This is a genomic window from Pseudonocardia alni, from assembly GCF_002813375.1.
Lineage (GTDB): Bacteria > Actinomycetota > Actinomycetes > Mycobacteriales > Pseudonocardiaceae > Pseudonocardia > Pseudonocardia alni.
This window is the reverse complement of sequence record NZ_PHUJ01000003.1, coordinates 5,634,696-5,686,562: the sequence shown is the minus strand read 5'-3', so window position 1 is coordinate 5,686,562 and position 51,867 is coordinate 5,634,696. Positions and strand designations below refer to the sequence as shown.

40 protein-coding genes, 2 rRNA genes, 1 pseudogene and 5 other annotated features (1 of these 48 cut by a window edge) are annotated in these 51,867 nt (G+C 71.8%); of the genes and pseudogenes, 17 read left to right on the top strand and 26 right to left on the bottom strand.

From position 1 onward, the window contains the following. Window positions 1-1,035, top strand: a pseudogene (tyrS, locus tag ATL51_RS27800) (tyrosine--tRNA ligase); the annotation flags it as partial. A gap of 433 nt (window positions 1,036-1,468) precedes the next feature. Then, window positions 1,469-2,988 (top strand): 16S ribosomal RNA (locus ATL51_RS27795). Window positions 2,989-3,305: 317 nt separating this feature from the next. Then, window positions 3,306-3,900, top strand: a sequence feature (23S ribosomal RNA rRNA prediction is too short). A gap of 7 nt (window positions 3,901-3,907) precedes the next feature. Then, window positions 3,908-4,634, top strand: a sequence feature (23S ribosomal RNA rRNA prediction is too short). A gap of 13 nt (window positions 4,635-4,647) precedes the next feature. Continuing rightward, window positions 4,648-5,479, bottom strand: a sequence feature (most likely nonfunctional fraction of RNA operon). A 13-nt stretch (window positions 5,480-5,492) separates the two neighbouring features. After that, window positions 5,493-6,219: a sequence feature (23S ribosomal RNA rRNA prediction is too short), on the bottom strand. A 7-nt stretch (window positions 6,220-6,226) separates the two neighbouring features. After that, window positions 6,227-6,821, bottom strand: a sequence feature (23S ribosomal RNA rRNA prediction is too short). 317 nt (window positions 6,822-7,138) lie between these two features. Here the strand turns inward: ATL51_RS27795 and ATL51_RS27790 are convergent. The 11 genes from ATL51_RS27790 to argC form a co-directional block, all read right to left on the bottom strand. Next, window positions 7,139-8,658: ribosomal RNA gene (locus ATL51_RS27790) — 16S ribosomal RNA — on the bottom strand. 435 nt (window positions 8,659-9,093) lie between these two features. Continuing rightward, window positions 9,094-10,368, bottom strand: a complete 1,275-nt coding sequence (gene tyrS / locus ATL51_RS27785) for a tyrosine--tRNA ligase (RefSeq protein ID WP_167410065.1) — start codon at window positions 10,366-10,368, stop codon at window positions 9,094-9,096. Window positions 10,369-10,414: 46 nt separating this feature from the next. After that, window positions 10,415-11,080: a DNA-3-methyladenine glycosylase gene (locus ATL51_RS27780; protein WP_392567390.1), complete on the bottom strand. Its 666-nt coding sequence runs from the start codon at window positions 11,078-11,080 to the stop codon at window positions 10,415-10,417. 2 nt (window positions 11,081-11,082) lie between these two features. After that, window positions 11,083-12,306 carry an aminotransferase class I/II-fold pyridoxal phosphate-dependent enzyme gene (locus ATL51_RS27775; protein WP_073576949.1) on the bottom strand — a complete coding sequence of 408 codons (1,224 nt, stop codon included), beginning with the start codon at window positions 12,304-12,306 and terminating at the stop codon, window positions 11,083-11,085. After that, a complete protein-coding gene (argH, locus tag ATL51_RS27770) occupies window positions 12,303-13,748 on the bottom strand; it encodes an argininosuccinate lyase (protein WP_073576950.1) in 1,446 nt (481 codons plus the stop codon). The genes ATL51_RS27775 and argH overlap by 4 nt, the downstream gene beginning before the upstream one ends. Next, the gene (locus tag ATL51_RS27765) at window positions 13,745-14,302 is read right to left on the bottom strand and encodes an arginine repressor (RefSeq protein ID WP_073576951.1); all 558 of its coding nucleotides are present in this window, start codon (window positions 14,300-14,302) and stop codon (window positions 13,745-13,747) included. Before ATL51_RS27765 ends, argH begins: the two co-directional genes overlap by 4 nt. Continuing rightward, window positions 14,295-15,218, bottom strand: a complete 924-nt coding sequence (gene argF, locus ATL51_RS27760) for an ornithine carbamoyltransferase (RefSeq protein WP_100880399.1) — start codon at window positions 15,216-15,218, stop codon at window positions 14,295-14,297. Before argF ends, ATL51_RS27765 begins: the two co-directional genes overlap by 8 nt. Beyond that, complete coding sequence (locus ATL51_RS27755; RefSeq protein WP_100880398.1) at window positions 15,218-16,411, bottom strand: acetylornithine transaminase; 1,194 nt, start codon at window positions 16,409-16,411, stop codon at window positions 15,218-15,220. Before ATL51_RS27755 ends, argF begins: the two co-directional genes overlap by 1 nt. After that, entirely contained in the window at window positions 16,408-17,328 is a 921-nt protein-coding gene (gene argB / locus ATL51_RS27750; RefSeq protein WP_073577117.1) for an acetylglutamate kinase, read from the bottom strand. Before argB ends, ATL51_RS27755 begins: the two co-directional genes overlap by 4 nt. 34 nt (window positions 17,329-17,362) lie before the next feature. After that, window positions 17,363-18,535, bottom strand: coding sequence for a bifunctional glutamate N-acetyltransferase/amino-acid acetyltransferase ArgJ (gene argJ / locus ATL51_RS27745; protein ID WP_167410064.1), 1,173 nt, complete (start codon window positions 18,533-18,535; stop codon window positions 17,363-17,365). Beyond that, on the bottom strand, window positions 18,532-19,566 hold the full coding sequence (gene argC, locus ATL51_RS27740) for an N-acetyl-gamma-glutamyl-phosphate reductase (RefSeq protein WP_174565899.1): 1,035 nt from the start codon (window positions 19,564-19,566) through the stop codon (window positions 18,532-18,534). Before argC ends, argJ begins: the two co-directional genes overlap by 4 nt. 167 nt (window positions 19,567-19,733) lie before the next feature. On the opposite strand from argC, the gene ATL51_RS28520 reads away from it, so the two are divergent. Continuing rightward, window positions 19,734-20,564 (top strand): hypothetical protein, encoded by an 831-nt coding sequence (locus ATL51_RS28520; protein WP_157818549.1) that lies wholly within the window; start codon window positions 19,734-19,736, stop codon window positions 20,562-20,564. Between the two features lie 40 nt (window positions 20,565-20,604). Here ATL51_RS28520 and pheT read toward each other — a convergent pair whose 3' ends face one another. The 7 genes from pheT to uvrA form a co-directional block, all read right to left on the bottom strand. Further along, complete coding sequence (gene pheT, locus ATL51_RS27725; RefSeq protein WP_100880394.1) at window positions 20,605-23,112, bottom strand: phenylalanine--tRNA ligase subunit beta; 2,508 nt, start codon at window positions 23,110-23,112, stop codon at window positions 20,605-20,607. A gap of 38 nt (window positions 23,113-23,150) precedes the next feature. Then, the gene (gene pheS / locus ATL51_RS27720) at window positions 23,151-24,206 is read right to left on the bottom strand and encodes a phenylalanine--tRNA ligase subunit alpha (RefSeq protein ID WP_100880991.1); all 1,056 of its coding nucleotides are present in this window, start codon (window positions 24,204-24,206) and stop codon (window positions 23,151-23,153) included. A gap of 37 nt (window positions 24,207-24,243) precedes the next feature. After that, window positions 24,244-25,110: a TrmH family RNA methyltransferase gene (locus ATL51_RS27715; protein WP_100880990.1), complete on the bottom strand. Its 867-nt coding sequence runs from the start codon at window positions 25,108-25,110 to the stop codon at window positions 24,244-24,246. 16 nt (window positions 25,111-25,126) lie between these two features. Further along, complete coding sequence (gene rplT / locus ATL51_RS27710) at window positions 25,127-25,510, bottom strand: 50S ribosomal protein L20 (RefSeq protein ID WP_020623392.1); 384 nt, start codon at window positions 25,508-25,510, stop codon at window positions 25,127-25,129. A 77-nt stretch (window positions 25,511-25,587) separates the two neighbouring features. Beyond that, entirely contained in the window at window positions 25,588-25,782 is a 195-nt protein-coding gene (gene rpmI, locus ATL51_RS27705) for a 50S ribosomal protein L35 (protein WP_020623393.1), read from the bottom strand. Window positions 25,783-25,880: 98 nt separating this feature from the next. After that, window positions 25,881-26,519: a translation initiation factor IF-3 gene (gene infC, locus ATL51_RS27700; RefSeq protein WP_100880393.1), complete on the bottom strand. Its 639-nt coding sequence runs from the start codon at window positions 26,517-26,519 to the stop codon at window positions 25,881-25,883. 229 nt (window positions 26,520-26,748) lie between these two features. Next, window positions 26,749-29,751, bottom strand: a complete 3,003-nt coding sequence (gene uvrA, locus ATL51_RS27695) for an excinuclease ABC subunit UvrA (protein ID WP_100880989.1) — start codon at window positions 29,749-29,751, stop codon at window positions 26,749-26,751. A gap of 368 nt (window positions 29,752-30,119) precedes the next feature. Here uvrA and ATL51_RS27690 point away from each other — a divergent pair, with 368 nt between their 5' ends. Beyond that, window positions 30,120-30,794, top strand: coding sequence for an MBL fold metallo-hydrolase (locus ATL51_RS27690; RefSeq protein WP_100880988.1), 675 nt, complete (start codon window positions 30,120-30,122; stop codon window positions 30,792-30,794). 3 nt (window positions 30,795-30,797) lie between these two features. Here the strand turns inward: ATL51_RS27690 and ATL51_RS27685 are convergent, their stop codons facing one another. Then, on the bottom strand, window positions 30,798-31,640 hold the full coding sequence (locus ATL51_RS27685; protein ID WP_100880392.1) for an AraC family transcriptional regulator: 843 nt from the start codon (window positions 31,638-31,640) through the stop codon (window positions 30,798-30,800). Window positions 31,641-31,689: 49 nt separating this feature from the next. Here ATL51_RS27685 and ATL51_RS27680 point away from each other — a divergent pair, with 49 nt between their 5' ends. Next, window positions 31,690-32,133, top strand: a complete 444-nt coding sequence (locus ATL51_RS27680) for a DUF2000 domain-containing protein (protein WP_301549225.1) — start codon at window positions 31,690-31,692, stop codon at window positions 32,131-32,133. On the opposite strand, the gene ATL51_RS27675 is transcribed toward ATL51_RS27680, so the two are convergent. Then, window positions 32,108-32,407, bottom strand: coding sequence for a hypothetical protein (locus ATL51_RS27675; protein WP_100880391.1), 300 nt, complete (start codon window positions 32,405-32,407; stop codon window positions 32,108-32,110). The genes ATL51_RS27680 and ATL51_RS27675 overlap by 26 nt on opposite strands. A 796-nt stretch (window positions 32,408-33,203) precedes the next feature. Between ATL51_RS27675 and ATL51_RS27665 the strand changes: the two genes are divergently transcribed. From ATL51_RS27665 to pqqE, 8 genes are all read left to right on the top strand, one after another. Continuing rightward, on the top strand, window positions 33,204-34,352 hold the full coding sequence (locus tag ATL51_RS27665; protein WP_100880390.1) for a hypothetical protein: 1,149 nt from the start codon (window positions 33,204-33,206) through the stop codon (window positions 34,350-34,352). Between the two features lie 23 nt (window positions 34,353-34,375). Then, on the top strand, window positions 34,376-34,867 hold the full coding sequence (gene rnhA, locus ATL51_RS27660; protein WP_073576963.1) for a ribonuclease HI: 492 nt from the start codon (window positions 34,376-34,378) through the stop codon (window positions 34,865-34,867). Window positions 34,868-34,891: 24 nt separating this feature from the next. Then, window positions 34,892-37,021, top strand: coding sequence for a prolyl oligopeptidase family serine peptidase (locus ATL51_RS27655; RefSeq protein WP_100880389.1), 2,130 nt, complete (start codon window positions 34,892-34,894; stop codon window positions 37,019-37,021). A 719-nt stretch (window positions 37,022-37,740) separates the two neighbouring features. Further along, window positions 37,741-37,833: a pyrroloquinoline quinone precursor peptide PqqA gene (gene pqqA, locus ATL51_RS27650; protein ID WP_073577122.1), complete on the top strand. Its 93-nt coding sequence runs from the start codon at window positions 37,741-37,743 to the stop codon at window positions 37,831-37,833. A 64-nt stretch (window positions 37,834-37,897) separates the two neighbouring features. Next, a complete protein-coding gene (pqqB, locus tag ATL51_RS27645; protein WP_100880388.1) occupies window positions 37,898-38,812 on the top strand; it encodes a pyrroloquinoline quinone biosynthesis protein PqqB in 915 nt (304 codons plus the stop codon). Continuing rightward, a complete protein-coding gene (gene pqqC / locus ATL51_RS27640; RefSeq protein ID WP_100880387.1) occupies window positions 38,813-39,499 on the top strand; it encodes a pyrroloquinoline-quinone synthase PqqC in 687 nt (228 codons plus the stop codon). It abuts the gene before it with no gap. Continuing rightward, window positions 39,486-39,842, top strand: a complete 357-nt coding sequence (gene pqqD, locus ATL51_RS27635) for a pyrroloquinoline quinone biosynthesis peptide chaperone PqqD (RefSeq protein ID WP_073576967.1) — start codon at window positions 39,486-39,488, stop codon at window positions 39,840-39,842. The genes pqqC and pqqD overlap by 14 nt, the downstream gene beginning before the upstream one ends. Then, complete coding sequence (pqqE, locus tag ATL51_RS27630) at window positions 39,839-40,927, top strand: pyrroloquinoline quinone biosynthesis protein PqqE (RefSeq protein WP_100880386.1); 1,089 nt, start codon at window positions 39,839-39,841, stop codon at window positions 40,925-40,927. Before pqqD ends, pqqE begins: the two co-directional genes overlap by 4 nt. Before the next feature lie 46 nt (window positions 40,928-40,973). On the opposite strand, the gene ATL51_RS27625 is transcribed toward pqqE, so the two are convergent. Continuing rightward, window positions 40,974-41,612 (bottom strand): SMI1/KNR4 family protein, encoded by a 639-nt coding sequence (locus tag ATL51_RS27625; protein WP_073576969.1) that lies wholly within the window; start codon window positions 41,610-41,612, stop codon window positions 40,974-40,976. A gap of 185 nt (window positions 41,613-41,797) precedes the next feature. On the opposite strand from ATL51_RS27625, the gene ATL51_RS27620 reads away from it, so the two are divergent. Both ATL51_RS27620 and ATL51_RS27615 read left to right on the top strand, forming a co-directional pair. Beyond that, a complete protein-coding gene (locus tag ATL51_RS27620) occupies window positions 41,798-42,115 on the top strand; it encodes an FKBP-type peptidyl-prolyl cis-trans isomerase (RefSeq protein ID WP_073577123.1) in 318 nt (105 codons plus the stop codon). After that, a complete protein-coding gene (locus ATL51_RS27615) occupies window positions 42,112-42,615 on the top strand; it encodes a metallophosphoesterase family protein (RefSeq protein WP_100880986.1) in 504 nt (167 codons plus the stop codon). The genes ATL51_RS27620 and ATL51_RS27615 overlap by 4 nt, the downstream gene beginning before the upstream one ends. 7 nt (window positions 42,616-42,622) lie before the next feature. On the opposite strand, the gene ATL51_RS27610 is transcribed toward ATL51_RS27615, so the two are convergent. From ATL51_RS27610 to ATL51_RS27595, 4 genes are all read right to left on the bottom strand, one after another. Then, a complete protein-coding gene (locus ATL51_RS27610; protein ID WP_100880385.1) occupies window positions 42,623-42,856 on the bottom strand; it encodes a hypothetical protein in 234 nt (77 codons plus the stop codon). 19 nt (window positions 42,857-42,875) lie between these two features. Next, entirely contained in the window at window positions 42,876-43,982 is a 1,107-nt protein-coding gene (locus ATL51_RS27605; RefSeq protein WP_073576971.1) for a sodium:calcium antiporter, read from the bottom strand. A gap of 202 nt (window positions 43,983-44,184) precedes the next feature. After that, on the bottom strand, window positions 44,185-45,279 hold the full coding sequence (locus ATL51_RS27600; RefSeq protein ID WP_073576972.1) for a TerC family protein: 1,095 nt from the start codon (window positions 45,277-45,279) through the stop codon (window positions 44,185-44,187). Between the two features lie 260 nt (window positions 45,280-45,539). Further along, window positions 45,540-47,234 (bottom strand): metallophosphoesterase, encoded by a 1,695-nt coding sequence (locus ATL51_RS27595; protein WP_208623090.1) that lies wholly within the window; start codon window positions 47,232-47,234, stop codon window positions 45,540-45,542. A gap of 234 nt (window positions 47,235-47,468) precedes the next feature. Between ATL51_RS27595 and ATL51_RS27590 the strand changes: the two genes are divergently transcribed. Together ATL51_RS27590 and ATL51_RS27585 are read left to right on the top strand one after the other, a co-directional pair. Beyond that, the gene (locus ATL51_RS27590; protein WP_100880384.1) at window positions 47,469-50,600 is read left to right on the top strand and encodes an alpha/beta fold hydrolase; all 3,132 of its coding nucleotides are present in this window, start codon (window positions 47,469-47,471) and stop codon (window positions 50,598-50,600) included. Beyond that, window positions 50,597-51,493 (top strand): ABC transporter permease, encoded by an 897-nt coding sequence (locus tag ATL51_RS27585; protein WP_301549224.1) that lies wholly within the window; start codon window positions 50,597-50,599, stop codon window positions 51,491-51,493. Before ATL51_RS27590 ends, ATL51_RS27585 begins: the two co-directional genes overlap by 4 nt. A gap of 44 nt (window positions 51,494-51,537) precedes the next feature. On the opposite strand, the gene ATL51_RS27580 is transcribed toward ATL51_RS27585, so the two are convergent. Further along, a protein-coding gene (locus ATL51_RS27580; RefSeq protein ID WP_100880383.1) for an acetoin reductase crosses the window boundary here: on the bottom strand, window positions 51,538-51,867 show its end. Its footprint extends 438 nt past the window's final position; 330 of the gene's 768 nt are visible here — the last part of the coding sequence; its start codon lies off the right edge, out of view — the gene reads right to left on this strand; its stop codon occupies window positions 51,538-51,540.

Below are 51,867 nucleotides of genomic sequence, written 5' to 3'. Positions count from 1 at the left end.
GGGACCCGCGCGACGTGGGGGAGCGGACGCTCAACGACGCCTCGACCGTGGCCGACTGGACCCGGATCATCCGGGGCCAGCTGGAGAGGTTCGTGTCCTTCGACGACGGGCCGACCGGCGCCGTCGCCGTCAACAACCTGGACTGGACCGGGCAGCAGACGGTCCTGGAGTTCCTGCGCGACCTCGGCAAGCACTTCCCGGTCAGCACGATGATCTCGCGGGACACGGTGAAGCGCCGCCTCGCCGGCGACGGGATGTCCTACACCGAGTTCAGCTACCTGCTGCTCCAGGCCCAGGACTATCTGCACCTGTACCGCGAGCTCGGGGTGCGGCTGCAGATCGGCGGCTCCGACCAGTGGGGCAACATCGTCGGCGGTGTGGACCTCGTCCGCCGGGTGACCGGTGACCACGTCCACGCGCTGACCCTGCAGCTGGTCACCGACTCCGAGGGCCGCAAGTTCGGCAAGTCCACCGGGGCGGCAACGTCTGGCTCGACCCGGACCGCACCTCGCCGTACGCCTGGTACCAGTACTTCGTGAACGTCGCCGACGCCGACGCGATCACCTACCTCAAGCTCTTCACCTTCCTCGACCGCGCCGAGATCGAGGCGCTGGAGACCGAGCTCGCCGAGAAACCGCACCTGCGTGGCGCGCAACGACGTCTCGCCGCCGAGCTGACGACGCTGGTGCACGGCGAGGAGCAGACCAAGCAGGTGACGACGGCGAGCCAGGCCCTGTTCGGCCGCGCGGAGCTCACCGACCTGGACGCGGCCACCCTCGGTGCCGCGCTCGCCGAGGTGCCGACGGCCGACGCCGGCCCGGCCGACACGATCGTCGACCTGCTCGTCGCCACCGGTCTGACCGACAGCAAGGGGGCCGCGCGCCGCGCCGTGAAGGAGGGCGGCGCGTACGTCAACAACGTCAAGATCATCGACGAGGAGTGGGTCCCGGTGCCGGTGACGTCCTCGACGGCGGCTGGCTGGTGGTGCGGCGGGGGAAGCGCAACCTGGCCGGTGTGCGGGTCGGATCAGCGTGATCGGCCGCTGACCTGCAGGAACACCGAACAGGTACCCCCTGTGAATCGCCTCCGGGCCGTCCTGTAACTTTCTCGTTGTCGCCAGGACGGGACGGACGAGAGCGAGACCGGCCGAGAGGCCAGGGACGCGGATCCGGCCCGGAGGCGACGGCCCACGAACTCCACTTCGGTGGAGATCAGGCCGCCTGGAGCGGAGCTTGACGCTGCGCTTCGGTACACGTAGCATAAGAGAGTTGCCTCCTAGCGAGGCCAGCTCTGATGCCCGGGGCGACGGTCATCAGGCCCGGTTCCCGAGTGCGGGTGTCTTTTGAGAACTCAACAGTGTGTCGAGCTATTTTGATTCGGTTTGGCGTTTTGTGCCAAATTGTTTGTTTGGTTGCAGCATTCGATCCCGTCGGGTGTTGTGGCCAGTTGTTTGTTGCAAGTCAGGGTTTTGTTGGAGAGTTTGATCCTGGCTCAGGACGAACGCTGGCGGCGTGCTTAACACATGCAAGTCGAGCGGTAAGGCCCTTTCGGGGGTACACGAGCGGCGAACGGGTGAGTAACACGTGGGTGACCTGCCCTCCACTCTGGGATAAGCCCGGGAAACTGGGTCTAATACCGGATAGGACCACTGATCGCATGGTTGGTGGTGGAAAGTTTTTTCGGTGGGGGATGGGCCCGCGGCCTATCAGCTTGTTGGTGGGGTGATGGCCTACCAAGGCGGTGACGGGTAGCCGGCCTGAGAGGGCGACCGGCCACACTGGGACTGAGACACGGCCCAGACTCCTACGGGAGGCAGCAGTGGGGAATATTGCGCAATGGGCGGAAGCCTGACGCAGCGACGCCGCGTGGGGGATGACGGCCTTCGGGTTGTAAACCTCTTTCGCCAGGGACGAAGAGCAATTGACGGTACCTGGAGAAGAAGCACCGGCCAACTACGTGCCAGCAGCCGCGGTAACACGTAGGGTGCGAGCGTTGTCCGGAATTATTGGGCGTAAAGAGCTCGTAGGCGGTGTGTCGCGTCGGCCGTGAAAACTTGGGGCTTAACTCTGAGCGTGCGGTCGATACGGGCATCACTTGAGTTCGGCAGGGGAGACTGGAATTCCTGGTGTAGCGGTGAAATGCGCAGATATCAGGAGGAACACCGGTGGCGAAGGCGGGTCTCTGGGCCGATACTGACGCTGAGGAGCGAAAGCGTGGGGAGCGAACAGGATTAGATACCCTGGTAGTCCACGCCGTAAACGTTGGGCGCTAGGTGTGGGGACCATTCCACGGTTTCTGTGCCGCAGCTAACGCATTAAGCGCCCCGCCTGGGGAGTACGGCCGCAAGGCTAAAACTCAAAGGAATTGACGGGGGCCCGCACAAGCGGCGGAGCATGTGGATTAATTCGATGCAACGCGAAGAACCTTACCTGGGTTTGACATGCACCAGACATCCCTAGAGATAGGGCTTCCCTTGTGGTTGGTGTGCAGGTGGTGCATGGCTGTCGTCAGCTCGTGTCGTGAGATGTTGGGTTAAGTCCCGCAACGAGCGCAACCCTTGTTCCATGTTGCCAGCACGTAATGGTGGGGACTCATGGGAGACTGCCGGGGTCAACTCGGAGGAAGGTGGGGATGACGTCAAGTCATCATGCCCCTTATGTCCAGGGCTTCACACATGCTACAATGGCTCATACAGAGGGCTGCGAGACCGTGAGGTGGAGCGAATCCCTTAAAGTGAGTCTCAGTTCGGATCGGGGTCTGCAACTCGACCCCGTGAAGTTGGAGTCGCTAGTAATCGCAGATCAGCAACGCTGCGGTGAATACGTTCCCGGGCCTTGTACACACCGCCCGTCACGTCACGAAAGTTGGTAACACCCGAAGCCGGCGGCCCAACCCTTGTGGAGGGAGCTGTCGAAGGTGGGACTGGCGATTGGGACGAAGTCGTAACAAGGTAGCCGTACCGGAAGGTGCGGCTGGATCACCTCCTTTCTAAGGAGTCCCATCATGTGATGGGGCACCACACGCTCTTTATTGGGTGTCTGTGGTTCCTTCATTGAATCGCATTTGCGGCCCCGTTCGTGGGTCGGGTGCGTTGGGTGGAACGCAGCACGTCGAACCGTTTGGCTTGGCACACTGTTGGGTCCTGAGAAGACGCCCTGTGGGTTGTTTTCTTTGGCCGCTCAGGTTGAGGGTTGTCCTAACGCCCCGGTTGGTTCCGGGTGTGGTGGTTTCTTCTTGGTCTGGTGTGGTTGTGGGTTGAGTGTTGCATAGTGGATGCGAGCATCTTGTTGTGGTCAAGTTGTTAAGAGCACATGGTGGATGCCTGGGCATCAGGAGCCGATGAAGGACGTGGGAGGCCGCGATAGGCCTCGGGGAGCTGTCAACCGAGCTGTGATCCGAGGGTGTCCGAATGGGGAAACCCAGCGCCCGTCATGGGGCGTTACCCGTACCTGAATTCATAGGGTGCGTGGAGGGAACGTGGGGAAGTGAAACATCTCAGTACCCACAGGAAGAGAAAACAATAGTGATTCCGTGAGTAGTGGCGAGCGAAAGCGGAAGAGGCTAAACCGTGTCCGTGTCAAGCCGGCAGGCGTTGCGGGTGCGGGGTTGTGAGACGTGTCGTTCATCTTCTGCCGAGGATGGGACAGCAAGTGCCTGTGTTAGCGGAACGACTCTGGGATGGTCGGCCGTAGTGGGTGATAGCCCCGTACGCGAAAACACTGGGTTCTGTTGTGGGCGTGTTCTCGAGTAGCAGCGAGCCCGTGAAATTCGCTGTGAATCTGGCGGGACCACCCGTCAAGCCTAAATACTACCTGATGACCGATAGCGGACAAGTACCGTGAGGGAAAGGTGAAAAGTACCCCGGGAGGGGAGTGAAATAGTACCTGAAACCGTGTGCTTACAAGCCGTCAGAGCCTTTCGGGGTGATGGCGTGCCTTTTGAAGAATGAGCCTGCGAGTTATGCTTCGTGGCGAGGTTAACCTGTGTGGGGTAGCCGTAGCGAAAGCGAGTCCGAATAGGGCGTCTGAGTCGCGGGGTGTAGACCCGAAGCGGAGTGATCTACCCATGGCCAGGGTGAAGCGTCGGTAAGACGTCGTGGAGGCCCGAACCCACCAGGGTTGAAAACCTGGGGGATGAGCTGTGGGTAGGGGTGAAAGGCCAATCAAACTTCGTGATAGCTGGTTCTCCCCGAAATGCATTTAGGTGCAGCGTCGTGTGTTTCTCACCGGAGGTAGAGCACTGGATGGCCTAGGGGGCCGACAAGCTTACCGAAGTCAGCCAAACTCCGAATGCCGGTGAGTGAGAGCGCGGCAGTGAGACTGCGGGGGATAAGCTTCGTGGTCGAGAGGGAAACAGCCCAGATCACCGGCTAAGGCCCCTAAGCGTGCGCTAAGTGGGAAAGGATGTGGGATCGCCCGGACAACCAGGAGGTTGGCTTAGAAGCAGCCACCCTTGAAAGAGTGCGTAATAGCTCACTGGTCAAGTGGTCCTGCGCCGACAATGTAGCGGGGCTCAAGCGCACCGCCGAAGCCGTGGCAATGACACTTTGGTGTTGTTGGGTAGGGGAGCGTCCTGCATCTGGTGAAGCCCGGGAGTGATTTACGGGTGGAGGGTGTGGGAGTGAGAATGCAGGCATGAGTAGCGAATGCAGAGTGAGAATCTCTGCCGCCGGATGACCAAGGGTTCCTGGGCCAGGTTGTTCCGCCCAGGGTGAGCCGGGACCTAAGGCGAGGCCGTCAGGCGTAGTCGATGGACAACGGGTTGATATTCCCGTGCTCGTGATAGTGCGTCCATGCCGAGGCTGGTGATGCTAACCATCCGAACCCACCTTCGCTCCTTCGGGAGTGTTGTTTGTGGGGGAGCGTGGGATCCGATCTGGTAGTAGGCAAGTGATGGGGTGACGCAGGAGGGTAGCTCCGCCACGCGGTGGTTGTCGTGGTGTAAGCCTGTAGCCCGAGTCCTAGGTAAATCCGGGGCTCATTAAAGGGTGAGAGGTGATGCGTAGCCGATTGAGGCGAAGAGAGTGACCCACTGCTGTCGGAAAGCTCTTGCGAGTGCTACGGGCCGCAACCAGCACTCGCTAGACCGACAGCATGGGATCACTCTCTTCGCCTCAATCGGCTACGCATCACCTCTCACCCTTTAATGAGCCCCGGATTTACCTAGGACTCGGGCTACAGGCTTACACCACGACAACCACCGCGTGGCGGAGCTACCCTCCTGCGTCACCCCATCACTTGCCTACTACCAGATCGGATCCCACGCTCCCCCACAAACAACACTCCCGAAGGAGCGAAGGTGGGTTCGGATGGTTAGCATCACCAGCCTCGGCATGGACGCACTATCACGAGCACGGGAATATCAACCCGTTGTCCATCGACTACGCCTGACGGCCTCGCCTTAGGTCCCGGCTCACCCTGGGCGGAACAACCTGGCCCAGGAACCCTTGGTCATCCGGCGGCAGAGATTCTCACTCTGCATTCGCTACTCATGCCTGCATTCTCACTCCCACACCCTCCACCCGTAAATCACTCCCGGGCTTCACCAGATGCAGGACGCTCCCCTACCCAACAACACCAAAGTGTCATTGCCACGGCTTCGGCGGTGCGCTTGAGCCCCGCTACATTGTCGGCGCAGGACCACTTGACCAGTGAGCTATTACGCACTCTTTCAAGGGTGGCTGCTTCTAAGCCAACCTCCTGGTTGTCCGGGCGATCCCACATCCTTTCCCACTTAGCGCACGCTTAGGGGCCTTAGCCGGTGATCTGGGCTGTTTCCCTCTCGACCACGAAGCTTATCCCCCGCAGTCTCACTGCCGCGCTCTCACTCACCGGCATTCGGAGTTTGGCTGACTTCGGTAAGCTTGTCGGCCCCCTAGGCCATCCAGTGCTCTACCTCCGGTGAGAAACACACGACGCTGCACCTAAATGCATTTCGGGGAGAACCAGCTATCACGAAGTTTGATTGGCCTTTCACCCCTACCCACAGCTCATCCCCCAGGTTTTCAACCCTGGTGGGTTCGGGCCTCCACGACGTCTTACCGACGCTTCACCCTGGCCATGGGTAGATCACTCCGCTTCGGGTCTACACCCCGCGACTCAGACGCCCTATTCGGACTCGCTTTCGCTACGGCTACCCCACACAGGTTAACCTCGCCACGAAGCATAACTCGCAGGCTCATTCTTCAAAAGGCACGCCATCACCCCGAAAGGCTCTGACGGCTTGTAAGCACACGGTTTCAGGTACTATTTCACTCCCCTCCCGGGGTACTTTTCACCTTTCCCTCACGGTACTTGTCCGCTATCGGTCATCAGGTAGTATTTAGGCTTGACGGGTGGTCCCGCCAGATTCACAGCGAATTTCACGGGCTCGCTGCTACTCGAGAACACGCCCACAACAGAACCCAGTGTTTTCGCGTACGGGGCTATCACCCACTACGGCCGACCATCCCAGAGTCGTTCCGCTAACACAGGCACTTGCTGTCCCATCCTCGGCAGAAGATGAACGACACGTCTCACAACCCCGCACCCGCAACGCCTGCCGGCTTGACACGGACACGGTTTAGCCTCTTCCGCTTTCGCTCGCCACTACTCACGGAATCACTATTGTTTTCTCTTCCTGTGGGTACTGAGATGTTTCACTTCCCCACGTTCCCTCCACGCACCCTATGAATTCAGGTACGGGTAACGCCCCATGACGGGCGCTGGGTTTCCCCATTCGGACACCCTCGGATCACAGCTCGGTTGACAGCTCCCCGAGGCCTATCGCGGCCTCCCACGTCCTTCATCGGCTCCTGATGCCCAGGCATCCACCATGTGCTCTTAACAACTTGACCACAACAAGATGCTCGCATCCACTATGCAACACTCAACCCACAACCACACCAGACCAAGAAGAAACCACCACACCCGGAACCAACCGGGGCGTTAGGACAACCCTCAACCTGAGCGGCCAAAGAAAACAACCCACAGGGCGTCTTCTCAGGACCCAACAGTGTGCCAAGCCAAACGGTTCGACGTGCTGCGTTCCACCCAACGCACCCGACCCACGAACGGGGCCGCAAATGCGATTCAATGAAGGAACCACAGACACCCAATAAAGAGCGTGTGGTGCCCCATCACATGATGGGACTCCTTAGAAAGGAGGTGATCCAGCCGCACCTTCCGGTACGGCTACCTTGTTACGACTTCGTCCCAATCGCCAGTCCCACCTTCGACAGCTCCCTCCACAAGGGTTGGGCCGCCGGCTTCGGGTGTTACCAACTTTCGTGACGTGACGGGCGGTGTGTACAAGGCCCGGGAACGTATTCACCGCAGCGTTGCTGATCTGCGATTACTAGCGACTCCAACTTCACGGGGTCGAGTTGCAGACCCCGATCCGAACTGAGACTCACTTTAAGGGATTCGCTCCACCTCACGGTCTCGCAGCCCTCTGTATGAGCCATTGTAGCATGTGTGAAGCCCTGGACATAAGGGGCATGATGACTTGACGTCATCCCCACCTTCCTCCGAGTTGACCCCGGCAGTCTCCCATGAGTCCCCACCATTACGTGCTGGCAACATGGAACAAGGGTTGCGCTCGTTGCGGGACTTAACCCAACATCTCACGACACGAGCTGACGACAGCCATGCACCACCTGCACACCAACCACAAGGGAAGCCCTATCTCTAGGGATGTCTGGTGCATGTCAAACCCAGGTAAGGTTCTTCGCGTTGCATCGAATTAATCCACATGCTCCGCCGCTTGTGCGGGCCCCCGTCAATTCCTTTGAGTTTTAGCCTTGCGGCCGTACTCCCCAGGCGGGGCGCTTAATGCGTTAGCTGCGGCACAGAAACCGTGGAATGGTCCCCACACCTAGCGCCCAACGTTTACGGCGTGGACTACCAGGGTATCTAATCCTGTTCGCTCCCCACGCTTTCGCTCCTCAGCGTCAGTATCGGCCCAGAGACCCGCCTTCGCCACCGGTGTTCCTCCTGATATCTGCGCATTTCACCGCTACACCAGGAATTCCAGTCTCCCCTGCCGAACTCAAGTGATGCCCGTATCGACCGCACGCTCAGAGTTAAGCCCCAAGTTTTCACGGCCGACGCGACACACCGCCTACGAGCTCTTTACGCCCAATAATTCCGGACAACGCTCGCACCCTACGTGTTACCGCGGCTGCTGGCACGTAGTTGGCCGGTGCTTCTTCTCCAGGTACCGTCAATTGCTCTTCGTCCCTGGCGAAAGAGGTTTACAACCCGAAGGCCGTCATCCCCCACGCGGCGTCGCTGCGTCAGGCTTCCGCCCATTGCGCAATATTCCCCACTGCTGCCTCCCGTAGGAGTCTGGGCCGTGTCTCAGTCCCAGTGTGGCCGGTCGCCCTCTCAGGCCGGCTACCCGTCACCGCCTTGGTAGGCCATCACCCCACCAACAAGCTGATAGGCCGCGGGCCCATCCCCCACCGAAAAAACTTTCCACCACCAACCATGCGATCAGTGGTCCTATCCGGTATTAGACCCAGTTTCCCGGGCTTATCCCAGAGTGGAGGGCAGGTCACCCACGTGTTACTCACCCGTTCGCCGCTCGTGTACCCCCGAAAGGGCCTTACCGCTCGACTTGCATGTGTTAAGCACGCCGCCAGCGTTCGTCCTGAGCCAGGATCAAACTCTCCAACAAAACCCTGACTTGCAACAAACAACTGGCCACAACACCCGACGGGATCGAATGCTGCAACCAAACAAACAATTTGGCACAAAACGCCAAACCGAATCAAAATAGCTCGACACACTGTTGAGTTCTCAAAAGACACCCGCACTCGGGAACCGGGCCTGATGACCGTCGCCCCGGGGCATCAGAGCTGGCCTCGCTAGGAGGCAACTCTCTTATGCTACGTGTACCGAAGCGCAGCGTCAAGCTCCGCTCCAGGCGGCCTGATCTCCACCGAAGTGGAGTTCGTGGGCCGTCGCCTCCGGGCCGGATCCGCGTCCCTGGCCTCTCGGCCGGTCTCGCTCTCGTCCGTCCCGTCCTGGCGACAACGAGAAAGTTACAGGACGGCCCGGAGGCGATTCACAGGGGGGTACCTGTTCGGTGTTCCTGCAGGTCAGCGGCCGATCACGCTGATCCGACCCGCACACCGGCCAGGTTGCGCTTCCCCCGCCGCACCACCAGCCAGCCGCCGTCGAGGACGTCACCGGCACCCGGGACCCACTCCTCGTCGATGATCTTGACGTTGTTGACGTACGCGCCGCCCTCCTTCACGGCGCGGCGCGCGGCCCCCTTGCTGTCGGTCAGACCGGTGGCGACGAGCAGGTCGACGATCGTGTCGGCCGGGCCGGCGTCGGCCGTCGGCACCTCGGCGAGCGCGGCACCGAGGGTGGCCGCGTCCAGGTCGGTGAGCTCCGCGCGGCCGAACAGGGCCTGGCTCGCCGTCGTCACCTGCTTGGTCTGCTCCTCGCCGTGCACCAGCGTCGTCAGCTCGGCGGCGAGACGTCGTTGCGCGCCACGCAGGTGCGGTTTCTCGGCGAGCTCGGTCTCCAGCGCCTCGATCTCGGCGCGGTCGAGGAAGGTGAAGAGCTTGAGGTAGGTGATCGCGTCGGCGTCGGCGACGTTCACGAAGTACTGGTACCAGGCGTACGGCGAGGTGCGGTCCGGGTCGAGCCAGACGTTGCCGCCCCCGGTGGACTTGCCGAACTTGCGGCCCTCGGAGTCGGTGACCAGCTGCAGGGTCAGCGCGTGGACGTGGTCACCGGTCACCCGGCGGACGAGGTCCACACCGCCGACGATGTTGCCCCACTGGTCGGAGCCGCCGATCTGCAGCCGCACCCCGAGCTCGCGGTACAGGTGCAGATAGTCCTGGGCCTGGAGCAGCAGGTAGCTGAACTCGGTGTAGGACATCCCGTCGCCGGCGAGGCGGCGCTTCACCGTGTCCCGCGAGATCATCGTGCTGACCGGGAAGTGCTTGCCGAGGTCGCGCAGGAACTCCAGGACCGTCTGCTGCCCGGTCCAGTCCAGGTTGTTGACGGCGACGGCGCCGGTCGGCCCGTCGTCGAAGGACACGAACCTCTCCAGCTGGCCCCGGATGATCCGGGTCCAGTCGGCCACGGTCGAGGCGTCGTTGAGCGTCCGCTCCCCCACGTCGCGCGGGTCCCCGATCATCCCGGTCGCCCCGCCGGCGAGGATGACCGGACGGTGCCCGGCCTCCTGGAAGCGGCGCAGGGTGAGCATCGGGATCAGGTGCCCGGCGTGCAGGCTCGACGCGGTCGGGTCGAAGCCTGCATAGATCGACACCGGGTCGTCGGCGGCGAGCTCCTTCGCGAGCGCGTCGCGGTCGGTGCTCTGCGCGATCAGGCCGCGCCACTCCAGGTCGTCGAGGATGTCGGTACCCACGGTGCCCATCTTGGTCGGGCCGCCGCGGACCGCGCACGCGGGTGGCTCAGGCGCTGCGACGACGGCGTGTCCCGGCCCGGTACGGGCTCACTGCCGGGGAGCCTTCGACCCAGAACCGCCAGGGCAGCTCGGCCGCCGCGGCGACGCCCACCCGAGGTCCGGTCCGGACCAGCTCCGGTGCGACCGGGTCGCCCGCGCGCAGCCGCACCCGTGACGCCGGGTCGGTGACGTCGGTCCCGTTGTCCTCGCGGCGCAGCCCGAGCAGTGCGGCGAGCCGCGCGGGACCGCGGGCCAGGTCGTTGTCGCGGCGGGCGGTGGGTCTGCGTTCCCGCGCGACCCCCGGGTCGGTGAGCAGCTCACCGGCTCGCAGCAGGACCGCGCCCGGCTCGCCGTCGGTGAGGCACGAGACGTTCGCGCAGAAGTGCATGCCGTAGACGAAGTAGACGTACAAGTGCCCGGGCGGGCCGAACATCACCGCGTTACGCGGGGTCGGGCCGCGATAACAGTGCGACGCGGGGTCGTCGCGGCCCCGGTAGGCCTCCACCTCGACCAGCCGCACCGCGACCGTGCCGTCGGGGGTGTCGGCCTCGAGGACGCACCCGAGCAGCCGCTCGGCGGCGGGCAGGACGTCGACGGCCAGGCCGGCCCGGTCCAGCAGACCGGCCGGGCCCGGCCGGTCGTTCCGGCCGGGCCCCGTCGTGTCGTCGTCCACCGTCAGCGGCGCGCGAGCGCCAGCTGCACGCAGGTCACGACACCGGCCATGGCCTTCTCGACCTCGTCGAGCGGGGGCAGGGTCGGGGCGAGCCGGATGGTCGCGTCCTGCGGGTCCTTGCCGTAGGGGTGCGTCGCACCGGCCGGGGTCAGGACGACGCCCGCCTCCTTCGCCAGCCGGACGACCTCCGAGGCGAGGCCGTCCGGGACGGTCAGGCTCACGAAGTAGCCACCCCGGGGCTTGGTCCACGACACGCCCTCGACGTCGGAGAACGCCTCGGTCAGCAGCCGGTCGACCGCGGCGAACTTCGGCGCGATCAGCTCGCGGTGCGCGGCCATGTGCGCCCGCAGCCCGGCGGCGTCCTTGAGGAACAGGGCGTGCCGCAGGTGGTTGACCTTGTCCGGGCCGATCGTCTTCTTCGACGCCAGCTTCAGCCACCAGTCGACGTTCGCCTGCGAGGCACCGAAGAACGCGACGCCCGCACCGGCGAGGGTGATCTTCGAGGTGGACCCGAAGACGAACGGGCGGTCCGCGTTGCCCGCCTCGGCGGCCAGGGTGAGGACGTCGGCAATCTCGACCTCCTCAGTGGTCAGGTGGTGCACCGCGTAGGCGTTGTCCCACATGATGCGGAAGTCCGGGGCGGCGGTCGGCATGGTGGCCAGCCGGCGCACGACCTCGTCGGAGTAGACGGCCCCGTCGGGGTTCGAGTACTTCGGCACGCACCAGATGCCCTTGATCGACGGGTCCTCGGCGACGAGCCGCTCGACCTCATCCATGTCGGGGCCGTCCGCGGTCATCGGGACGGTGACGAGGTCGATCCCGAGCCGCTCGCACACGCCGTAGTGGCGGTCGTAGCCGGGGACCGGGGCGATGAACGCGACCCGGCCGGCGTCGACCCAGCGCGTCGGGGCACCGGGCAACGCGGTCAGCAGGGCGTGCACGAGCGTGTCGTGCATCAGCTCCAGGCTGGAGTTGTTCGACGCCACCAGTTGCCCGACCGGGACCTGCAGCGACGGCGCGAAGATCTCCCGCAGCTCGGGCAGACCCTGGCCGCCGCCGTAGTTGCGGGTGTCGGTTCCGTCGGCCGCGCGGAACTGTCCCGCGCCCGGCAGGCCGAGCAGCTCGTGGGACAGGTCCAGCTGCTGCGCGGACGGCTTGCCCCGCGTCAGGTCGAGCTTCAGGCCAGCGGCCTTGAGCTCCTCGTAGGCTGCGGCAGGGTCGGTCATGCGGTTCCTCCGGTGAACTCTCGCGCTGCTGCGACCGCGGTACGCAGGTCGGTGAGCTGCTCGGCGACCCGGTCGCCGGCCGTCCCACCGCGCGCGTTCCGCGACGCGATGGAGCCTTCCACGGTCAGTACGTCGCGGACACTCGGGTCGAGTGCCGGGTGCACGGCGGCCAGCTCGGCGTCGGTCAGGTCCTCCAGTCCGACGCCGCGGGCCTCGGCGGCGCGGACGCAGCCGCCCGCGGCCTCGTGCGCCACGCGGAACGGGACGCCCTGCCGGACGAGCCACTCGGCCACGTCGGTGGCGAGGGTGAACCCGGCCGGGGCCAGCTCGGCGAGCCGCCCGGTGTGGAAGGTCAGGGTGGCCACCATCCCGGCGACCGCGGGGAGCAGGAGTTCCAGCTGCGCGACCGAGTCGAACAGCGGCTCCTTGTCCTCCTGCAGGTCCCGGTTGTAGGCCAGCGGGAGCCCCTTGAGGGTGGTCATGAGCCCGGCGAGGTTGCCGACGAGCCGACCGGACTTGCCGCGGGCCAGCTCGGCGACGTCGGGGTTCTTCTTCTGCGGCATGATCGAGCTGCCGGTGGAGAACGCGTCGTCGAGGGTGACGTAGCCGAACTCGGCCGTCGCCCAGAGGATGATCTCCTCCGACAGCCGCGACAGGTCGACGCCGATCATCGCGAGGACGAACGCGGCCTCGGCGGCGAAGTCCCGCGAGGCGGTCCCGTCGATCGAGTTGGCCGAGGACCCGGTGAAGCCGAGCTCGGCGGCGACGGCATCCGGGTCGAGCCCGAGCGAGGACCCGGCGAGCGCGCCGGAGCCGTAGGGCGACCAGGCGCTGCGCCGGTCCCAGTCGGCGAGCCGGTCGACGTCGCGCAGCAGGGCCTGGGCGTGCGCGGCCAGCTGGTGGCCGAGCAGCACCGGCTGGGCGTGCTGCAGGTGGGTGCGGCCGGGCATCGGCGCGCCGGGGTGGGCCTGCGCCTGGGCGACGAGGGCGTCGACGACGTCGAGCACGCCGGAGCCGACCCGTCGCGTGGCGTCGCGCAGCCACATCCGGAACTGGGTGGCGACCTGGTCGTTGCGCGAGCGACCGGCCCGCAGCTTGCCGCCCAGGTCGGCACCGGCCCGCTCGATGAGGCCGCGCTCCAGTGCGGTGTGCACGTCCTCATCGCCCGGGTCGGGGCCGAACGCCCCGGAGGCGACGTCGGCGGCGAGCTCGTCGAGCGCCTTGTGCATTCCCGACAGCTCCTCGTCGGTCAGCAGACCGGCGCGGTGCAGGACCCGGGCGTGCGCCTTCGAGCCGCGGATGTCGTAGGGGGCCAGTGCCCAGTCGAAGTGGGTGGACTTCGACAGCGCCGCGAGCGCGTCGGCCGGACCGGACGCGAACCGGCCACCCCACAGCGCTCCGCCACCGGCGACCGCGCCCTGTCGGGGGTCCGCGTCGGTCATGTCGGCTCTCCTTCTCGTTCGTCGTGCGTCCCGGCGGCCGCGTGGGCCCTCCGGGGCAGGTCCTGCAGCCGTTCCGCCAGCTCCGCCCCGGTGAGGGGCTCACGGGCGACGACGATGACCGTGTCGTCGCCGGCGATGGTGCCGACGACGTCGTGCAGTGCGGCCCGGTCGAGTGCGCTCGCGAGGTAGTGCGCCGCGCCCGGCGGGGTCCGCAGGACCGCCAGGTTCCCACTCGCGTCGGCGGACACGAGCAGCTCCCCCAGCAACCGGGCGAGCCGCCCCGTGCCGCCCTCGACCCCGCGCACGGGGCTGCCGTCCTCGGGGATGCGGTAGACCGGCTGCCCGCCGTCCGCGCCGCGGAGCTTCACCGCGCCCAGTTCGTCCAGGTCACGCGAGAGCGTGGCCTGGGTCGTCTCGATGCCGTGCCGCTCGTGGAGCAACCCGATGATCTCCACCTGGCTGCTCAGCTCGTAGTTCCAGACCACGTCGATGACGGCCGCCTGCCGGCTGGCCCGGCTCACCGGGTTCCTGCGGTCGCGGTCCGCCTCACCCATGCCGAAGGAGCCAGGTGAGCAGCGCCTTCTGCGCGTGCAACCGGTTCTCGGCCTCGTCCCAGACGGCGCTGGCGGGGCCGTCGAGGACCTCGTCGGTGATCTCGTCCCCCCGGTGGGCCGGCAGGCAGTGCAGCACGACCGCGTCCGGTGCGGCGCGCTCCAGCAGGGCGGCGTTCACCTGATAGGGCCGGAACGGCGCGACCCGGTCGAGCCCGTCGTCCTCCTGGCCCATCGAGGTCCAGGTGTCGGTGACGACGACCTGGGCGCCGGCGACGGCGGCGACCGGGTCCGCGACGAGCGTGACCGATCCCCCGGTCTGCTCGGCCCGGGTCTTCGCGTCGCGCAACACGCCGTCGTCGGGGGTGAACCCGGCGGGCGCGGCGATCCGGACGTGCAGCCCGGCCGTGGCCCCGCCGAGCAGCAGCGAGTGGGCGACGTTGTTCGCACCGTCGCCGAGGTAGGTCAGGGTGAGCCCGGCGAGACGGCCGAAGCGCTCCCGCACGGTCTGCAGGTCCGCCAGGATCTGGCACGGGTGGAACAGGTCGGTCAGCGCGTTGACGACCGGCACGGTCGCCGCGCAGGCCATCTCCTCGATCCGCTCCTGGCCGCTGGTGCGCCACACGATCGCGTCGACGTAGCGCGACAGCACCCGGGAGGTGTCGGAGATGGTCTCGCCGCGCCCCAGCTGGCTGGTGGTGCCGTCGAGGATGATCGCGGTGCCGCCGAGCTGGCTGATCCCGGCCTCGAACGACACCCGGGTGCGGGTGGAGGACTTGTCGAACACGACCCCCACGGCGCGCGGCCCGGCGAGCGGGCGCTCGGCGAACGGGTCGGCCTTGAGCCGGTCGGCGAGGTCGAGGACCTCGGCCTGCTCGGCCGGGGTCAGGTCGTCGTCGCGGAGCAGGTGGCGGACCATCAGTTCCCCTGCCCCTCGTGCTGGGCGGCGGCCGCGTCGAGCACGGCGGGCAGAGCCGTCAGGAACTCCTCGGCCTCGTCGCCGGTCAGGGTCAGCGCCGGGGCCAGCCGCAGCCGGTCCGGGGTGGCGTTGTTGACCAGGATCCCGGCGTCGCGCGCGGCCGCGGCGGCCGGGGCGGCGACCGGCGCGGTGAGGCCGACGCCGATGTGCAGACCGGCGCCGGAGACGTCGCCGACCAGGGGGTGGCCGAGACCCTCGATCCGGCTGCGGATCTCCTTGCCGAGCCGGTCGACGTGGGCGAGCAGCCCCTCGGCGGCGACCGTGTCGAGGACGGCGAGCGCCGCGGCGCACGACACCGGGTTGCCACCGAAGGTGGTGCCGTGCTGGCCGGGCTCGAGCAGCGCTGCGGCGGCGCCGAACCCGACGCAGGCCCCGATCGGGAGACCGCCGCCGAGGCCCTTGGCCAGGGTGATCGCGTCGGGGACGATGCCGTGCGCCTGGTGCGCGAACCAGTAGCCGGTGCGGCCGATCCCGGTCTGGACCTCGTCGAGGACCAGCAGTGCGCCGCGCTCGGCGGTGATCCGCCGGGCCTCCGCCAGATACCCCTCGGGCGGCACGATCACGCCGGCCTCCCCGAGGATCGGCTCCAGGAACACCGCGGCGGTCCGCTCGGTGACGGCGGCGTCGAGTGCGGCGACGTCACCGAACGGGATGTGGGTCACCCCGGCGGGCATCGGCTCGAACGGGGCCCGCTTGGCGGGCTGCCCGGTCAGCGCGAGCGCACCCATCGTGCGGCCGTGGAACGCGCCCTCGCAGGCGATGATCTCCGGCCTGCCGGTCCGGCGGACGATCTTGAAGGCGGCCTCGTTGGCCTCGGTGCCGGAGTTGCAGAGCAGGGTGCGGGCGTCGTCGCGGCCGAGCAGTGCCTGCAGCCGCTCGGCGAGCTGCAGCGCGGGCTCGGTGATGAAGAAGTTCGAGGTGTGGCCCAGGGTACGGACCTGCTCGGACACCGCCTCGACGACGGCCGGGTGCGCGTGTCCGAGCGCGTTGACCGCGATCCCGGAGTAGAGGTCCAGGTACGCGCGACCCTCGGCGTCCCAGACGCGGGCGCCCTCGCCACGGACCAGGGTCAGTGGCGGGGTGCCGTAGTTGTTCATCAGAGCGGCCTGCCACCGCTGCGCGTGCGTGGTCATGTCGTTCCCCCGGCTGTGGCGTCCGGCAGCACCATGGTGCCGACGCCGTCGTGTGTGAACACCTCGAGCAGGACCGAGTGCGGCACCCGACCGTCGATCACGTGGGCCTGTCCGACGCCCGACCGCACGGCGCGCAGGCAGGCCTCCATCTTCGGGGCCATGCCGCTCTCCAGGCGGGGCAGCATCGGCTCGAGCTGGTCCGCGGTCAGCGAGGTGATGATCGACTCCGGGTCGGGGTAGTTCGCGTAGAGCCCCTCGACGTCGGTGAGCACCACGAGCTTCGCGGCGTCCAGCGCGCCGGCGAGCGCCGCGGCGGCGCTGTCGGCGTTGATGTTGTGGACCTGGCCGTCGGCGTCCGGCGCGATCCCGGCGACGACCGGGATGCGACCCGCCGCGATGATGTCCAGCACCGCGTCCGGGTTGACCCTCGTGACGTCACCGACCAGACCGATGTCGACGGGCTCGCCCCCGACCAGCGCGGTGCGCTTCTCGGCCGTGAACAAACCCGCGTCCTCCCCGGACAGGCCGACGGCGAGCGGCCCGTGGGCGTTGATCAGCCCGACGAGCTCGCGCCCGACCTGGCCGAACAGCACCATCCGGACGATCTCCATCGTCTCCGGGGTGGTGACGCGCAGGCCGCCGCGGAACTCGCCGGGCATGCCGAGCCGTTTCAGCATCGCCGAGATCTGCGGCCCGCCGCCGTGCACGACGACCGGGTGGATACCCGCGAGCCGCAGGAACACCATGTCCCGGGCGAAGGCCTGCTTCAGCTCCTCGTCGATCATGGCGTTGCCGCCGTACTTGACGACGACGATCCGGCCGTGGAAGCGCTGCAGCCAGGGCAGCGCCTCGGCGAGCACACCGGCCTTCTCCCCCGCCCGCTTCAGCCGGGCCGGGGTCTCCGGGGACGGCGCGATCTGCGGCTGCGGCAGCGCGTCCGGGGCGACCGGCTCAGGAGGAGTAGGCACTGTTCTCCTCCACGTAGGCGTGCGACAGGTCGGTGGTCCGGATCTCGGCGGTGTGCCCGTCGGCCCCACCGGACAGGCCCAGCTCGACCTCGATCAGCACGTCCTTCCCGGACAGGTCGCAGTCGGCCCGGTCCCCGGCGACGACGGCGCCCTTGCACAGCAGCACGCCGTTGATCGTGACGTCGAGGCGCTCGGGGTCGATCTCGGCGTCGGCGTACCCGGCGGAGGCGGCGACCCGGCCCCAGTTGGGGTCGGACCCGAACATCGCGGTCTTGACCAGGGAGTCGCGGGCGATCGTGCGGGCGACGGTGACCGCGTCGTCCTCGGAGGCGGCGCCGGTGACCCGCACGGTGATCCGCTTGGTGACGCCCTCGGCGTCGGCCTGCATCTGCTCGGCGAGGTCGCGGCACACGCGGGTGAGCGCGGCGGTGAACACCGCCGGGTCGGCCTCGACGCCGGACGCACCGGAGGCCAGCACCAGCACGGTGTCGTTGGTGGACATCGAGCCGTCGACGTCGAGCCGGTCGAAGCTGTAGCGGACCGCCTCGCGCAGCGCGGCGTCGAGCGTGGCCCGGTCGAGGACGGCGTCGGTGGTGACCACGCTGAGCATGGTCGCCATCGACGGGGCGATCATCCCGGCGCCCTTGGTGGTGCCCCCGACGGTCCAGCCCGCCGGGTCGGTGACCGCGGACTCCTTCGGGACGGTGTCGGTCGTCATGATCGCGGCGGCGACGGCGGACCCGGCCTCGGGCCCGGACGCCAGCTCCGCGGCGGCCGACCGGACCCCGGCGAGCACGGTCTCCCGCGGGAGCTGCTCACCGATCAGGCCGGTGGAGCACACGGCGACGTCGATCGCGCCGCAGCCGACCACCTCGGCGACCTGCTCCGCGGTGGCGTGCGCGACCTGGAAGCCCTCGGCGCCGGTGCAGGCGTTCGCCCCGCCGGAGTTGAGGACGACCGCGCGCAGCGAGCCGGTGGTCAGCACCTGCTGGGACCAGAGGACGGGGGCGGCCTTGACCTTGTTGCGGGTGAAGACCCCGGCGGCCTCGGCGCGCGGGCCGTCGTTGACGACGAGCGCCAGGTCGGCCTTCCCGGACTTCTTGATCCCGGCGGCGATCCCGGCGGCCCGGAAGCCCTGGGCTGCGGTCACGCTCACGGCGCCACTCCCGTCGTCGGCAGGCCGGTGGTCTCGGGCAGACCGAGGGCCAGGTTCATGCACTGGACGGCGCCGCCCGCGGTGCCCTTGGTGAGGTTGTCGATCGCGGAGACGACGACCAGCCGGGCGGCGTCGACGTCGACGGTGACCTGCAGCGCGACCATGTTGGAGCCGAGGGTCTGCGCCGTGGTGGGCCACTGGCCCTCGGGCAGCAGCCGCACGAACGGCTCGTCGGCGTAGGCCTTCTCGTAGACCGCCCGGATCGCCTCGGCGTCGGTCGCCGGGTCGGCCAGCGGGGCGGAGCAGGAGGCGAGGATGCCGCGCGGCAGCGGCGCGAGCACCGGGGTGAAGCTCACCGACACGGGAGAGCCGAGCGCGGTGGACAGGTTCTGTGCGATCTCGGGGGTGTGCCGGTGCACGCCGCCGACGCCGTACGCCGACAGCGACCCCATGACCTCCGCGCCCAGCAGGTGCGGCTTGAGCGACTTGCCCGCGCCGGAGGTGCCGGTGACCGCGGTGATCACGACCTCGGGGGCCACCAGGCCGGCGACCAGGGCCGGGACCAGCGCGAGGCTGGTGCCGGTCGGGTAGCAGCCCGGCACCGCGACACGACGGGTGCCGGTCAGCGCGGCCCGGGCACCGGGCAGCTCGGGCAGCCCGTAGGGCCAGTGCCCGGCGTGCTCGCCGCCGTACCAGCGGTCCCAGGCGGCCGGGTCGGTGAGGCGGTGGTCCGCCCCGCAGTCCACGACGAGCGTGTCCGGCCCCAGCTGGGCCGCCAGCTCGGCGGACCTGCCGTGCGGCAGTGCGAGGAACACCGCGTCGTGTCCGGCGAGGTTCTCGGCCGTGCTCTCGCCCAGGACGCGGTCCGCGAGCGGGGTCAGGTGCGGCTGGTGCTCGCCCAGACGCGTCCCCGCGTTCCCGCCGGCCGTGAGGGCGCCGATCTCCACCTCGGGATGTGCGAGCAGCAGCCGGAGGAGCTCTCCCCCGGCGTAGCCACTGGCTCCCGCCACTGCGATGCGTACCACGTGGATGAGTATGCACGGCCTCGGAAAGCCATGCAATCGGTATTCACGATCGCGATCGGGCGGTGCGGAACCGGGCCCGGCGGCCGCGTGCGACGCCTAGTTTCCCGCGGGTGCGGCGACGGGTGACACGCGGGGTGGGACCGGACGCGGGCGCGCCCGCACGGAGGCGGTCGGTGGCGCGCACGGCGGCCGTCGCGACGGTGCTCGCGGGGCTGCTCGCCGGGTGCGCGTCGACCGTGTCCGGGACGCCGTGGCCGACGGGTCGAGGACCCGCGCCGTTCTCGTCCGGAGCGGGGCCGACGGAGCCCACCCGGCGTCCGCCGACGTCGTTCACGGTGCCGGGGCCGCTGTCGAACGGGCCGCTCGCCGCCCCGACCACCGACGGCCGCCCGACGGCGACGGTCCCGCCCGTCCCCGTGCCGCCCCCGTCCGGGGTCCCGTCCGATCCTCCCGACGGCGGGGCCGGCGTGGCGCGCACGGTGCCCCCGGTGCCGGTCGGGGACGGCGCGTCCCGTGTCCCGGACGGCCGGGTCCGGCCCTCCCCGGGTACGGCGCGCGCCACGGCCCGGCCCGCATCTCCGGCCGCTCCGGCCCCACTGACCTCGGACGTGGTGGCCGACGAGTGCCTGCTCGACCGGGCAGCGCTGACCGGGCTGCTGGGCGGGCCGCCGGTCGCGCCGGCGACGAACGCCGTCGTCACCCGCACCGACGGGACCCGCACCCGGGCCTGCTTCGCGCTCGCCGACGGCGTGACGGTGTCGGTCAACGTGTACACGACGAACCGGGGCACGCCGGCCGGCTACGTCGCCGGCGCCCGGCACGGCAGCGCGGTGACCGGGCTCCCGGCGGGGACCTCCGCGACGGTGCTCGACACCGTCGCCGGGCCGACCCTGCAGCTGGCCACCGCCCGGCACCTGGTGACGGTGGCGGTCGCGGGGCGGACACCGTCCCGCGACCGGTGGCGGGCCGCCGCGGTGGCCGCCGTCGCGGCGGCCCCGCGCTGAGCCGGCCGTGGCCCGGCACGGGCCCGCCACGGACCGGGGGTCAGCGCAATGCGGCTCCGTGCCGGGCGGTGGCCTCGGCGACCGCCGCGTCACGCGCGGCGTTCGCCTCCTCGCTGGTCAGCGTGCGGTCCGCGGCGCGCAGGCGCAGCGAGAACGCCAGCGAGCGGCGGCCCTGTCCGACCTGGTCGCCGGTGTAGACGTCGAACAGCCGCACCGACTCCAGCAGCTCCCCCGCGCCCGAGGTGAGCGCGTCGGCGAGGTCCGCGGCCGGGACCGTCTCGTCGGCGACCAGCGCGACGTCCACCGCGACCGGCGGGAACGGCGACACCCGCGGCACCGGCAGGTTCTCCCGCAGCGGGACCGCGTCGAGGTCGATCTCCGCGGCGGCGGTGCGGGCCGGCAGCCCCAGCGCCTCGACGACCTTGGGGTGCAGCTCCCCGGCGTACCCGACGACGGTGTCGGTGCCCGCGACGACGAGCTCCGCGCACCGGCCCGGGTGCCACGGCGCCCGCTCGGCGCGACGCGGCCGCAGCTCCACCCCGGCGGCGGCACCGGTCAGCCGGGCCGCCTCGACGGCGTCGGACCAGGCGGCGGGACGGCCCCGGCCCCACCAGCCGCGCGGCTCGCGGTTCCCGGCGAGGACGACCCCGACGTGCACGGGCTGGTCGGGCAGCGCGGCGCGCAGGGCGGCGTACTCGGCGTCGGACGGACGGCCGGTGACGGCGGGGTCGGGCATCGCGGGGGTGGTCTCCCCCGGCTGCACGACCTGCGCGATCGCGTACAGCGCGAGGTCCTCGGCGCCGCGGGAACGGTTGCGCACCAGCATGTCCAGCAGCCCGGGGAGCAGGGTCGTCGTGAGCCGGGACCGCTCGGCGTCGAGCGGGTTGGTGACGGCCACGGTGCGGCGGCGCTCGTCGTCGGCGGGCAGACCCAGGTCGTCCCAGACGGCGTCGGAGACGAACGGGAACGGCAGCACCTCGACGTGGCCGGCCTCGGCCAGGGCGCGCGACACCGCGCGGCGGCGCTGCTGGGCGGCGGTCAGGCCACGGCCGGCCGGGGCGGTGGGCAGCACGGAGGGGATGGCGTCGTAGCCCTCCAGGCGCAGCACCTCCTCCACCAGGTCGGCGGCCATGGTGATGTCCGGGCGCCAGGTCGGCGGGGTCGCGACGACGACGCCCTCGCCGCCGGCACCGGTGTCCAGCGAGACGGCGCAGCCGACCTGGGTCAGGCGGCGCACGGTGGCCCCGCGCGGGTAGTCGACGCCGGCGACGCGGTCGGGCATCGACAGCGGCATCCGCACGCTCGCGACGGCGGGGACCCCGCCGGCGTCGGTGCGGCCGTCGGCGAGGGTCCCGCCGCCGAGCTCGACGAGCAGCTGCGCAGCGCGCTCGGCCGCGACCGGCGGCAGCGCCGGGTCCACCACCCGCTCGAACCGCTTGGACGCCTCGCTGGGCAGCTTGTGCCGGCGCGCGGCGCGCGCGATCACCGGTGGGGAGAAGTGCGCGGCCTCCAGCAGCACGTCGACCCGGGCGCCGTCGGCGAGGTCCTCCGGCGCGGGGATCTCGGTGGACGCGCCGCCCATGACACCGGCGAGCCCGATCGGGCCGGAGTCGTCGGTGATGAGCAGGTCGTCGGTGTCCAGCGCACGGGTGTGGCCGTCGAGGGTCTGCAGCTTCTCCCCCGTCGTCGCACGGCGGACCTCGATGGCGCCGGTCAGGCGGGTCGCGTCGTAGGCGTGCAGCGGCTGGCCCAGGTCGAGCATCACGAAGTTGGTGACGTCGACGATCAGCGAGATCGGCCGCATCCCGGCCGAGAGCAGCGCGCGCTGCATCCACCAGGGGCTGGGCGCGGCCGGGTCGACGCCGTCCACCCGGCGCGCGACGAACCGCGGGCAGGCATCGGTGTCGGCGAGCCGCACCGGCCACGCGTCGCCGGTGGTCTCCGGGACGGTGACCCGGGTGACCGGGTCGGTGTAGTCGGCGTCGAGCGAGGTCGCGAGCTCGCGGGCGAGACCGCGGACGGCGAAGCAGTAGCCCCGGTCCGGGGTGACGGCGAGCTCGACGACGGGCTCGGACAGGCCGAGGACGTCGAGGGCGTCGTCGCCGGGCTCGGCAGTGCCGGGCGGCAGCACGAGGATGCCGCCGCTCTCGGCGCCGAGGCCGAGCTCCTTCGCCGAGGCGATCATGCCGTCGGAGACCTTGCCGTAGGTCGTGCGCTGGGCGATCGCGAAGTCACCGGGCAGCACCGCACCCGGCTCGGTGACGACGACGAGGTCGCCGACCGCGAAGTTGCGGGCACCGCACACCACGTAGCGGTGGCGCTGCCCCTCGAAGCCCACCCGGCAGTACCGGATCGGCTTCTTGAACCCGGTGAGCTCCTCGATCTCCTCGACCCGGGCGACCGTGACCGGCCCGGTGACCGCGGGGGCCGGATGGATCTCCTCGACCTCCAGCCCGACGCGGACGAAGGCGTCGCCGATCGCCTCGGGACCGGCGGGCAGCGCCGCCGGGTCGATGTGCCGGGCGAGCCAGGACGCGGACACTCGCACTGCTCAGAACTCCTCGTGTGGAAGCGGGGTGGGCCGGGTCAGACACCGAACGCGGTCGAGAAGCGCACGTCGCCCTCGACCATGTCCCGCATGTCCGGGATGCCGTTGCGGAACATCAGGGTCCGCTCGATGCCCATGCCGAACGCGAAACCGGAGTAGACGTCGGTGTCGACGCCGCAGGCGCGCAGGACGTGGGGGTTGACCATGCCGCAGCCGCCCCACTCGACCCAGCCGGGGCCGCCCTTCTTCTGCGGGAACCACAGGTCCACCTCGGCCGAGGGCTCGGTGAACGGGAAGTACGACGGCCGCATCCGGGTACCGGCCTCCGGGCCGAACACCGCGCGGGCGAACGCGTCGAGCGTCCCCTTGAGGTGGGCCATGGTCAGCCCGCGGTCGACGGCGAGGCCCTCGACCTGGTGGAACACCGGGGTGTGGGTGGCGTCGAGCTCGTCGGTGCGGAAGGTCCGGCCGGGGCAGGCCACGTAGACCGGCAGCTCGCGCTCCAGCAGCGACCGGACCTGCACCGGCGAGGTGTGCGTGCGCAGCACCGTGCCCGAGTCCTGCCCGCGCTCGGGGTCACCCAGGTAGAAGGTGTCCTGCATGGTGCGGGCGGGGTGGTCCTTGCCGAAGTTGAGCGCGTCGAAGTTCAGCCACGACGCCTCGACCTCGGGACCCTCCGCGACCTCCCAGCCCATCCCGACGAAGATGTCGGCGATCCGCTCGGACAGCTGTGTGATGGGGTGGCGCGCGCCGCGCGGGCGACGGTCCCAGGGCAGCGTGACGTCGACGGCCTCCTCGGCCAGCACCCGGGCGTCGCGCTCGACGAGCAGGACCTCGCGGCGCGCGTCGAACGCGGCCTGGGCCTCCACGCGGGCGGCGTTGACCCGCTTGCCGGCGTCGGCGCGCTCGGGGCCGGGCAGCTGCCCCAGCGACCGGCGGGCCATCGGGATCGGGGCGCGGTCGCCGAGGTGCGCGGGCTTCGCCGCGGCCAGCGCGTCGAGGTCGCCCGCCTCGTCGAACGCCGTGCGGGCGGCCTCCACCGCGGCCTTCAGTGCATCCGGGTCGAGAGGGCTCGCCGTGTCGTTCTCACTCATGGTGCCCACGATCGTAGAGGGCGGCCGCGAGCCGGTTTCAGTCGCGCGCCGGGGACAGCTGCGGGGCGACGCCGGCGCGGGCCCCCACCGTCGCGTACAGGCAGATCGCCGCGGCGGTGGCGAGGTTCAGCGACTCGGCGCGGCCGTGGATCGGGACACGGACCCGGTGGTCCGCGGAGGCGTGCACCTCGGCCGACGGGCCGTGCGCCTCGCTGCCGAGGATCCAGGCGACGGGACCGGCGAGGGTCGGGGTGACCGCGGGGTCGTGCAGGTCGACCTCGCCGTGCCCGTCGGCGACGAGCGTGGTCAGCCCGGCCGCGCGACACATCTCGACGACGGCGGGCGCGTCCCGGTCGCGGGCCAGCGGCAGATGGAACACGCTGCCGGTGGAGGCCCGGACGGCCTTGCCGTTGTGCGGGTCGACGGTGTCCCCCGCCAGGAGGACCGCGTCGCAGCCCGCCGCGTCGGCGACCCTGATCACGGTGCCGACGTTGCCGGGGTCGGAGATGCCGTCGCAGACCGTGACGAATCCGGGGACCCCGGCCAGCGCGGTGGCGACCGGGACGTCGAGCAGGTCGCAGACGGCGACGATCCCCTGCGGGGTGACCGTCTCGGACAGACCCGCGGCGGCCTTGTCCGTCACCGGGGACACGCGGGCGCCGGAGCGCTCCGCGGCCTCCACCAGCTCGGGGTGGCGCTCGGCGGCGACGGCGGTGACGAACAGCTCGTGCACCGTCACGGCGGCGAGGGCCTCGCGGACGGCCTGGGCGCCCTCCACGAGGAAACGCCCGGTCCGATCGCGCCCCGCGCGCCGCAGCAGCTTGCGTGCCGCTGCGACGCGGGGAGTGCGTTCGGTACCGGGCGTGGAGTCCGCGGAGCGCTCGCCGGCGCCGCGCGACTCGATGTCGCCTCGGGTCACCTCAGGCCGCGGAGCCCTGCTCGGTGCCGACCGGCAGGTTCTCCTTCGCCACCGCGACGAGCGCGGCGAACGCGGCCGGGTCGCTCACGGCGATCTCGGCGAGGTTCTTGCGGTCGACCTCGACACCGGCGGCCTTGAGGCCCTGGATGAACCGGTTGTAGGTCATGTCGTTGGCGCGGGCCGCGGCGTTGATGCGAGTGATCCACAGCTGCCGGAAGTCGCCCTTGCGCGCACGACGGTCCCGGTAGGCGTAGTTCATCGAGTGGAGCATCTGCTCCTTGGCCTTGCGGTACAGCCGCGAGCGCTGCCCGCGGTAGCCGGCGGCCGACTCCAGCGTGGTGCGGCGCTTCTTCTGGGCGTTCACGGAGCGCTTCACGCGTGCCATGGGGTATCTCCTGGGGCTTCTCCGGCACTACCGCGATGGGGGTACGGCGTGCCGGGGTTCGTGAAAGGGGCGGAAGGTCAGTGACCGAGCAGCTTCTTGACGCGCTTCACATCGGCCTTGGCGAGCTCGACGGTGCCCGACAGGTCGCGCTTCTCCTTGCGCGACTTGACCTCGAGACGGTGCCGCAGCCCGGCCTGCTGGCGCATGAGCTTGCCGCCACCGGTGATGCGGACGCGCTTCGCGGTCCCCTTGTGCGTCTTGTTCTTCGGCATGACGTATCCGTTCGATGTCGGCCCCCGAGGTTCCGGGGGTCGGTGCGGGTACTGCGTGTCCCTCCCGTGCCCGGCTGCGGCCGGGCACGGGAGCGGGCTCACGCCTCGGCTTCGGCGGGGGCGTCTGCCGGGGCGTCGGAGCCGGCTGCCGCCGTCGTCTTGCGCGACGCCGGCTTCTTGGTCGGTGCCAGCACCATCGTCATGTTGCGGCCGTCCTGTTTCGGAGCGGCCTCGACGACGGCCATGTCACCGATGTCCTCGGCCAGGCGCTGGAGCAGGCGGTAGCCCAGCTCGGGACGCGACTGCTCGCGACCACGGAACATGATCGTGACCTTGACCTTGTTGCCGCCTTCGAGGAAGCGGATGACGTGACCGCGCTTCGTCTCGTAGTCGTGCTTGTCGATCTTCGGCCGGAGCTTCTGCTCCTTGATCACGGTGAGCTGCTGGTTGCGCCGGGACTCCCGGGCCTTCTGCGCGCTCTCGTACTTGAACTTTCCGTAGTCCATGAGCTTGCAGACCGGCGGGCGGGCCTGGCCGGCGACCTCGACGAGGTCGAGGTCGGCGTCCTGGGCCAGCTTGAGGGCGTCCTCGATGCGCACGATCCCGACCTGCTCGCCGTTCGGGCCCACGAGGCGGACCTCGGGCACGCGGATGCGGTCGTTGATGCGGGGCTCTGTGCTGATGGGGTCTCCTGTGTGACTCGCTGTGTCGCTACTACCTGCTGCCGGCGACGACAAGCGAAGACCCGTTGATCGGCCCGCGACAGAATGCTGCCGCGAAGCCGGACCATGGACCCGGACACCGTTACGATCACGGCGCGGGTGGGAGCGGGGCTCCACTTGACGCCCGGAACACACGTGTCAACGCGATCCCGGGTGGTCGCATTCCCGAGGGTAACAGGCTGCCGGTGCGCCGGGAACGCGGGGTCCGGGCCAGGACCTGCACGGACCTGGACCGGGGCCGGGCTCAGCCCGCGCTGGCGGCCTTGGCCCGGCTGCGCCGTGCGGTCGTCGGCCGCCCCGCGCCCGCGGTGCCGTTGCCGTTCGACGACGAGGTCCGCCGCCGGACCGGCGTGACCGGTGTGTCGTCCGGGGTGACCAGGTCGCGCAGGAACCGGCCGGTGTGGCTGTCGGGGTGTGCCGCGATCTGCTCCGGTGTCCCCTGGGCCACCACGGTCCCGCCGCCCGAGCCGCCCTCCGGGCCCATGTCGATGACCCAGTCCGAGGTCTTGATGACGTCGAGGTTGTGCTCGATCACGATCACGGTGTTGCCCTTGTCCGCCAACCCCTGGATGACGGCGAGGAGCTTGCGGATGTCCTCGAAGTGCAGACCGGTGGTCGGCTCGTCGAGGATGTAGACAGTGCGGCCGTTGCTGCGCTTCTGCAGCTCACTGGCGAGCTTGACGCGCTGGGCCTCACCGCCGGACAGCGTCGGCGCGGGCTGCCCGAGCCGGACGTAGCCGAGGCCGACGTCGACCAGGGTCCGCAGGTAGCGGGCGATCGAGGTGATCGGCTCGAAGAACCCGGCGGCCTCCTCGATCGGCATGTCGAGGACGTCGGCGACGGTCTTGCCCTTGTAGTGGACCTCGAGGGTCTCCCGGTTGTACCGGGCCCCCTTGCAGACCTCGCACGGCACGTAGACGTCCGGCAGGAAGTTCATCTCGATCTTGATCGTGCCGTCGCCGGTGCACGCCTCGCAGCGGCCGCCCTTGACGTTGAAGGAGAAGCGGCCCTCGGCGTAGCCGCGGACCTTCGCCTCCGTGGTCGCGGCGAACAGCTTGCGGACCTTGTCCCACACGCCGGTGTAGGTCGCCGGGTTGGACCGCGGGGTCCGCCCGATCGGCGACTGGTCGACCCGGACGAGCTTGTCGAGCTCGTCGATGCCGTTGATCCGGGTGTGCCGGCCCGGCACCTGGCGGGCGCCGTTGAGCCGGTTCGCCAGCACCGTGGCGAGGATGTCGTTGATCAGCGTCGACTTGCCGGACCCGGACACCCCGGTGATCGACACCAGGCCGCCGAGCGGCACGTCGACGTCGATGCCGCGCAGGTTGTGCTCGCGGGCGCCGACGATGGTCAGCCTGCGGTCGTGGTCGAGCTCGCGGCGCTCGGGCAGCGGGATCGACTTGCGCCCGGACAGGTAGGCACCGGTCAGTGAGGTGTCGTGCGACTCCAGGTCGGCGATGGTGCCGGAGTGCACGACGCGGCCGCCGTGCTCACCGGCGCCGGGGCCGATGTCCACCGCCCAGTCCGAGGCACGGATGGTGTCCTCGTCGTGCTCGACGACGATCAGGGTGTTGCCCAGCTCCTTGAGCCGGGTCAGCGTGTCGATCAGCCGCCGGTTGTCGCGCTGGTGCAGCCCGATCGACGGCTCGTCGAGCACGTAGAGGACCCCGACCAGGCCGGAGCCGATCTGGGTGGCCAGCCGGATGCGCTGCGCCTCGCCGCCGGACAGCGTGCCCGCGGCGCGGTCCAGCGACAGGTAGTCCAGCCCGACGTCGAGCAGGAAGCCCAGCCGGGCCTGCACCTCCTTGAGCACCGCGCCGGCGATCATGGCCTGCCGGTCGTCGAGGACCATGCCGTTCAGGAACTGCGAGCACTCGGCGACCGACATGTTCGACACCTGCGCGATCGACCGCTCCCCCAGGTCGCGGTGCGGCAGGGTCACCGACAGCACCTCGGGGCGCAGCCGGGCGCCGTTGCAGGCGGGGCAGGGGATGTCGCGCATGTAGCCCTCGTAGCGCTCCCGCTGCGACTCGGACTCGGTCTGCTCCAGGCGGCGCTCGAGGAACGGCATGACGCCCTCGAAGTTCGCGTAGTACGAGCGCTCGCGGCCGTAGCGGTTGCGGTAGCGCACGTGGACCTGGTCGTCGCTGCCGTGCAGCACCGCCTTCCGGGCGGCGGCGGGCAGCGTGCGCCAGGGGGTGTCCATCCGGAACCCGACCGCGGCGGCCAGACCGGACAGCAGCCGGCCGAAGTACTCCGCGTTGTGCCCGGACGACCAGGGCGCGATCGCGCCGTCGCCGAGGGACAGGTCCGGGTCGGGGACGACCAGCTCGGGGTCGACCTCCTTCTTGATGCCGATGCCGGAGCAGGCCGGGCAGGCGCCGTAGGGCGAGTTGAAGGAGAACGTGCGGGGCTCGAGGTCGTCGACGGCGAGGGTGTGCCCGTTCGGGCAGGCCATCTTCTCGGAGAAGCGGCGCTCGCGCTGCGGGTCGTCGTCGGGCAGGTCCACGAAGTCCAGCACGACCAGGCCGTCGGCCAGCCGCAGCGCGGTCTCCACCGAGTCGGTGAGGCGCTGCTTGGCGGTCGCCTTCACCGAGAGCCGGTCGACCACGACGGAGATGTCGTGCTTCTCCTGCTTCTTCAGCTTCGGGGGGTCCGAGAGCGGGTGGACCGTGCCGTCGACGAGGACGCGGGAGTAGCCCTGGGCCTGCAGGTTCCCGAACAGGTCGACGAACTCGCCCTTGCGGGTGCGCACGACCGGCGCGAGCACCTGGAAGCGGCTGCCCTGCTCCATCTCCAGGACCTGGTCGACGATCTGCTGCGGGGTCTGCTTCTCGATCCGCTCGCCGCAGGTCGGGCAGTGCGGGATGCCGGCGCGGGCGTAGAGCAGCCGCAGGTAGTCGTGGATCTCGGTGATCGTGCCGACCGTCGACCGCGGGTTGCGGTTGGTCGACTTCTGGTCGATCGAGACCGCCGGGGACAGTCCCTCGATGAAGTCGACGTCGGGCTTGTCCATCTGCCCGAGGAACTGGCGCGCGTAGGCCGAGAGGGACTCGACGTAGCGCCGCTGGCCCTCGGCGAAGATCGTGTCGAACGCCAGGCTGGACTTGCCGGACCCGGACAGCCCGGTGAAGACGATCATGCTGTCGCGGGGCAGGTCGATGTCGATGCCCTGCAGGTTGTGTTCGCGCGCGCCACGCACGACCAGCTTCGGCCCGTCCGGGACCGGCGACGCGCCCGGGGACAGGGCGGTGCCGGCGTCGCGGCGGTCGGTGCTGTGGTCGCTCACGTTTCGCGCCTCCTGGGGTGGCGGTGCCGTCCGGGTGATACCCGGTCGTAGCGCCCGCAGGGCTGGGGACATTCCGCGACCGGGCACCTGTGGCCGGTGAGGTTCGTCCCCACGTCCGCCGCCGATGCTAGGTCGCCCCACCGACAGCGAGCCCGTCGAGCCGGCCCCGCAGGCGGTCCGGCGCGGTGGATGCACACCGGGACGCGCCGGTCGGTCCGCACTGCACGGTACTCGCACGTCCGTTCGATCCGTCAGCGGCCCCGTGGGTGCGACCGGCGGGTTCTCCCCACCGCGGGATGTCGGTGCGGGCCGCTACCCTCCCGCTCGTGGACGTCCTGGAGAACTACACCGGTCACACCGACCCCGGCGGCGCGGCCATCCGCCGCGACCTGGAGCGGTTGAGCATCAGCAAGGTCTCGGTCGGCGAGATGGACAACAACGCCTACCTGCTCGTCTGCAAGCGGAGCAACGAGGCGCTGCTGATCGACGCGGCGGCCGAGCCGACCCGCATCGCCGACCTCATCGGCGCCGCCGACGAGCGTCCGGACCTGCGCCACCTGGTCACCACCCACCGCCACGCCGACCACTGGCAGGCACTCGGCGCGATCGCGGGCATGTTCGAGCCGCGGCTGATCGCCCACCCGCAGGACGCCCCGGAGCTGCCGGCCCCGATGGACGAGTTCGTCGAGCACGGCGACACGATCACCTTCGGCGAGATCGAGCTGGAGGTCATCCACCTGCGCGGGCACACGCCGGGCTCGCTGGCGCTGCTCTACCGCGGGGAGGACCGGCCGCACCTGTTCACCGGGGACAGCCTGTTCCCGGGCGGGCCGGGGAAGACCTGGTCGGCGGAGGACAACGCGCAGCTCATCGGCGACCTCGAGGAGCGGGTGTTCGACCGGCTCGACGACGACACCTGGTTCTACCCGGGCCACGGGGACGACTCGACGCTCGGAGCCGAGCGGCCGAGCATCCCGGAGTGGCGCTCGCGGGGCTGGTGACCCTCAGCGCGCCGCCGGGCCGCTGCGGGCGTAGCGGCCCGGCGTGACCCCGACCAGCCGGACGAACCGGCGGTGCAGGTGTGCCTGGTCGTGGAACCCCACCGCCGCGGCCGTCGCCGCCGGCGGGGTCCCGTCCAGCAGCAGCGACCGCGCCCGTTCGACGCGGCGGGCGTCGAGGTAGCGGTGCGGCGGCAGCCCGAAGCGCCGCGAGAAGGTGCGGACCAGGTGGCCGGGGTGGGCGTGCAGCAACCGCCCGGCCTCGGCGAGGGTCACCCCGTCGACCAGCCGGGTGTCGAGCAGGTCCCGCAGCCGGCCGGCCAGGTCGTCCGCCGGTGCCCGGCCGGGCCCGGCGGCCGTGTCCAAATGCCGGGCGAGACGTTCCGCGACGAGCGCGAGCCTGCTCTCGGCCTGCAGCTCCTCCCCCGGCACGACCAGCGCGCGGTGCAGCTCGTCGAGCCTGCGGCGCAGGACGGGATCGGCCACCCCCGGCCGGTCGACCGCGGGGCCGACCAGCCCGCCCGTCCCGGACGCCCCGGGATCGAGCGCGGCGGGGTCGAGGTAGAGGACCCGCTTACGGAAGCCGGAGCCGCCCGCCGCACGTCCGTCGTGCGCGACCCCGGGCGGCAGCAGCGTCACCGGGGCCTCCTCGGTCCCGTGCGGGCGCCGGTCCAGGTCGTAGCGGACGGCGCCGTCGTCGACGATCAGGACGGTCCACGTGGAGTGCGCGTGCAGCGGGTACCGGTGCCGGACGAAGCGGGCGTGCAGCACCTCGGCGATGCCCGGCACGCGCTGCGGCCGCCAGGCGGTGACGGCCTCGCCCGGCGCCCACGGCCCGGCACCGTTCATGTGAGGAACGTACAAGAGTGCGGACGCCCGCCCGTCGAGGATCGACGACGTGACCCTCTCCGCCCTGCTCCCCTCCTCCCCCGCACGCCCCGCCACCAAGATCGCCGTCGTGCTGCGTGACGACCTGCTCGGCTGGCAGGTCGCGAACGTGACCGCGTTCCTCGCCGCCGGGGTCGCGGCCGGCGTCCCCGAGCTGATCGGCGAGCCCTACGCCGACGCCGACGGCACCGCCTACCTGCCGACCCTCGGCCTGCCGGTACTCGTCCGCGCCGGGGACGCGACGACGCTCGCGGCCTGCCGGGCCCGGGCGGTCGGCCGCGGGCTGCCGGTGGCGGTGTTCACCGCGGCGATGTTCTCCACCGGCAACGACCACGACAACCGTGCGGTGGTCGCCGCGGCCCGGGCCGAGGAGCTCGACCTGGTCGGGGTGGCGCTGCACGGGCCGCGCAACGCCGTCGACAAGGCCCTCAGGGGGACGACGACCCATCCGTGACGGCCGGCGGGGCCAGCCCGGCGTCGCCGAACAGCTCCCGCCAGCGCGCCGCCGGGAGCCGGTCCAGCGGCCGGTCGGCGGACGCCCACGCCTCGGCGACGGCGCCGGGCAGCAGGTCCGCCCCGACCAGCCCGGCGTCGGTGAGCTCGGCGAGCAGCTGCGGCACGCGGTGCCCGCCGACCCGGGCGACGGCGGCGTCCCAGTAGGCCCGGGTGATCGGGCGGTCGCGGTCGAGCAGCGCGTTGACGGTGATCTCGTAGAGGGCCTGGCTCACGCGGTCAGGATGCCCCCTCGACCCGGCTCCTCCAGCGCGAGTCCGGTGGAGCGCGGGCCGAGCAGGCCGACATCGAGGCACAGCAGCACGATGAGCCCCGCTGCGCCGCCGAACACCGCGACCGGCCCGGCCGTGGCCGGCCGCGAACACGATGCCGAGCACGCCGATCGCCAGCACCGAGCCGATGATCAGCCACTTCCGCTCGAACCGATCGACCAGCGGGACCGACGCGAGCGAGCCGAGCGGGTACCCCGCGAAGCTGAGCGCGGCGTAGCCGAGCGACTCGCCGATGTCGAAGCCCGTGGCCACCAGGACCAGCGGCGCGAGCGTGCCGAAACCGTGGTAGGCGACGGTGTACGCCCGGGCCCGACGACACCACCGCCGCCGTGCCGACCGGGCCGAGCGCCCACTCGCGGGCCAGGAGCGGGGCGAGCACGCCGCCGAGGATCACCTCGTCCAGGTCGACGAACGACCCGATCCCCCCAGGACGACGAGTCGCCGGTGCCACCCCGACAGCGGCAGCGACTCCAGCACCGCCGCCGGTCCGCTCGTGGCTGTCGTGGGCCGTGCCTCGGTCGTCGCCGCCCCGGCAGTCGCTGGCATTGCTCACGCTTCCACGCCAACGATGGCGTGCGGTGACCGGTACGAGACGGGCGGCGTCCGGCAGGACCGCCGGGAGGGGCACGACAGACGGTCGTCGTGCACGGACGGTCACCGTGACGAGGCGACCGGCCGCCGTTACTGCTCCGAACGGCCGCTGTCGGGGGGCGGTCGACCCGCTTAGCGTCCCGGACCGATGAGCGCTCCCCACGCCGACGACCGCACCCCCGCGCGCCCGGAGGGCCGCCGCAACGGGCATCCGACGACGCTGCTGTCCGGCGCCGCACCCACCGACGGCGACCCGGCCCCCGGCACCGCCGCACCCACGCCCGGCCCGGTCCCCGCCCCGCGCGCCGGGGACGGGACCGCCGACCCCGCCGGGACGCCGCCGGAGCCCGCACCGGAGCCCACCGAGCTGACCGGACCGGTGGACGTACGGAACCGGCCGGGCCCGCGGACCCCGCCGATGCCCTGGCCCGCCGTGCCCGCCGAGGAGCGGTCGGTGGGCGGGGTCCCCGCACAGCGGACCGGCCCCGGCGGGGCAGGGAGCGACCGGACCGGCGGAGCCGCACCGTCCCCGGCCCGTTCGGCCGCCGGTCCGCACGCGCCGTGGACCGCGGTGCCGGCGCCCGGACGCGCCCCCTCCCCCACCGCGCCCTGGGCGGAACCGGTCCAGGGCGGTGCGCGCGCCGCCGCGCCCGTGCCGGTCGTCTACCCGCCCGGGCACGCCGCGTCCGGGACCCCCGCCGGCCGCTGGGACGCCCTGCGCGACCGGCTGTCCGCGGCCCGGCTCCCCGACGGCGGGCTACACGGCGCCGTCCCGCACCGGGCCGCGGCGATCGCCGTGGCCGCGACGCTCGCGCTGGCCGCGGCGGTGGTCGTCGCCGCCTACGTGGGATCCGAGCGCACCGGTGACCCCGGTGCGCCGCAGGGGTCCGGCACCGGTACCGCACCGGTCGCGGCGCCGTCGGACCTGGTCGCGGGCACCACCGCGGCCGACCCGGCCGCGTTCGGGTCGCCCGCGTCGTTCACCTCCCCGACCGGCAACATCTCCTGCCGGATCACCGGCGGCGCCGGGGACGGCGCCGTCCGCTGCGACGTCACCGCCCGCACCTGGTCGGCGGGTGACTGCCCGGACGCGGCGCTGGTCACCGGCGGGCCGGCGGGTGCCCGCACCGAGTGCGGCGGCGCGCCCGTCGGCTCCGGTGCGGCGGTGCTCGACTACGGCACCCACCTCACCGAGGGCGACGTCACCTGTGTGAGCTCCCGGACCGGCGTCGAGTGCCGCGACGCCCGCACCGGCGCCGGGTTCACCGCGGCGAGGGCGGCGTACCGGCTCTACTGAGCCGACCGCTAGCGTCACCGGCCGTGAGCACCGCCGACCCGTCCGTCGTCGTCGAGATCTTCACCGACGGTGCCTGTGTCCCGAACCCGGGACCGGGCGGGTGGGGTGCGGTGCTGCGGTACGGCAGCCACGAGCGCGAGCTGCACGGCGGCGAGCCGGAGCGCACGACGAACAACCGGATGGAGCTGACCGCCCCGATCCGCGCGCTGGACGCACTGACCCGGCGCAGCGTCGTCCACCTGCACACCGACAGCACCTACGTGCGCAACGGCATCACCCAGTGGCTGCCGCGCTGGCAGGCCCGCGGCTGGCGGACCGCCGCCGGGGAGCCGGTCAAGAACGACGACCTGTGGCGCGAGCTCGACGCCGCCGTCCGCCGCCACGACGTCACCTGGTTCTGGGTGAAGGGGCACGCCGGGCACCCGGAGAACGAACGCGCCGACCGGCTCGCGGCCCGCGGCTGCGAGGAGGCGGGCGGACGCGCGTCCGGCACCCGGTCCACACGCGTCCGGTGACGCCGCCGGGATAACGTCGGCCGCGTGGCCGACTCGTTCCCCCGCCTGCACGCGCGCACCCGTCGCTTCACCCTCGGGGTCCCCCGTGGGTTCACCGTCGCCCCGGACGGGTCCCGGGCGGTGTTCCTGCGCAGCCGGTCCGGCACCGACCCGGTCACCTGCCTGTGGTCGATCGACGCGGTGACCGGCGCCGAACGGCTGCTCGTGGACCCGGCGTCGGTGCCCGGGCTGCCGGGCGAGGAGGACCTGCCGGCCGCGGAGCGGGCCCGGCGCGAGCGGGTCCGGGAGCAGGCGGGCGGCGTCGTCGGCTACACCACCGACGCCGCGGTCACCCGAGCCGTGTTCGCACTGTCCGGGCGGCCGTTCACCGTCGCGCTGACCGGGGAGCCGGACGTGCGGCCGCTCGACGTCGGCGACATCGAGGCCGTGGTGGACCCGCGGATCGACCCGAACGGCGCCCGGGTGGCCTTCGTCGCCGAGGGCGCGCTGCACCTGCACGACCTCACGACCGGCACGACGACGGCCGTGCTCACCCCCGACGGCGACGACGTCTCCTGGGGCCTGCCCGACTTCGCCGCGGCCGAGGAGATGGACCGCCACCGCGGGTTCTGGTGGTCCCCCGACGGCGGCGCGCTGCTCGTCGCCCGGGTCGACGAGTCGCCGGTCGCGCGCTGGCACATCGCCGACCCCGCGCACCCCGACCGCGTCCCGACCACGGTCCGCTACCCCGCCGCCGGCACCCCGAACGCCCGGGTGGGGCTGGTCCTCGTCGCGCTCGACGGCAGCCGCACCCCCGTGACCTGGGACGACGAGACCTACGAGTACCTCGCCACCGCGGGCTGGGACGCACACGGCCCGCTGCTGTCGGTCCAGCCGCGCGACCAGCGCGAGGTCCGCACCCTGGCCGTCGACCCCGCGACCGGGCGGACCACCACGCTGCACTCCCAGACCGACCCGGTCTGGGTGGAGAACGTGCCCGGCGTCCCGGCGCGCACCGCGTCCGGGGCGCTGGTGCGGGCCGAGGACTCCGGCGGGGCGCGCCGGCTCGTCGTCGGCGACGCCTACCTGACCGGCCCGGAGCTGCAGGTGCGCGGGGTCGTCGGCATCGACGGCGAGACCGTCCTGTTCCGCGCCTCGACGGAGCCGACCTCGGTGGCCGTCTGGTCGGTGACCCCGGGGTCCGAGCCGGTCGCGGTGACGCCGACGACCGGGGTGCACGCCGTCGCCGCGGCGGGGGGCACCACCGTGCGCGTGTCCCAGGACCTCGCGACGGCGCCGCACGCCGTGCTCGCCACCGCCGCCGGGGCCGAGCACCCGGTCGCCGGGCACGCCGTCGACCCCGGGTTCGACCCGGCCCCGGTGCTGCACTCCCTCGGTGAGCGGGAGCTGCGCACCGCGGTGTTCCTGCCGTCCGGCCACGTGCCCGGCACCCGGCTGCCGGTGCTGCTCGACCCCTACGGCGGCCCGCACTCCCAGCGGGTGCTGCAGGCCCGCAACGCGCACCTGACCAGCCGCTGGTTCGCCGAGCAGGGTTTCGCCGTGCTGGTCACCGACGGACGTGGCTCCCCCGGCCGCGGCCCGGAGTTCGACCGCGCGATCCACGGCGACCTGGCGGGACCGGTGCTGGAGGACCAGATCGCGGCCCTGCACGCGGCCGCGGAGGCCTACCCCGACCTGGACCTGGGGCGGGTCGGGATCCGCGGCTGGTCGTTCGGCGGGTACCTGTCCGCGCTGGCGGTGCTGCGCCGGCCCGACGTCTTCCACGCGGGCATCGCCGGCGCGCCGGTCACCGACTGGACGCTCTACGACACCCACTACACCGAGCGCTACCTCGGGGCGCCGGGCGGCGAGCCGTACCGCCGCTCGTCGATCATCGACGACGCCGCGACCCCGCCGACCGCGGACCGGCCGCACCGCCCGCTGATGGTCGTGCACGGTCTCGCCGACGACAACGTCGTCGCCGCGCACACCCTGCGGCTGTCCTCGGCGCTGCTCGCGGCGGGCCGGGCGCACCAGGTGCTGCCACTGTCCGGTGTCACCCACATGACGCCGCAGGAGGTCGTCGCCGAGAACCTGCTGCTCCTGCAGGTCGGGTTCCTCCGCGACGCCCTCGTCGCGCGGACCCGGAGCGCGGACCACTCCGATCCGGTGTGACTCCGGCCACATGAGGCCGCCGCGGCGACCCGGTGCACGGCGCCCGGTCCGGGCACGGTCGAACGGGCGCCGCGCGGCGGGATCCGTCGTACGACACGCTGACGGCACCGGAACGAACGGTACGACGTGCGCCACCGGCGGCGTGACCGACGGACGGACGGGCGGACGGGGCGCCGGCACGCCGCGGGCGGGGCCCGCGCACCATCCCGCCGCCGGGCGCACATCATTGGGTGAAACACCTGTTTCGGCGACGGGCGACCACAGCACGCACCGGGGAATTCACCGGCCGGTCGTCGGACTGCGCCCCGCTCCGACATCGTCCGGCCGGCGTCGGGGATCGGCGCACCGCACGTCAGAGGCTCCGCCGGGGTCCGGAGCCGGATCGCCGTCACCCCTCCGTTCCGTGGGGGAAATGCGTCGGCACTGCCGAGCAAGATTCATTTCGCTGCCATTCCGGCCCGGCCCGACGACATTCTTTCATTGATCATCCGTCGTATGGTGAACGCCGTTTGCGGGTACCTCTGAGCTGCTGGATGTCCCTCTCGCCGCTATCATTGCGATCGGTTCGCAGCGAGCGGAATGCCGGGGTTGACACTCCTCCCCGGTCGGTGTGAAAGTGATCACCCAGCGGCCCGGGGAAATGAGATCCCGGGGGTGGGGTCACCTGCCCTCCCGAACCGGAACCGCACCCCACGATGACGTGAAGGGAGGTGATCGCCATGGAGCCGACCACCGACTGGGAGGCGCCGGAGTTCGAGGAGATCGGCTGCGCGCCCGAGGTGACGATGTACATCGCCCGTACCGAGGCGTGAGGCGACCCGACGGCCGGGGGCGCGCGAACCGCGGGCCCCCGGCCGTCGACACGGGAGGGGTGCGATGAGGATCCGGGTGCTGGGCGCCGCCGCGGGTGGCGGGTTCCCGCAGTGGAACTGCGGTTGTCCGGGCTGCCGCGCGGTCCGCGACGGCACACGGCCGACGACCCCGCGCACCCAGTCCTCGATCGCCGTCAGCCCCGACGGGGAGCGCTGGTGGCTGGTCAACGCCTCCCCCGACGTCCGCACCCAGCTCGCCGACTCCCCCGCCCTGCACCCGACCGGCGACCGGACCACGCCGCTGCACGGTGTCCTGCTGACCGACGCCGAGATCGACCACACCCTCGGCCTGGTCCTGCTGCGCGAGGGCCGCGGTGTGCACGTGCACGCCACCGCCGCGACGGAGCGGACCCTGCGCACCGGGACGGGCCTGCTCACCACCCTGGAGCGTTTCTGCCCGGTGACCTGGACCGAGGTGGTTCCGGGAGCGGAGCACGACCTCGGCGGGCTCGTCTACCGGGCGTTCGACGCCCCCACCGCCAAGCACGACCGGTTCGCGCCACCGCCGGCCGGATCGGGCACCGGCACCGACGGCACCGGTCGCGTCGTGGGGTACCGGTTCACCGACCCCGCGACCGGGCGGTTCGCCGTCCATCTTCCGGGCGTGCAGGAGCTGACCCCCGCGGTGCTCGCCGAGATCGACGGGGCCGACCTGCTGCTCGTCGACGGCACCACGTGGTTCGACGACGAGATGGTCCGGCTCGGGCTGGCCGCGAAGACCGCGCACGACATGGGGCACCTGCACGTCGGCGGTCCCGGTGGGAGCCTGGAACGGCTCGGCGGGCTGCGCGTGGGCCGCACGGTGTACGTGCACATCAACAACACCAACCCGATGCTGCTGGACGACTCCGACGAACGCGCCGAGGTGGAGAAGGCCGGCGCGCTCGTGGGGTACGACGGTCTGGAACTGGAGGTCTGAGTGACCGCATCCGACGCACTCGTCGAGCGGCTGCGGGCGCACGCCGCGAGCTATCACAGCGCCCACCCGTTCCATGTCCGCATGAACGACGGGACCCTGACCCCCGACCAGATCCGCGGTTGGGTGGCGAACCGGTTCGCCTACCAGGAGGCGATCCCGGTCAAGGACGCCGCGATCCTGTCGAACTGCCCGGACGTCGCGGTCCGGCGGCGCTGGATCAGGCGGATCACCGACCACGACGGGACGGCCGAGGACGGGCCCGAGAGCGGCGGCATCGAGGCCTGGCTGCAGCTGGGTGAGGCCTGCGGGCTGACCCGGTCGGAGATCACCGACCACCGCCACGTGCAGCCCGGCGTGCGCTTCGCCGTCGACGCCTACATCACCTTCGCCCGGACGAAGCCGTGGGTCGAGGCGGTCGCCTCGTCGCTGACCGAGCTGTTCGCGCCCGACCTGATGGCCGAGCGGCTGGCCGCGTTCGAGAAGTACTACACCTGGATCGACCCGGCCGGGCTGCAGTACTTCCGCAACCGGCTGTTCCAGGCGCCCCGCGACTCCGAGCACGCGCTCGAGGTCGTGCTGGCGCACTGCCACACCCCGCAGGAGCAGGACGCCGCGGAGGCCGCCCTGTCGTTCAAGTGCGACGTCCTGTGGGCGGTCATGAATGCGATCGATCATGCCTACGCGTGACAGCGCGACCGGCGCCGCGAAGGTCCCCCCGCAGCGGCGCGGCGACGGCACGGGCCGGCTGCCCGTGGTCACCGGGGAGTCCCGGCCCCGGCTGGGCCGGCACGTGCGGATGCGGCCGGACCGCCCGACCGGCGGCTGGGTGCTGCTCGGGCCGGAGACCGTCGTCGTGCTGAACCGGACGGGGCACGCCGTGCTGCGGCTGTGCGACGGGCAGCGCACCGTCGACGACCTCGTCGCCGCGCTGGTCGAGGACTTCGACGAGACCGACGCGCTGACCGTGGGCGATCAGGTCCGCGATTACCTCGGCCGGCTCGCGGCGCGCAACCTGGTGGCCCTCGGATGACCGCCGCCGCCCCCCGCCCGTTCGGGCTGCTCGCCGAGCTGACCTACCGCTGCCCGCTGGCGTGCGCGTACTGCTCGAACCCCATCGAGCTCGCCCGCTACGACGACGAGATGACCACCACCGAGTGGCAGCGCGTCTTCACCGAGGCCGCCGCGATGGGTGTGCTGCAGTGCCATCTGTCCGGCGGCGAGCCGCTGTTGCGACGTGACCTGCCCGAGCTGGTCCGCACCGCGTCCGAGCTGGGCATGTACACGAACCTGGTCACCAGCGCCATGGGTCTGTCCCGGCCGCGCGCGATCGAGCTGCGCGAGGCGGGCCTGGACCACGTGCAGGTCAGCGTGCAGGCCGACGAACCCGCCACCTCCGACCGCATCGCCGGGATCCGCTCCTTCGACCGGAAGCTCGAGGCCTGCCGGCTGGTGCGCGAGCTGGGCTGGCCGCTGACCGTGAACGTCGTGCTGCACCGGCAGAACATCGACCGGATCGCCGAGATCGTCGACCTGGTCGAGCGGCTCGGCGCGGACCGGGTGGAGCTGGCCAACACCCAGTACTACGGCTGGGCGTGGCGCAACCGTTCGGCGCTGCTGCCGACGCGCGACCAGCTCGACCGGGCCGAGGAGATCGTCACCGCGGCCCGCGCCCGGCTCGCGGGCCGGATGGAGGTCGTGCACGTCCTGCCCGACTACTACTCGGCGTACCCCAAGCCGTGCATGGGCGGATGGGCGCAGCGGCAGCTGACCGTCGCCCCGGACGGCGACGCGCTGCCCTGTCCGGCCGCGCAGACCCTGCCCCTGCCGCGGGCCTCGGTGCGCGATGCCGGCCTGGCCGAGATCTGGTCGTCCGCACCGCTGTTCACCGCCTACCGCGGCGAGGACTGGATGCAGGATCCGTGCCGCACCTGCGACCGGCGGGAGGTGGACCTCGGCGGCTGCCGCTGCCAGGCGTTCCAGCTCACCGGCGACGCCGCGGCCACCGACCCGGTCTGCCACCTGTCACCGCAGCACGACCTCGTGACCGACGCGGTCGCCCGGGCGAACGGACCGGAACCGGTGGACGTCGAGCTCGTCCCCCGGCCCCACCGCTGACCACGGAGCGTCCACCACCGTGGACGGCCGATCCGGACCGGCCGCGTCAGCGCAGGTGCCGGACGTCCCAGAACCGGTGGTCCGGGGCGTCGTCGCCGGTGTCCTCGCAGACGGGTGCCGGCTCCGCGAGCAACCGGTGCAGGTAGTCGGCCACCCCCGTCGCGACACGGCGGCGCTCGTCCTCGTCCGGCCCGGCGACGACGACCTGCCCGCGCACGCCGCCCGGCTCCGGCACCGTGTCGACGACCAGGGCGTTGCCGCCGCCGTCGACCGCCAGCGGCCACCAGCCCGGATCCCAGTAGCGGGCCCGCACCGGGTCACCCTCCCGCACCGTGATGTGGTCGTCGTCCCCGTCCTCGATGACGTCGAGCCACCCGCGGTACTGCACGACGGCCTCGTCGAGCGGGACGAAGCGGTAGGTCGCGGGGAAGATGCTCGTCGCTACCTCGGGCCGGGGTCCGGGGGCCCGTGGGTGGTCGTTCAGCTGACCGTCGGCGAGCAGGTAGAGCGCGGCCAGGTCGGCGGGGAACGGCGCTCCGAACACGGCCTCCGCGGCCCGGACCTCCTCCGCCGAGGCCGGCGGGCGGACGTTGGCGGTGGCCGGGAACCCGGCCTCGTCGAGCGCGCGCAGCCAGGCGGTCCACACCTCGGCGAGCCCGGCGGACGACGGGGAGGAGTCGCTCATGGGGGCAGCCTCGCACGGCGGGGCGGGCCCCGGGCGCGGACGGTGGAACCCTCTGGCAAGGTCGTGGCGCACCACAGCCTCCTCCCCGTCCGGCCGGAGGAGCACGTCTCCCAGGAGGGTCTCCCGTGACCGCACCGCAGAAGCCCGCTGTCGAGATCGTCGACGGCCCGCTGCCCACCGAGCTCATGACCCAGGACCTGGCCGTCGGCGACGGCCCCGAGGCCAAGCCCGGGGACACCGTCGCCGTGCACTACGTCGGCGTCTCGCAGTCCACCGGCCGCGAGTTCGACAACTCCTACGACCGCGGCCAGCCGCTGCAGTTCGGCCTCGGCGCCGGCCAGGTCATCTCCGGCTGGGACAACGGCGTCGCCGGGATGAAGGTCGGCGGCCGCCGCCGGCTCGTGATCCCGCCGCACCTGGGCTACGGGGCCCAGGGTGCGGGCGGCGTCATCGCCCCGAACGAGACCCTGATCTTCGTCTGCGACCTGGTGGGCGTGCGCTGACCGCGCTCCTGCTGATCTCCGACACCCACCACCCGAGCCGCGGGGCGGCCCACGCAGGTGGGCTCCCCGGGCCGGTGTGGGAGGCCGTCGACGCCGCCGACGTCGTCGTGCACGCCGGTGACTGGTGCTCGGTGGAGCTGCTCGACCGGGTCGAGGGCCGCGCGGCCCGGCTGCTCGCCTGCTGGGGCAACAACGACGGCGACGCGCTGCGCGCCCGGCTGCCCGAGACGGCGCGGGCGACCCTCGACGGGGTCCGGGTCGCCGTCACCCACGAGACGGGCCCGAAGCAGGGCCGCGAACGCCGGGCGCTCGCCGCGCACCCCGAGACCGACCTGCTGGTGTTCGGGCACTCCCACATCCCGTGGGACTCCACGGCCGACGGGTTGCGCCTGCTCAACCCGGGGTCACCGACCGACCGGCGCCGAATGCCGACCCACACCTGGATGACGCTGACCCTGCACGACGGCCGCATCGACGACGTCGTGCTGCACCACCTGTAGCGCCTCCTCAGTCGTCGTCATCGTCGTCGGGCTGCTGCTGCTGCCCCGGCGCCGGGTCCTGCTGCGCCGGGACGGCCGGCGGCTGCCGGTCGTCGTCGTCCATCTGCGTGACCGCCGGCGGGCCGCCCGCGTCGTCGTCATCGTCGTCGCGGGCGCCCTCGCCCGTGCCGAACACGAGGACCAGGCCGATCACGGCGGCCACGACGGCGAGCGCCGCGGACATCCGGTTCTTGGTGAGCATCGTCCCTCCCTGCGGGTGCTCAGTCGTCGACGGGGACGCCGCCGAAGACGGTGAGGCTGATGACGAAGTAGGCGATGTAGAGCGCGAGCAGCACCACGCCGTGCCAGCGGCGGATCCGCCCGGTTCCGAGGAACACCGCGGAGAGCACGGTGAGCGCGAGCAGCACGGGCAGGTGCCAGACCAGGGCCGTCGGGTCGACCACGATCGCCCCGCCGACCAGCAGGATCACCCCGAGCTTGCCGGTCACCGAGAACACGACGCTGCCCAGGACGTTGGCGACGGCGATCTCCGGCGCGCCGCGGCGGGCGGGCTCGACGGTGATCAGGAGGTCCTCCAGCGACAGGGCCAGGGTCGCGATCGTGACCCCGAAGACCGTGCCGCTGATCGCCCAGGTCTCGAGGATGCCCTCGGTGCCCTGCCCGGCGATCAGCGCGCCGACGACGAGCCCGATCAGCGCGATCACGGCGAACAGGATCGTCCGGCCGGGCGGCTGTGCGCGCGCGGCGAGGAAGCCGTCGTCGACGCGCAGGTCCTCGGGCAGCCGGAAGCCGGGCGGTCCGGTGGCCGCGTCGGCCCGGGGCGGACCACCAGGCCCACCCGACCCGGCCGACGCCGTCGCGGTCCCGCCCGCGCCGACACCGGCCTTCTCCAGCTGCTCGTAGACCTCAGCGTTGCGCCAGACGGGCCGCCGGGCCGAGTACTCGCGGTAGGCGATCCAGCCGACGAAGGCGACGAACAACAGGATCAGCACGACGCCGGTGCCGGCGGTGAGCAGCCCGCCGAGCGCGAGCAGGAACATCACCACCGGAGCGGCGACGTAGAGCGCGAGGTAGTCGCGCGGGACCTCGACGCGGGTCGGCGCGATGATCGCGGCGAGCGCCAGCACGACGCCGGTCAGCGCGATCGTGGTGCCGATGACGGCGCCGAGCGCGACGTCGCTGAGGTCCTCCATGTTGAGCACGACGCCGAACGCGAGATCGTCGAACTCGATCCCGGTGAAGACGACGGCGATCAGGAACAGCGAGATCGCCCACCGGCTCGCCACCCCGACCAGATAGCCGATGAGCTTCTCCGCGCTGTAGACCAGCACGGCGACACCCAGAACGAATTCGATCACCGGGATCATGCATCAGCCCCTCGCTACGATGCCAGGATCAACTGATCGTGAACGGGATCACCTGCCGATGCAACACTTGACACGGCAGACGCCATCGTCTCCGCAGGTCACAGGCACGGCGCGCCGAGCAGCGCCGGACACGGGTCCGCCCCGGTGTCCGATGGGGAACCGGACGCCGGGGCGGAGGACTGCCCGCCGGGGAGCGTGGGTCTCAGTCGCGCGGGGGCGCGCTCACCCGGTGGTCGGCCTGCTCGTCCTGGGCCTCGATCCGCGCGGCCTCCTCCTTGGTGCGGGCCAGCGGCGGCGCGGTGATCCCGCTGCCCTGCTCGGCCAGCTCGGGCTTCATCCGGACCGCGACGAGGCTGGCGACCGTGGTGACCGCGAGGACGCCGACGATGACGCCGAGCGAGAGTCCGATCCCGACCTCGGGGACAGGCACCGGCTGCCCGCCGTTGATGAAGGGCAGCTCGTTCTCGTGCAGGGCGTGCAGGGCGAGCTTGACGCCGATGAAGGCGAGCAGCACCGCGAGGCCGTAGGACAGGAAGACGAGCTTGTTGAGCAGCCCGCCGAGCAGGAAGTAGAGCTGGCGCAGCCCCATCAGCGCGAACGCGTTCGCGGTGAAGACGAGGTAGGGCTCCTGGGTGAGGCCGAAGATCGCCGGGATCGAGTCCAGGGCGAACATGATGTCGGTGACGCCGATGGCGATCATCACGATCAGCATCGGGGTCAGCCAGCGCTTGCCGTCGATCTTCACGGTGGTCTTGGCGCCGTGGTAGTCGTCGGTGACCGGGAAGGCCTTGCGGACCCACTGCAGGACCCGGCCCTCCTTCCACTCCTCGTCGTCGCCGCCGGCAGCCTGCTTGACCAGCGAGACGGCGGTGTAGACGAGGAACGCGGCGAAGAGGAAGAACACCCAGCTGAAGCGGTCGATGACCGCCGCGCCCGCGGCGATGAAGATGCTCCGCATGATCAGCGCGATCACGATGCCGACCAGCAGCACCCGGTGCTGGTGGAGGACCGGCACCTTGAACGCGGACATGATGATGAGGAAGACGAACAGGTTGTCGACCGACAACGAGTACTCGGTCAGGTAGCCGGCGAAGAACTCGCCGGCGTAGGTGCCGCCGGAGAAGAACCAGACCCCGCAGCCGAACGCGACGGCCAGCACCACGTAGAAGACGACCCAGCGGGTGACCTCACCCAGGGTCACGGCGTGCGGCTTGTGGTCGTTGAGCCACAGGTCCGCGCCGATCACCAGCACGAATCCGATGATGGTGACCAGCCAGACCCACAGGGGCACGTTCACGAAGTTCCTCCAGACCAGGGCAGCATCAGACAGCCCGAGGTCTCTCCCGCCACGGCAGCCCGTTCCTGCGGCTGCCGGGTGTGGCCGGTGGTGCCGGGTCCGCTCGCGAACCACGCTCGCGACGACACCGTGCTGACGACACCACCGCGGTAGGGATACTCCCCTGCGGTAGGTGAAGTGTCCTCCCTGGTCCGTTGCATGGCGAGTCGGGGTGACCCAGGGCACCCGGTCGGGGCCGGAAGTCGTCCTGTGTGTCCGGTTCAGCGGCGCGCGCGACGGCTGAGCCGGACCATGTCGATCTCCTCGCCGAGGTCGGTGATCGCGTGCACGACGAGACGGGAGTCGGTGCCGCCGGAACCGGGGGCCACCGCGCAGCGCAGGTAGGCGTAGCCGAGGTAGCGGGTCCGCGACCAGGTGACGGTCTCGGCCTGCTTCTGGTCGTCGGGGCCGGCCAGGAAGCTCGTGACCGGCGCCTGCTCGGTCTCGTGGCCGCGGACGCTGTCGGTCTCGCCGGGCTGCCAGCGGTAGCGGGGCCGTCCGCCGGAGCCGACGCAGACATAGGTGGTGCCGTCGGTCTCCGGGTGGACGGTGGAGCGGTCCGGGGCCGGGCGGGTGGGGCGGCCGTCGCGGATGGGGTCGGTGCGCTCGTACTGGTGGTTGTGGCCCTGCACGCACAGGTCGACCCGGTAGCGGTCGCACAGCGGCGCCAGCGCCCGTCGCACCCCGGCGTCGGAGGCGTGCGAGCCCGAGGTGGCGAACGCGCAGTGGTGGAAGAACAGCACGATCCACTCGATGTCCGGGTCGGCGCGCCAGCCGGCCAGGGTCCGCTCCAGCCAGGTCAGCTGGGTCCCGCCGGAGTAGCCGGCGTTGGTCGGGATCTCGGTGGAGAGGTCGTTGGCGTCCACGCTGACGACCCCGACGGTGCCGTGGGTGAACGCGTACACCGAGGGGCAGCCGCGGGGGCCGGTCCCGGGCAGCGCGAGCCGGGCGGCGTGACCGGCGTAGCCGTGCGCGGGGCCGTCGGCCCGGTTCAGGTCGTAGAGCGCCTCCATGTCGTGGTTGCCGGTGGCGAACATCCACGGGGTCGACGCGGCCGAGCGTTCGATCGCGGCGAAGTAGGTGCTCCAGACGGTGGGGTCGAAGCTGTCGTGGGCCTCGTCGTCCTGCGGGGCGCCGTTGCGGACGGGCCTGCCGGCGCCGGAGGGGTCGGCGTAGCAGATGTCGCCGGCGAGCAGGTGGAACGCGGGTGCCTCCGCGGCGACGAGCGCGGTCAGCGCCTCCGCGGGCGCCGGGCTGCGGTGGGTGTCGTCGGGCTTGTAGTGGTTCGGCTCCCCACCGGTGCTCACGCCCTGGTCGGCGAAGGCGGTGAAGGTGAACCGGTGCCGGGTGCCGCGGGGTGCGGCCGTCCGGAACGTGCTGGTGGCGGTGGTCGTCGTCGTTCCGCCGGGACCCTCGATGCGGAACCGGTAGACGTAGCAGCTGCCGGGGGCGAGGCCGTCGGCGCGGGCGTGGGCGAACCACTGGCGGGTGCCGCGGATGCTGCCGTCGACCTGCGGGACGAGGCTCTCCAGGGGGCGGACCTGCACCGGGAGGGTGAGCCCGAACCCGGAGTCGGTGCCGACGTCGACGACCATCCGGCCGGGCGGCGGGGCCGCGGTCAGCTCCCCGGAGAACGACATCGAGCGGGCCGGGTCGGGCCCGTAGGCCAGGTGCCGTCCGACGACGGTGACCGGCGCGGGTGCGGCGGCCGCGGCCACCCCGCGCGCCCAGGACGACCCGGACGCCGCGAGCGTCGCCAGGACTCCGGCGCCGCCGCGCAGCGCGGTGCGCCGGCTGACGGGGTGGCGTCGCAGGAAGGCGGCGAGCCAGTCCTGCTGGTCGGCGATCGTCATGTCGACGGCGAGTGCCCGCGGGACACCGACGCCGGGGGTCTCTCCGGTGGGGTTGACGCTCACACCCGGTGACGGTGCCGGGCCACGGCTTCCGGTCGGCGTTGCACGGCGGAACGTCGGGTGAACGCCCGGCGACACCCGGGGGTCACGCGCCGTTGGTGCGGCATTCATCCCGGGTGCCCGGTTCGCCGGGGCCGGTGCCGGTTCCCGTGCCGGACCGGTGCCGTGCGGCGGGCGTGGCGGGACGCACCCGCCGCCCGGCGACGCGGTCGCGGCGATCTGCGTAGTTTCGATGACGTGCACGTGCTCCCCCGGACCCGGTGGGTCCGTACCCCGATCGTGGCGGCGACGGTCGCCGCCCTGGTGCTGGCGTTCGCCCCGGCCGCGTCGGCCGCACCCGGTGTCCCGGTCGCCGCGCCGGCGCCCGCCGCGGCGGCCGACGACGGCGGCGCGGTCGCCGTGAGCGAGGAGGAGGTCGCCGTCCCGGCCGGCCCCGGGCAGCCGGGCACGATCGACCTGGACACCTCGCTCTACGTCCCCGCCTCGGCGACCGCGGCCTCCCCCGCGCCCGCGGTGCTGGTGGCGCACGGCTTCGGCGGCAGCAAGGCCTCCGTCGACTCCGACGCCCGCGAGCTCGCCGCCCGCGGCTACGTGGTGCAGACCTGGACCGCGCGCGGTTTCGGCGCCTCCGGTGGCTCGATCGGGCTGGACGACCCCGACCGCGAGGTCGCCGACGCGTCGCGGCTGGTGGACCGCCTCGCCGCGCGCGCCGACGTGCAGCGCGACGCCGACGGCGACCCCCGCGTCGGTGTGACCGGCGGGTCCTACGGCGGTGGCCTCGCCCTGCTGCTGGCCGGGTACGACCGGCGGATCGACGCGATCGTGCCGGTGATCACCTGGAACGACCTGGGCCAGGCGCTGTTCCCGAACAACGCCGTCCCGGCCGGTGCGACGCCGCCGGGCACGCCCGCGGCCGGTGCGGGCGCCGGCGACGGGGTGTTCAAGAGCGGCTGGGCCGGGGTGTTCTTCGGCTCCGGTGGCCGGGTGCCCGCGGGCGGGGACTCACCGGCGGGTGCCGCCGCCGGCTCGTCCGGAGGGCTCGGCGGCTCCGGCTCCGGCGGCTCCGGCGGTGGGGGCGGTTTCGGCTCGTCCTCGGGCGGGGCGTCCTCCTCCGACGGCACCGGCACGGGCACCGCGGGCGTGTCCGGGCCGGACGGCGCCGGCGGCACCGCGGGACCGGGCACCGCCGCCGGGACCGCGGACGGTCCGGGAGACGCCACGGCGACCGGCGCGGCCGCCGGCCGGAGACAGGACGCGTCACGGCCGGGGCCGGACCCGATCTGCGGACGCTTCGCCCGCGACGTCTGCGCCGCCTACGGCGAGGCCGCCCGCACCGGCCGCGTCTCCCCGGAGCTGGCCGAGCTGCTCCGCCGCTCCTCCCCCGCGACCGTCACCGACCGGATCACCGCACCGACACTGCTGGTCCAGGGCGAGCAGGACACCCTGTTCGGCCTCGACCAGGCCGACGCGAACGCCCGCCAGATCGCCGCGAACGGCACCCCGGTGTCGGTGCTGTGGTTCGCCGGCGGCCACGACGGCGGCGGCCCCGACTCCGAGGTCCGCGCCCGCATCGCCGACTGGTTCGACCAACACCTGCGCGGCCTGCCCGCGGCGCAGGGCACCACCGGTGGTCTCGCCGAGGCCCCCTTCGCCTACCAGGTCCGCAGCACCGTCCGCACCCGCGGCGACACCCCCACCGGCCGGACCGTCCTCGCCGGGGCCTACCCCGGCCTGACCGCGGGCTCCGGACCCGCCCCGACGACCGCGCTGCCCCTGGACGGCGGCGAGCAGACCGTCGTCCACCCACCGGGCGGGAACCCGTCGGCGCTCACGTCGCTGCCCGGCCTCGGCTCGGCGCTCGGGTCGCTGGGCTCGCTCGGCGGCCTGTCCGGCCTGACGACGCCGGGCCAGTCCGCCCGGTTCCTCACCGCGCCCGTCGCCGACGCGATGCAGCCCTCCGGGGCGCCGCGGGTGACGGTGCGCGTCGCGCGGGTCGCCGGACAGCCCGCCCCGGACACCGCGGTGCTGTTCGCGTCGCTCACCACGCTCACCCCCGACGGGCGCAGCACGCTGCTGGGCAACGCCGTCGCACCGCTGCGGATCGCCGTCCCCGCCGACGGCTCCCCCGCCGAGGCGACGGTGACGCTGCCCGGCGTCGTCGCGCCGGTGCAGGCGGGCAGCCGCCTGCTGGTGCAGCTGTCGACGACCGACCAGGGCTACGACTCCGGCGCCGACCCTGCGGTGTGGCGGGTCGGGCTCGCCGGGGACACCGCGCTGTCGGTGCCCCAGGTGCCCGGCCGCACCGAGTCGGCGGGGACCGTTCCGCTGTGGCCGGTGCTCGGGATCGCCGCGGTGCTGGCCGCGGCACTCCTGGTGTGGCTGGTGGCGCGGCTGCGGTCGCGCCGGACCGAGCCCTCCGACGACGACGTGCCCGGCGACGCGCCGCCGCTGGTCGTCCGCGGGCTGGCGAAGATCTACCGCAACGGGTTCGCCGCGGTGTCGGACGTGTCGTTCACCGTGCCGCGCGGTGCGGTGCTCGGCCTGCTCGGCCCGAACGGCGCCGGCAAGACGACCGTCCTGCGCATGCTCATGGGCCTGATCGCGCCCACCGCCGGGACGATGACGGCGTTCGGTCGCCCCGTCCGTCCCGGCGCGGCGGTGCTGTCCCGGATCGGCGCGTTCGTCGAGGGCCCCGGGTTCCTGCCGCACCTGTCGGGCGCGGAGAACCTGCGACTTTACTGGGAGGCCACCGGCCGCCCGCCGGAGCAGGCGCGGATGGAGGAGACGCTGGAGATCGCCGGGCTCGGCGACTCGGTGCACCGCCGCGTCGGCACCTACTCCCAGGGCATGCGGCAGCGCCTCGCGATCGCGCAGGCGATGCTGGGCCTGCCCGAGCTGCTCATCCTCGACGAGCCCACCAACGGGCTCGACCCGCCCCAGATCCACGCGATGCGCGAGCTGCTGCGCCGCTACGCCGCGGGCGGCCGGACCGTGCTCGTGTCCAGCCACCTGCTGTCGGAGGTGGAGCAGACCTGCTCGGAGGTCGTGGTCATGCACCGCGGCACGGTCGTCGCCGCGGGGACGGTCGCCGAGCTGATGGCGGCCGGGGGCGGCTCGTCGTTCACCGTGGACGACACCGGCCGGGCCCGGGCCGTGCTGGCCGCCCTCGACGGCGTCACCGACGTCGTCACCGGGGACCAGCCGGGCGTCGTGCACGCCCACCTCGACGGCACCGCCCGCGCCGACGCCGTCGCCGCGCTGGTGTCCGGCGGGGTCGCGGTCAGCGCGGCCGGGCCGCGCGGGCGGCTGGAGGACGCGTTCCTGGAACTGGTGGGCCCCGAGGGGCGCGACGTCGGAGGTACCTCGTGAGTGACGACCGTCAGCTCTCGACCCGCCGCGGGCACGTCGGCGACCTCGTGACCGGCCGGGCCGCGCCGCCCGCCGTCCCGGGACGGACCATGCCGCTGCGCACCGAGCTGGTCCGCCAGCTCCAGCGCCGTCGCACCCAGGTCGCGTTCGCGCTGGTCGTGGCGATGCCGATCATCCTGTGGGCGGCGTTCTCCCTCGGCGACGACGAGCCCGGGGCCCGTGGCCCGAGCCTGGTCGACCTGGCGTCGGGCAGCGCCGCGAACTTCGCGGTGTTCACGCTGTTCGCATCGGCGAGCTTCCTGCTGGTGGTACTGGTCGCGCTGTTCTTCGGCGACACGGTGGCCTCGGAGGCGTCGTGGTCGTCGCTGCGCTACCTGCTGGCCGTCCCGGTGCCGCGGGCGCGGCTGCTGCGGCAGAAGGCCGTCGTCGCGGGGGTGCTGTCGGTGGCGGCGCTGCTGCTGCTCCCGGTCGCGTCGCTCGTGGTGGGGGCGATCGCCTACGGCACCGGCGACCTGGTCTCGCCGATCGGGGAGTCGCTGCCGTTCTGGAGCGCGGCCGGGCGGGTGATGCTCGGCGCGCTGTACGTGACCGTGCAGCTGAGCTGGGTGGCCGGGCTGGCGCTGCTGCTCTCGGTGAGCACCGACGCCCCGCTGGGCGCGGTCGGCGGCGCGGTGATGGCCTCGATCGTCTCCCAGATCATCGACCAGATCGAGGACCTGGGACTCATCCGGGACTTCCTCCCGACGCACTACGGCGACGCCTGGTCGGCGCTGCTGGCGACCGACGTCGACTGGTCGGACATGACCTACGGGACGTTCTCCGCGGTCTGCTACGCGAGCCTGTTCCTGGGGCTCGCGGCGTGGCGGTTCCGCACCAAGGACATCACCAGCTGACCGCGGTGCCGGGCCGGCCGCGCGGCCCGGCACCCGGTCCGCCCTCAGACCATGACCACCCCGCCGTCGATCATGACGGCCTGGCCGGTCATGTAGTCGGAGTCCGGACCGGCGAGGTAGGAGACGAAGGCGGCGACGTCGTCGGCGGTCTGCACCCGGCCCAGCGGGATACCGGCCGCGTACTGCTTCAGCGTCTCGCCCTTCCCCGCGCCGCTGCGGGCGCCCATCTGCTCGTCGATCAGGTCCCACATGTCGGTGCCGACGATCCCCGGGCAGTAGGCGTTCACGGTGATCCGGTGCGGCGCCAGCTCCTTGGCCGCGGCCTGGGTGAGGGCACGGACGGCGAACTTGGTCGCCGAGTAGTGCCCGAGGAG

Excerpts from the sequence above, each read along its gene's own strand:
- ATL51_RS27775 (WP_073576949.1), bottom strand. The coding sequence starts at position 12,306 with ATGACCGACCCTGCCGCAGCCTACGAGGAGCTCAAGGCCGCTGGCCTG.
- argH (WP_073576950.1), bottom strand. The coding sequence starts at position 13,748 with ATGACCGACGCGGACCCCCGACAGGGCGCGGTCGCCGGTGGCGGAGCG.
- ATL51_RS27765 (WP_073576951.1), bottom strand. The coding sequence starts at position 14,302 with ATGGGTGAGGCGGACCGCGACCGCAGGAACCCGGTGAGCCGGGCCAGC.
- argF (WP_100880399.1), bottom strand. The coding sequence starts at position 15,218 with ATGGTCCGCCACCTGCTCCGCGACGACGACCTGACCCCGGCCGAGCAG.
- ATL51_RS27755 (WP_100880398.1), bottom strand. The coding sequence starts at position 16,411 with ATGACCACGCACGCGCAGCGGTGGCAGGCCGCTCTGATGAACAACTAC.
- pheS (WP_100880991.1), bottom strand. The coding sequence starts at position 24,206 with ATGAGTGAGAACGACACGGCGAGCCCTCTCGACCCGGATGCACTGAAG.
- rplT (WP_020623392.1), bottom strand. The coding sequence starts at position 25,510 with ATGGCACGCGTGAAGCGCTCCGTGAACGCCCAGAAGAAGCGCCGCACC.
- rpmI (WP_020623393.1), bottom strand. The coding sequence starts at position 25,782 with ATGCCGAAGAACAAGACGCACAAGGGGACCGCGAAGCGCGTCCGCATC.
- ATL51_RS27685 (WP_100880392.1), bottom strand. The coding sequence starts at position 31,640 with ATGAACGGTGCCGGGCCGTGGGCGCCGGGCGAGGCCGTCACCGCCTGG.
- ATL51_RS27665 (WP_100880390.1), top strand. The coding sequence starts at position 33,204 with ATGAGCGCTCCCCACGCCGACGACCGCACCCCCGCGCGCCCGGAGGGC.
- pqqA (WP_073577122.1), top strand. The coding sequence starts at position 37,741 with ATGGAGCCGACCACCGACTGGGAGGCGCCGGAGTTCGAGGAGATCGGC.
- pqqB (WP_100880388.1), top strand. The coding sequence starts at position 37,898 with ATGAGGATCCGGGTGCTGGGCGCCGCCGCGGGTGGCGGGTTCCCGCAG.
- pqqD (WP_073576967.1), top strand. The coding sequence starts at position 39,486 with ATGCCTACGCGTGACAGCGCGACCGGCGCCGCGAAGGTCCCCCCGCAG.
- pqqE (WP_100880386.1), top strand. The coding sequence starts at position 39,839 with ATGACCGCCGCCGCCCCCCGCCCGTTCGGGCTGCTCGCCGAGCTGACC.
- ATL51_RS27625 (WP_073576969.1), bottom strand. The coding sequence starts at position 41,612 with ATGAGCGACTCCTCCCCGTCGTCCGCCGGGCTCGCCGAGGTGTGGACC.
- ATL51_RS27620 (WP_073577123.1), top strand. The coding sequence starts at position 41,798 with ATGACCCAGGACCTGGCCGTCGGCGACGGCCCCGAGGCCAAGCCCGGG.
- ATL51_RS27610 (WP_100880385.1), bottom strand. The coding sequence starts at position 42,856 with ATGCTCACCAAGAACCGGATGTCCGCGGCGCTCGCCGTCGTGGCCGCC.
- ATL51_RS27605 (WP_073576971.1), bottom strand. The coding sequence starts at position 43,982 with ATGATCCCGGTGATCGAATTCGTTCTGGGTGTCGCCGTGCTGGTCTAC.